At 64.2% G+C, this 56,716-nt stretch carries 54 protein-coding genes and 1 other RNA gene (2 of these 55 only partly in view); 42 read left to right on the plus strand and 13 right to left on the minus strand.

Translation table 11 applies throughout. The annotated features are described in order from the left end of the window. The 3 genes in view from PSV26_RS01645 to PSV26_RS01655 are tightly spaced (each overlapping or abutting the next) and all read left to right on the plus strand, a layout consistent with a single transcriptional unit that may run on beyond the window. Positions 1-380, plus strand: partial view of an acyclic terpene utilization AtuA family protein gene (locus PSV26_RS01645; protein ID WP_300566867.1) — the 3' end only. 1,015 nt of this gene lie to the left of the window's left edge; only the last 380 of its 1,395 coding nucleotides appear in the window; its start codon lies off the left edge, out of view; the stop codon is at positions 378-380. After that, positions 377-766 carry a hypothetical protein gene (locus PSV26_RS01650; protein WP_300517916.1) on the plus strand — a complete coding sequence of 130 codons (390 nt, stop codon included), beginning with the start codon at positions 377-379 and terminating at the stop codon, positions 764-766. Before PSV26_RS01645 ends, PSV26_RS01650 begins: the two co-directional genes overlap by 4 nt. After that, positions 763-1,563 carry a crotonase/enoyl-CoA hydratase family protein gene (locus PSV26_RS01655; protein ID WP_300566870.1) on the plus strand — a complete coding sequence of 267 codons (801 nt, stop codon included), beginning with the start codon at positions 763-765 and terminating at the stop codon, positions 1,561-1,563. Before PSV26_RS01650 ends, PSV26_RS01655 begins: the two co-directional genes overlap by 4 nt. Before the next feature lie 63 nt (positions 1,564-1,626). Here PSV26_RS01655 and PSV26_RS01660 read toward each other — a convergent pair whose 3' ends face one another. Then, on the minus strand, positions 1,627-2,064 hold the full coding sequence (locus PSV26_RS01660; RefSeq protein WP_300517921.1) for an acyl-CoA thioesterase: 438 nt from the start codon (positions 2,062-2,064) through the stop codon (positions 1,627-1,629). A gap of 48 nt (positions 2,065-2,112) precedes the next feature. Here PSV26_RS01660 and PSV26_RS01665 point away from each other — a divergent pair, with 48 nt between their 5' ends. From PSV26_RS01665 to htpX, 11 genes are all read left to right on the plus strand, one after another. Continuing rightward, positions 2,113-3,960 (plus strand): ABC transporter ATP-binding protein/permease, encoded by a 1,848-nt coding sequence (locus tag PSV26_RS01665; RefSeq protein ID WP_300566874.1) that lies wholly within the window; start codon positions 2,113-2,115, stop codon positions 3,958-3,960. A 194-nt stretch (positions 3,961-4,154) separates the two neighbouring features. After that, a complete protein-coding gene (locus PSV26_RS01670) occupies positions 4,155-5,108 on the plus strand; it encodes a LysR family transcriptional regulator (RefSeq protein ID WP_300517927.1) in 954 nt (317 codons plus the stop codon). Between the two features lie 411 nt (positions 5,109-5,519). Further along, positions 5,520-6,419, plus strand: a complete 900-nt coding sequence (locus PSV26_RS01675; RefSeq protein WP_300566877.1) for an amino acid ABC transporter substrate-binding protein — start codon at positions 5,520-5,522, stop codon at positions 6,417-6,419. 135 nt (positions 6,420-6,554) lie between these two features. Beyond that, positions 6,555-7,277, plus strand: coding sequence for an amino acid ABC transporter permease (locus PSV26_RS01680; RefSeq protein WP_300566880.1), 723 nt, complete (start codon positions 6,555-6,557; stop codon positions 7,275-7,277). Position 7,278: 1 nt separating this feature from the next. After that, positions 7,279-7,965: an amino acid ABC transporter permease gene (locus tag PSV26_RS01685; protein WP_300566883.1), complete on the plus strand. Its 687-nt coding sequence runs from the start codon at positions 7,279-7,281 to the stop codon at positions 7,963-7,965. A 32-nt stretch (positions 7,966-7,997) separates the two neighbouring features. Then, positions 7,998-8,735, plus strand: a complete 738-nt coding sequence (locus PSV26_RS01690) for an amino acid ABC transporter ATP-binding protein (RefSeq protein WP_300566886.1) — start codon at positions 7,998-8,000, stop codon at positions 8,733-8,735. A gap of 287 nt (positions 8,736-9,022) precedes the next feature. Beyond that, the gene (locus tag PSV26_RS01695) at positions 9,023-9,439 is read left to right on the plus strand and encodes a GreA/GreB family elongation factor (protein WP_300566889.1); all 417 of its coding nucleotides are present in this window, start codon (positions 9,023-9,025) and stop codon (positions 9,437-9,439) included. 68 nt (positions 9,440-9,507) lie between these two features. Continuing rightward, the gene (pyrC, locus tag PSV26_RS01700) at positions 9,508-10,575 is read left to right on the plus strand and encodes a dihydroorotase (RefSeq protein ID WP_300566892.1); all 1,068 of its coding nucleotides are present in this window, start codon (positions 9,508-9,510) and stop codon (positions 10,573-10,575) included. Continuing rightward, complete coding sequence (locus PSV26_RS01705; protein WP_300566895.1) at positions 10,575-11,351, plus strand: NYN domain-containing protein; 777 nt, start codon at positions 10,575-10,577, stop codon at positions 11,349-11,351. The genes pyrC and PSV26_RS01705 overlap by 1 nt, the downstream gene beginning before the upstream one ends. Continuing rightward, a complete protein-coding gene (locus PSV26_RS01710) occupies positions 11,348-12,097 on the plus strand; it encodes a DUF3025 domain-containing protein (protein ID WP_300566898.1) in 750 nt (249 codons plus the stop codon). The genes PSV26_RS01705 and PSV26_RS01710 overlap by 4 nt, the downstream gene beginning before the upstream one ends. 112 nt (positions 12,098-12,209) lie before the next feature. Beyond that, entirely contained in the window at positions 12,210-13,094 is an 885-nt protein-coding gene (htpX, locus tag PSV26_RS01715; RefSeq protein ID WP_300566901.1) for a protease HtpX, read from the plus strand. Between the two features lie 99 nt (positions 13,095-13,193). On the opposite strand, the gene PSV26_RS01720 is transcribed toward htpX, so the two are convergent. Continuing rightward, positions 13,194-14,828, minus strand: a complete 1,635-nt coding sequence (locus PSV26_RS01720; RefSeq protein WP_300566904.1) for an NAD(P)/FAD-dependent oxidoreductase — start codon at positions 14,826-14,828, stop codon at positions 13,194-13,196. 123 nt (positions 14,829-14,951) lie between these two features. On the opposite strand from PSV26_RS01720, the gene rnpB reads away from it, so the two are divergent. Further along, an RNA gene (gene rnpB / locus PSV26_RS01725) (RNase P RNA component class A) lies at positions 14,952-15,289 on the plus strand. 362 nt (positions 15,290-15,651) lie between these two features. On the opposite strand, the gene PSV26_RS01730 is transcribed toward rnpB, so the two are convergent. Continuing rightward, positions 15,652-17,304, minus strand: a complete 1,653-nt coding sequence (locus PSV26_RS01730) for an MBL fold metallo-hydrolase (RefSeq protein ID WP_300566907.1) — start codon at positions 17,302-17,304, stop codon at positions 15,652-15,654. A gap of 146 nt (positions 17,305-17,450) precedes the next feature. Between PSV26_RS01730 and PSV26_RS01735 the strand changes: the two genes are divergently transcribed. Together PSV26_RS01735 and PSV26_RS01740 are read left to right on the plus strand one after the other, a co-directional pair. Next, complete coding sequence (locus tag PSV26_RS01735) at positions 17,451-18,428, plus strand: tripartite tricarboxylate transporter substrate binding protein (RefSeq protein WP_300566910.1); 978 nt, start codon at positions 17,451-17,453, stop codon at positions 18,426-18,428. A 193-nt stretch (positions 18,429-18,621) separates the two neighbouring features. Further along, on the plus strand, positions 18,622-19,077 hold the full coding sequence (locus PSV26_RS01740; protein WP_300566913.1) for a GNAT family N-acetyltransferase: 456 nt from the start codon (positions 18,622-18,624) through the stop codon (positions 19,075-19,077). Positions 19,078-19,217: 140 nt separating this feature from the next. Here PSV26_RS01740 and PSV26_RS01745 read toward each other — a convergent pair whose 3' ends face one another. Together PSV26_RS01745 and PSV26_RS01750 are read right to left on the minus strand one after the other, a co-directional pair. After that, complete coding sequence (locus PSV26_RS01745) at positions 19,218-20,501, minus strand: lytic murein transglycosylase (RefSeq protein ID WP_300566915.1); 1,284 nt, start codon at positions 20,499-20,501, stop codon at positions 19,218-19,220. An 81-nt stretch (positions 20,502-20,582) separates the two neighbouring features. Beyond that, positions 20,583-21,134, minus strand: coding sequence for a carboxymuconolactone decarboxylase family protein (locus PSV26_RS01750; protein ID WP_300566917.1), 552 nt, complete (start codon positions 21,132-21,134; stop codon positions 20,583-20,585). 81 nt (positions 21,135-21,215) lie between these two features. On the opposite strand from PSV26_RS01750, the gene dapF reads away from it, so the two are divergent. The 3 genes from dapF to PSV26_RS01765 are packed head-to-tail and all read left to right on the plus strand — an operon-like array spanning position 21,216 to position 23,849. After that, positions 21,216-22,103 carry a diaminopimelate epimerase gene (gene dapF / locus PSV26_RS01755; protein ID WP_300566921.1) on the plus strand — a complete coding sequence of 296 codons (888 nt, stop codon included), beginning with the start codon at positions 21,216-21,218 and terminating at the stop codon, positions 22,101-22,103. Positions 22,104-22,138: 35 nt separating this feature from the next. Beyond that, positions 22,139-22,837, plus strand: a complete 699-nt coding sequence (locus PSV26_RS01760) for a DUF484 family protein (protein WP_300517966.1) — start codon at positions 22,139-22,141, stop codon at positions 22,835-22,837. 4 nt (positions 22,838-22,841) lie between these two features. Further along, on the plus strand, positions 22,842-23,849 hold the full coding sequence (locus PSV26_RS01765; RefSeq protein ID WP_300566924.1) for a tyrosine recombinase XerC: 1,008 nt from the start codon (positions 22,842-22,844) through the stop codon (positions 23,847-23,849). 244 nt (positions 23,850-24,093) lie between these two features. On the opposite strand, the gene PSV26_RS01770 is transcribed toward PSV26_RS01765, so the two are convergent. Further along, a complete protein-coding gene (locus PSV26_RS01770) occupies positions 24,094-25,773 on the minus strand; it encodes a 7TM diverse intracellular signaling domain-containing protein (RefSeq protein WP_300566928.1) in 1,680 nt (559 codons plus the stop codon). A 158-nt stretch (positions 25,774-25,931) separates the two neighbouring features. Between PSV26_RS01770 and PSV26_RS01775 the strand changes: the two genes are divergently transcribed. From PSV26_RS01775 to PSV26_RS01880, 22 genes are all read left to right on the plus strand, one after another. Then, positions 25,932-27,113 (plus strand): class I SAM-dependent methyltransferase, encoded by a 1,182-nt coding sequence (locus PSV26_RS01775; RefSeq protein ID WP_300566931.1) that lies wholly within the window; start codon positions 25,932-25,934, stop codon positions 27,111-27,113. A gap of 239 nt (positions 27,114-27,352) precedes the next feature. After that, positions 27,353-28,408: a GTP-binding protein gene (locus PSV26_RS01780; protein WP_300517975.1), complete on the plus strand. Its 1,056-nt coding sequence runs from the start codon at positions 27,353-27,355 to the stop codon at positions 28,406-28,408. A 648-nt stretch (positions 28,409-29,056) separates the two neighbouring features. Then, on the plus strand, positions 29,057-29,860 hold the full coding sequence (dksA, locus tag PSV26_RS01785) for an RNA polymerase-binding protein DksA (RefSeq protein ID WP_366945951.1): 804 nt from the start codon (positions 29,057-29,059) through the stop codon (positions 29,858-29,860). A 37-nt stretch (positions 29,861-29,897) separates the two neighbouring features. Next, entirely contained in the window at positions 29,898-31,721 is a 1,824-nt protein-coding gene (locus tag PSV26_RS01790; protein WP_300566934.1) for an STAS domain-containing protein, read from the plus strand. Between the two features lie 398 nt (positions 31,722-32,119). Next, the gene (gene mraZ, locus PSV26_RS01795) at positions 32,120-32,548 is read left to right on the plus strand and encodes a division/cell wall cluster transcriptional repressor MraZ (RefSeq protein WP_096664631.1); all 429 of its coding nucleotides are present in this window, start codon (positions 32,120-32,122) and stop codon (positions 32,546-32,548) included. A gap of 9 nt (positions 32,549-32,557) precedes the next feature. Then, the gene (gene rsmH, locus PSV26_RS01800; protein WP_300566937.1) at positions 32,558-33,511 is read left to right on the plus strand and encodes a 16S rRNA (cytosine(1402)-N(4))-methyltransferase RsmH; all 954 of its coding nucleotides are present in this window, start codon (positions 32,558-32,560) and stop codon (positions 33,509-33,511) included. Beyond that, positions 33,508-33,801: a cell division protein FtsL gene (gene ftsL / locus PSV26_RS01805; RefSeq protein ID WP_300517980.1), complete on the plus strand. Its 294-nt coding sequence runs from the start codon at positions 33,508-33,510 to the stop codon at positions 33,799-33,801. The genes rsmH and ftsL overlap by 4 nt, the downstream gene beginning before the upstream one ends. Then, entirely contained in the window at positions 33,794-35,527 is a 1,734-nt protein-coding gene (locus PSV26_RS01810; protein WP_300517984.1) for a penicillin-binding protein 2, read from the plus strand. The genes ftsL and PSV26_RS01810 overlap by 8 nt, the downstream gene beginning before the upstream one ends. Further along, entirely contained in the window at positions 35,527-37,023 is a 1,497-nt protein-coding gene (locus PSV26_RS01815; RefSeq protein ID WP_300566939.1) for a UDP-N-acetylmuramoyl-L-alanyl-D-glutamate--2,6-diaminopimelate ligase, read from the plus strand. The genes PSV26_RS01810 and PSV26_RS01815 overlap by 1 nt, the downstream gene beginning before the upstream one ends. Then, positions 37,020-38,399 carry a UDP-N-acetylmuramoyl-tripeptide--D-alanyl-D-alanine ligase gene (murF, locus tag PSV26_RS01820; protein WP_300566942.1) on the plus strand — a complete coding sequence of 460 codons (1,380 nt, stop codon included), beginning with the start codon at positions 37,020-37,022 and terminating at the stop codon, positions 38,397-38,399. Before PSV26_RS01815 ends, murF begins: the two co-directional genes overlap by 4 nt. 78 nt (positions 38,400-38,477) lie before the next feature. Next, positions 38,478-39,656, plus strand: coding sequence for a phospho-N-acetylmuramoyl-pentapeptide-transferase (mraY, locus tag PSV26_RS01825; protein ID WP_300517993.1), 1,179 nt, complete (start codon positions 38,478-38,480; stop codon positions 39,654-39,656). Between the two features lie 404 nt (positions 39,657-40,060). Then, entirely contained in the window at positions 40,061-41,566 is a 1,506-nt protein-coding gene (murD, locus tag PSV26_RS01830; protein ID WP_300567009.1) for a UDP-N-acetylmuramoyl-L-alanine--D-glutamate ligase, read from the plus strand. Then, on the plus strand, positions 41,563-42,816 hold the full coding sequence (gene ftsW, locus PSV26_RS01835) for a putative lipid II flippase FtsW (RefSeq protein WP_300566943.1): 1,254 nt from the start codon (positions 41,563-41,565) through the stop codon (positions 42,814-42,816). The genes murD and ftsW overlap by 4 nt, the downstream gene beginning before the upstream one ends. Next, positions 42,813-43,013, plus strand: a complete 201-nt coding sequence (locus PSV26_RS01840) for a hypothetical protein (RefSeq protein WP_300566946.1) — start codon at positions 42,813-42,815, stop codon at positions 43,011-43,013. Before ftsW ends, PSV26_RS01840 begins: the two co-directional genes overlap by 4 nt. Next, complete coding sequence (gene murG, locus PSV26_RS01845) at positions 43,010-44,095, plus strand: undecaprenyldiphospho-muramoylpentapeptide beta-N-acetylglucosaminyltransferase (RefSeq protein WP_300566949.1); 1,086 nt, start codon at positions 43,010-43,012, stop codon at positions 44,093-44,095. Before PSV26_RS01840 ends, murG begins: the two co-directional genes overlap by 4 nt. Then, complete coding sequence (gene murC, locus PSV26_RS01850; protein ID WP_300566952.1) at positions 44,092-45,525, plus strand: UDP-N-acetylmuramate--L-alanine ligase; 1,434 nt, start codon at positions 44,092-44,094, stop codon at positions 45,523-45,525. Before murG ends, murC begins: the two co-directional genes overlap by 4 nt. Next, on the plus strand, positions 45,522-46,499 hold the full coding sequence (locus PSV26_RS01855) for a D-alanine--D-alanine ligase (protein WP_300566954.1): 978 nt from the start codon (positions 45,522-45,524) through the stop codon (positions 46,497-46,499). The genes murC and PSV26_RS01855 overlap by 4 nt, the downstream gene beginning before the upstream one ends. Further along, positions 46,496-47,287: a cell division protein FtsQ/DivIB gene (locus PSV26_RS01860; RefSeq protein ID WP_300566957.1), complete on the plus strand. Its 792-nt coding sequence runs from the start codon at positions 46,496-46,498 to the stop codon at positions 47,285-47,287. The genes PSV26_RS01855 and PSV26_RS01860 overlap by 4 nt, the downstream gene beginning before the upstream one ends. Positions 47,288-47,291: 4 nt before the next feature. Next, the gene (ftsA, locus tag PSV26_RS01865) at positions 47,292-48,521 is read left to right on the plus strand and encodes a cell division protein FtsA (protein ID WP_300518006.1); all 1,230 of its coding nucleotides are present in this window, start codon (positions 47,292-47,294) and stop codon (positions 48,519-48,521) included. Positions 48,522-48,666: 145 nt separating this feature from the next. Further along, positions 48,667-49,899: a cell division protein FtsZ gene (ftsZ, locus tag PSV26_RS01870; RefSeq protein WP_300518008.1), complete on the plus strand. Its 1,233-nt coding sequence runs from the start codon at positions 48,667-48,669 to the stop codon at positions 49,897-49,899. A 466-nt stretch (positions 49,900-50,365) separates the two neighbouring features. Continuing rightward, complete coding sequence (gene lpxC / locus PSV26_RS01875) at positions 50,366-51,289, plus strand: UDP-3-O-acyl-N-acetylglucosamine deacetylase (protein ID WP_300566960.1); 924 nt, start codon at positions 50,366-50,368, stop codon at positions 51,287-51,289. Between the two features lie 21 nt (positions 51,290-51,310). Beyond that, on the plus strand, positions 51,311-51,487 hold the full coding sequence (locus PSV26_RS01880) for a hypothetical protein (protein ID WP_300566962.1): 177 nt from the start codon (positions 51,311-51,313) through the stop codon (positions 51,485-51,487). A gap of 15 nt (positions 51,488-51,502) precedes the next feature. Here the strand turns inward: PSV26_RS01880 and ruvC are convergent, their stop codons facing one another. From ruvC to PSV26_RS01915, 7 genes are all read right to left on the minus strand, one after another. Continuing rightward, positions 51,503-52,051 (minus strand): crossover junction endodeoxyribonuclease RuvC, encoded by a 549-nt coding sequence (ruvC, locus tag PSV26_RS01885; RefSeq protein ID WP_300518014.1) that lies wholly within the window; start codon positions 52,049-52,051, stop codon positions 51,503-51,505. Between the two features lie 166 nt (positions 52,052-52,217). Continuing rightward, the gene (locus tag PSV26_RS01890) at positions 52,218-53,198 is read right to left on the minus strand and encodes a phosphatidate cytidylyltransferase (protein WP_300566965.1); all 981 of its coding nucleotides are present in this window, start codon (positions 53,196-53,198) and stop codon (positions 52,218-52,220) included. After that, the gene (locus tag PSV26_RS01895) at positions 53,198-53,794 is read right to left on the minus strand and encodes a 1-acyl-sn-glycerol-3-phosphate acyltransferase (protein ID WP_300566968.1); all 597 of its coding nucleotides are present in this window, start codon (positions 53,792-53,794) and stop codon (positions 53,198-53,200) included. The genes PSV26_RS01890 and PSV26_RS01895 overlap by 1 nt, the downstream gene beginning before the upstream one ends. Positions 53,795-53,811: 17 nt before the next feature. Next, on the minus strand, positions 53,812-54,570 hold the full coding sequence (locus PSV26_RS01900; RefSeq protein WP_300566970.1) for a transglycosylase domain-containing protein: 759 nt from the start codon (positions 54,568-54,570) through the stop codon (positions 53,812-53,814). Next, positions 54,567-55,439, minus strand: coding sequence for a shikimate dehydrogenase (gene aroE, locus PSV26_RS01905; RefSeq protein WP_300566973.1), 873 nt, complete (start codon positions 55,437-55,439; stop codon positions 54,567-54,569). The genes PSV26_RS01900 and aroE overlap by 4 nt, the downstream gene beginning before the upstream one ends. Further along, positions 55,436-56,284, minus strand: a complete 849-nt coding sequence (locus tag PSV26_RS01910; protein WP_300566976.1) for a TonB C-terminal domain-containing protein — start codon at positions 56,282-56,284, stop codon at positions 55,436-55,438. The genes aroE and PSV26_RS01910 overlap by 4 nt, the downstream gene beginning before the upstream one ends. An 18-nt stretch (positions 56,285-56,302) precedes the next feature. After that, positions 56,303-56,716, minus strand: the 3' end of a protein-coding gene (locus tag PSV26_RS01915) for an RNB domain-containing ribonuclease (RefSeq protein WP_300566979.1). The gene runs 1,662 nt beyond the window's last position; 414 of the gene's 2,076 nt are visible here — the last part of the coding sequence; its start codon lies beyond the right edge, outside the window — the gene reads right to left on this strand; it ends in the stop codon at positions 56,303-56,305.

Genomic DNA, 56,716 nt, shown 5'->3' on the forward strand with positions numbered 1-56,716 from the left:
GGCCGGACGCTTATGACAAGGCGCTGGCGGCGGTGGAGATGGTGAAGGCCCAGCTCGCCGACAAGGGCGTGCCGCACGAGGCCCTGTTTGTCGAGTTCCCGGGCTTGAATTCGGCGCACGGCGCGCTGGCGTCCCTGCCCGGTGCTCAGGCGCTGGCCGAGCTCAACGAAGTCTGGGTGCGCATGGTGCTGCGCACACGCGACAAAAAAGCTGCCGACGGTTTTGGCCGGCTGTTCCCCTGGATGGGTTTGAGCGGGCCGGCCTACACCTGCGGCTTTCACGGCCTGCACAACACCAGCGAGCTGCTGGGCATCTGGCCGACCCTGATCGACCGCAGCCTGGTCGAGCCGAACACCCGTGTGGAGCTGCGGCAGACATGACAACGCCCACTCAAAAAATGCAGCTCGTCCGGCTGGCTCATGCACGCAGCGGCGACAAGGCCGACTGGGTGGACTTCGGCCTGTTTGCCTGGAATGAATCGGGTTACGCCGTGCTGGCGCGCGAGGTCACGGCGCAGCGGGTGCAGGCCCACTTTGCCCCCTGGCTGCCGGGCAAAGTCGAGTGCTGGTATTTACCGAATATCCTGGCAATCAAGCTGGTGCTGCACGACGCGTTGCAGGGCGGCGGTGCGCGCAACCTGCGCCTGGACAACCTGGGAAAGTCCATGGCGGCGGCGCTGCTGCGCATGGACATCAACGTGACCGCCGACGAACTCGCCGCCTGCCTGGCGGCGCCGCGTGTCGGCTGGTGGGGAGACCAAAAATGACGATACATGTCGAAAAAGACGGCGAGATCACGGTCATCACGATGGACCGGCCTGACGTGCGAAACGCGGTGGACAGCGACCATGCGCGTGCGCTGTACGACGCTTTTCTGGCTTTTGATGCCGACGACAGCGCGAAAGTCGCGGTGTTTCATGGCGCGCATGGGCATTTTTGCGCCGGCTGGGATTTGCAGTTCGGCGCAAAGATGATGCGCGAAGCCCGGGGTGGCGAATCGGGTGTGTTTGCCGATCTGGACTTTCAGCCGGAAGACGTGCACCCCTTGGGCCCGATGGGCCCGTCGCGACTGCTGCTGTCCAAGCCGGTGATTGCCGCCGTCAGCGGCGCGGCTGTGGCCGGCGGCATGGAGCTCGCCTTGTGGTGCGACATGCGGGTGATGGAGGACGACGCCTATTTCGGCGTCTATTGCCGCCGCTTCGGCGTGCCGCTGATCGACGGCGGCACGGTGCGCCTGCCTCGTCTGGTCGGCATGGGCCATGCCATGGACCTGATTCTGACCGGGCGCAAGGTCGAGGCCGCTGAAGCGCTGCAAATGGGCCTGTGCAACCGGGTCGTGCCCAGAGGAACGGTTCGCGAGGCGGCCTTGGTGCTGGCGCGGCAACTCGCGGCCTTTCCGCAGAAAACCATGCTGGCTGATCGCCAGAGTGCCTATACGCAGTGGGACCTGCCCCTGCCCCAGGCGCTCAAGCAGGAGTGGGCGCGCGGCAGCCTGTGTATCGGCGAAGGTCTGCAGGGCGCGGCCCGGTTTGCCGATGGCCAGGGCCGGCACGGCAGGTTTTGAGTATCAGATTTGCCTCCAGCCCTTGTCCCCAGGGCGTGAATAGCTATAAAAAGTGTAGCAATTCTAGGGCCGCGGCAGCGACGACGGCGGCACCGGACGCGGCTGGCCCTGGTCGTCGATCGCCACATAGGTCACGCTGGCCTCGGTCACCTTGATGTAGCTGCCCTGCGAGCCAAAACGCTCGGCATACACCTCGACCTTGACCGTCATCGAGGTGCGGCCTATGCGCGTGAGCTCCGAATAAAAGGACAGGATGTCGCCAACACGCACCGGCTGCTTGAAGATGAACTCGTTGACCGCGACGGTGGCCATACGGCCGCCGGCGTACCGCGCCGGGATCACCGAGCCGGCCAGGTCGACCTGGGCCATGACCCAGCCGCCAAAGATGTCGCCGTTGGCGTTGCAGTCCGCCGGCATCGGGATCACCTTGAGCACCAGTTCCTTGTCCAGGGGCAACTTGACGCTCAAGGGGGCATTGGGAAGGCTGGATTCGATGGACATAGGCACAATCGGTAGTGGAAAAGTCAAACAACAGGACAATTGTCTCCGATGCGCTCCTATGCCCCCGCCACCGAAACGCCGCCCGCCCCGGGCGCAGCTCCCAAACCTGAACTGAACCGCTCTGACTGGGCGACCCTGCGGCGCCTGTTTCCCTACCTCTGGGACTACAAGTGGCGCGTGATGGCTGCGCTGGCCTTCATGGTGGGCGCCAAACTCGCCAACGTCGGCGTGCCGCTGTTGCTGAAAAACCTGGTCGACGCCATGAGTTTCAAGCCCGGCGCGGTGGAGGCCGTGCTGATCGTGCCGGTCGCGCTGCTGGTGGGTTACGGGCTGCTCAGGCTGTCGACCTCGCTGTTCACCGAGCTGCGCGAGCTGGTGTTTGCCAAGGCCACCGAGGGCGCAGCGCGCCGGATTTCGCTGGAAGTGTTTCGCCACCTGCATGCGCTGAGCCTGCGTTTTCACCTCGAGCGCCAGACCGGCGGCATGACGCGCGACATCGAGCGCGGCACGCGTGGCGTGCATTCGCTGATTTCCTATTCGCTCTACAGCATCATCCCGACACTGATCGAAGTCACGCTGGTGCTGACGCTGCTGGCGGTCAAGTTCGACGTCTGGTTTGCCGGCATCACCATCATTGCGCTGGTGTTCTACATCACCTTCACCGTGACCGTGACCGAATGGCGTACCAAGTTCCGCAAGGAAATGAACGAGCTGGACTCCTCGGCGCACAGCCGCGCGATCGACTCGCTGCTCAATTACGAAACCGTCAAGTACTTCAACAACGAGGAGTTCGAGGCGCAGCGTTACGACGAAAACCTCAAGCGTTACCGCCGCGCCGCCGTCAAGAGCCAGACCACGCTGAGCCTGCTCAACACCGGCCAGCAGCTGATCATCGCCACCGGCCTGGTGGCCATGCTGTGGCGCGCCACCCAGGGCGTGGTTGATGGCCGCATGACGCTGGGCGACCTGGTCATGGTCAATGCCTTCATGATCCAGCTCTACATTCCGCTGGGCTTTCTGGGCGTGCTGTACCGCGAGATCAAGCAAAGCCTGACCGACCTGTCCAAGATGTTTACCCTGATGGAGCGCGAGCGCGAGATCGCCGACCAGCCCGGCGCGCCGGCGCTCGCCCTGCAGGCCTCGCCGGAAGTGCGTTTTGAAAATGTCAGTTTTGCCTACGAGGCGTCCCGGCCCATCCTGCACAACATCAGCTTCGTGATACCGCCGGGCAAGACGGTGGCCGTGGTCGGATCGTCAGGTGCCGGCAAGTCCACCCTGGCGCGCCTGCTGTTCCGTTTCTACGACGTGGGCATTCCAGGCGGGCCGTCGGTGGGTGGGGGCCGCATCACCATCGCCGGCCAGGACATCAAGCAGCTGACCCAGGCCAGTGTGCGCCAGGCCATCGGCATCGTGCCGCAGGACACCGTGCTGTTCAACGACACGGTCGAATACAACATCGCCTACGGCAAACCCGGCGCCAGCCGCGCCGAGGTGGAAGAGGCCGCGCGCGCGGCGCGTATCCATGACTTCATCAGCTCCACGCCCGCTGGCTACGCCACCATGGTCGGCGAGCGCGGCCTGAAACTCTCGGGCGGCGAGAAGCAGCGTGTGGCGATTGCCCGCACCCTGCTGAAAAACCCGCCCATCATGATTTTTGACGAAGCCACCTCGGCGCTGGACTCGGCCAACGAACGCGCCATCCAGGCCGAGCTGCGCAGCATTGCCGAGAACAAAACCACGCTGGTGGTGGCGCACCGCCTGTCCACCGTGGTCGACGCGCACGAGATCCTGGTGATGGAAGCCGGCCAGATCATCGAGCGCGGCACCCATGCCGCCCTGCTGGCTCTGGGCGGCCGCTACGCCTCCATGTGGGCGCTGCAGCAGAGTTCCGAGTGAACCTTGAAATGTTTTCGGTCTGCAGCCCAATGAAGGCGGGCGCGAGAAGCTATGATTTAGATAGCTAGAGCAGCAGCCTGGCCAACACCATGGCGTGACGGGCCGCCCCCCGGTCGGCTGGCCGGCTTCAAAATGGCTTCCCCGTGGGATTCCCCGTAGACCCTGGCCTGTCCCCAACTCGCATAATCGAAATCATGGAAACCAAATGGCTGGAAGATTTCGTCAGTCTCGCTGAAACGCGCAGCTTCAGCCGCTCGGCCACGCTGCGCCACGTGACGCAACCGGCGTTTTCGCGCCGCATCCAGGCGCTGGAAGCCTGGGCCGGCACCGACCTGGTGGACCGCAGCTCCTACCCCACGCGCCTGACGCCCGCCGGCGAGACGCTGTACAGCCAGTCGCTGGAGATGCTGCAGGGCCTGCAGTCGACACGTGCCATGCTGCGCGGCCACAACTCGGCCGCGCATGACGTCATTGAATTCGCCGTGCCCCATTCGCTGGCCTTCACCTTCTTTCCGGCCTGGGTCAGCAGCCTGCGCGAAAAGTTCGGTCCCATCAAAAGCCGGCTGATTGCGCTCAATGTGCACGACGCCGTGCTGCGTCTGGTGGAAGGCAGCTGCGATTTGCTGATTGCCTACTACCATGACTCGCAACCCTTCCAGCTGGACGCCGACCGTTACGAGATGATCAGCCTGGGGCAGGAGGTGCTGGCGCCTTTCGTGAAAGCCGAGGCCGACGGCTCACCGCTGTTTCGCTTGCCGGGCCGCGCCGGCCAGCCCCTGCCTTACCTGGGTTATGCCCCGGGGGCTTACCTGGGGCGCATGGTGGACCTGATCCTCAAGCAGTCGAGCACCGCCATCCACCTCGACCGGGTCTACGAGACCGACATGGCCGAGGGCCTGAAAGCCATGGCGCTGGAAGGCCACGGCATCGCGTTTTTGCCCTTCAGCGCCGTCAAGAAGGAGTTGCGGGCCAAAAAGCTGGTCAGTGCCGGCGAGGGACTGGAAATGACCATGGACGTGCGCGTCTACCGTGAGCGGCCGACCGGCAAGGCCGCTGCCAAAAACCCCGCGCAGGCGCTGTGGCAATTCCTGGAAAGCCAGGCCCAGCCGAAGACGGCAGGCAAACCACGCCTTGGGGGCAACCCTTAGTGGTTATAAATATTCTGCATAATGCTTCCCCCAAACAGCATTGGCGTTTCACAGGCGGTAAATTTACAGTCCGTCACGTTCTGCCAAGGCGGTTGGCGTGATCTCCCGCAAGACCTGCGAAGGCCGGTCCGCGGGGTGGCACAAAGACTGCTAGCCAGCTCTTCCATGTTCTATTGAACGAACCTGTGCACTATCCTGGGGACTGCCCTTTTGTTTGATCCGCTGACGGCGTTCAATCTTCTGGAGGCTTTCCCGGTGTGGCCGGCAACGTGTGCGTTGAGAGCTTTTTGTAACCCTCCCGTCCTCCCGATGCTGTTTTCGGGGCTGGGGTAAACCTTGGGGTTAGCCCCGGTACCCACTCCTTAGAATGGCATTTACCCATCTTTTCATTTAACCCGAAGGAAACTCTCCATGAAACTCAAACTAGCCGCTTTAACCATCGCATTGCTTGCATCCAGCGGCGCATTTGCCCAGGCCAGCGACACCGTCGCCAAAGTCAAGGCCTCCGGCGTGGTGACCATGGGTGTTCGCGACTCTTCGGGCGCCCTGTCCTACACCCTGGGTGACGGCAAGTACGCCGGTTACCACGTTGAAATCTGCCAGCGCGTGCTCGCCAACCTCGAAAAGGCCGTCGGCCGCAAGCTGGAGATCAAATACCTGCCAGTCACATCGCAGAACCGCATTCCGCTGGTGCAAAACGGCACGGTAGACATCGAGTGCGGCTCAACCACCAACAATGCCACGCGCCAGAAAGACGTGTCTTTCCTGCCCACTACCTTTGTTGAGGAAGTCCGCATCGCCGTGAAGGCCAACTCCGGCATTACCTCGATCGCCCAGCTCAATGGAAAAAACGTGGCCACCACCACCGGCACCACCTCTGTGCAGACCCTGCGCAAGAACGAGCGCGCCAGCGGAGTCGACTTCAAGGAAGTGTTCGGCAAGGACCATTCCGACAGCTTCCTGCTGCTCGAATCCGGCCGTGCCGATGCCTTCGTGATGGACGGTTCCATCCTGGCCGGCAACATCGCCACTGCCAAGAACCCGGCTGATTTCAAGATCGTCGGCGAGGTCCTGAGCGTCGAGCCGATTGCCATCATGGTTCGCAAGGACGATGCCGCCCTGAAGAAAATCGGCGAAGACACCATCAAGGACCTGATCAAGACCGGCGAAATCAACAAGCTCTGGGACAAATGGTTCATGCAGCCTATTCCCCCGAAAAACAGCCGCGTCGGCCTGGCTGTCAGCGAGAGCACCAAGGCGGCCTGGGCCAACCCCAACGACAAGCCGATGGAAGACTACGCCAAGAAGTAATCCTGGCTTGAGCTGAACCTCAAACCCCGTCTGTGATCTTGCTGGCGGGGTTTGTTGTTTGGTGGCAGCCCTGGCGAACGCGATGCAGCGCCGGCTGCAGGTGGGTTGATTGAAAAATTCCTGGCGGGAGAGAACATGAACTGGGATTGGCAGGTTTTTCTGAATGACGACGGCAGCGGCCGGACGTATTTGCAATGGATGTTCGACGCCTGGGGCTGGACCCTGGCGGTGGCGGGCAGTTCCTGGGTGGTGGCCATGCTGGCCGGCGCCCTGATGGGCACACTGCGTACCTTGCCGAACAGCCCGTGGCTGGTGCGGCTGGCCAATGTCTGGGTCGAACTGTTTCGCAACGTGCCTTTGCTGGTGCAGATCTTCATCTGGTACTTCGTTGTTCCCAAGATGTTCCCATTCATGCAGCAGGTACCCAGCTTTCTGCTGGTCGTGTTTGCATTGGGCTTTTTCACCTCGGCACGGATTGCCGAGCAGGTGCGCGCCGGGGTCCAGGCACTGCCGCGTGGCCAGCGTTATGCCGGCATGGCCATGGGCTTCACGACAGCCCAGACCTACCGTTATGTGATCCTGCCCATGGCGTTTCGCATCATCATTCCGCCGCTGACGAGCGAGTCGATGAACCTGCTCAAGAACTCCTCCGTCGCCTTTGCGGTGTCGATCGCGGAACTGACCATGTTTGCGATGCAGGCCCAGGAGGAAACCTCGCGCGGCGTGGAGGTCTACCTGGCCGTCACCGTGCTGTACGCCGTGTCGGCGTTTGCCGTCAATCGCGTCATGGCTTTTGTCGAGAAAAAAGTCCAGATTCCGGGCTACATCGTGGCCGGCAGCACCGGTGGGGGGCACTGACATGCTGGGTCTCGACATGAGCTTCCTGAACTGGGACATCATTTCCAAGTTCGTCATCAAGGGTTTCATTTTCAGCGTGGAGCTGACAGTGATTGCCACCATAGGCGGCATCCTGCTGGGCACTTTGCTGGCACTGATGCGGCTGTCCGGCATCAAGCTGCTGACGTATCCCGCGACGTTTTATGTCAACGGCATGCGTTCGGTGCCGCTGGTCATGGTGATCCTGTGGTTTTACCTGCTGATGCCCGCTGCCTTTTTCGACATGATTCCCGGCGGCGCCAACAACCGCTCGGAAATTTCGGCCATCATCACCTTCATTGCGTTTGAGGCCGCCTATTTCAGCGAGATCATGCGCGCCGGCATCCAGTCGATTTCGCGCGGCCAGGTCAATGCAGGGCGCGCACTGGGCATGACCTACGCGCAGAACATGCGCCTGATCGTGCTGCCGCAGGCCTTCCGCAACATGGTGCCGATTCTGCTGACGCAGACCATCATCCTGTTCCAGGACACCTCGCTGGTGTACGCCATTGGCGCCTACGACCTGCTCAAGGGTCTGACGACGGCGGGCAAGATCTACGGTCGCCCTGAAGAGGCCTACCTGCTGGCCGCCGTGGTTTATTTTGTGATCTGTTTTGGCCTGTCGTACGTCGTCAAGAAGCTGCAAAACAAGATCGCCATCATTCGCTAACAACCCATCGCACCCGCTCCCGGAGAAACAAGATGATCGAACTCAAAGAAGTTTCCAAATGGTATGGCGCCGTGCAGGTGCTCAACAACTGCAGCACCAGCATCAAAAAAGGCGAGGTGGTGGTGGTCTGCGGCCCGTCCGGCTCGGGCAAATCGACGCTGATCAAGACCATCAACGCACTCGAGCCCTTCCAGAAGGGCGAGATCTACGTCGACGGCCAGGCCGTGCACGACCCCAAGACCGACCTGCCCAAGCTGCGTTCGCGCGTCGGCATGGTGTTCCAGAATTTCGAGCTGTTTCCGCACCTGAGCGTGACCGAAAACCTGACGCTCGCCCAGGTCAAGGTGCTGGGCCGCAATCAGGCCGACGCCAAAACGCATGGCCTCAAATACCTGGACCGTGTGGGCCTGATGGCGCACAAGGACAAGTTTCCCGGCCAGCTTTCGGGCGGCCAGCAGCAGCGTGTGGCGATTGCCCGCGCGTTGAGCATGGACCCGATTGCCATGCTGTTCGACGAACCCACTTCGGCGCTCGATCCCGAAATGGTCGGCGAGGTGCTCGACTGCATGATGGGCCTGGCCACCGACGGCATGACCATGATGGTGGTCACGCACGAGATGGGTTTTGCCCGCAAGGTCGGTAGCCGCGTGATTTTCATGGACGTGGGCGGCAAGATCCTGGAGGACTGCTCGAAAGACGAATTTTTCAGCCACCCCGAGAACCGCCAGGAGCGGACGCGGGACTTCCTCAACAAAATCCTGCAGCATTAAAAGGTCATGCCTTGACCCGGGGCTGGCCCCCGGTGTACGGTATGGACATGCCTGCCTCTTTGAACCGCCCCCCGCGCTTCGCGCCCCTGTTGCCCGGCCCTGTGGCCGCGGCGGCCGGTGCGCGGGCGGGTCTGGACGTGCAGTGGCCGCATCAGCCGGTCGCACATTCCTGAGCCCGGCGATCCAACTCCCTCCCATTTTTAGCGCATTTCTGGATCACCGGGCCCCCCGCCTTTAGCGCGGCGTGCCCGGCGGCCTTGTGCCGGGCGTTTGATTCAGGAGTTTCCATGTTTTTTTCCAGCCAGCCGGCACGACTGCTGACCGAGCTCGACCACATCCGTATCAGCAAGCTGCTCCAGCGACCGGGCGCGTCCCCGCAAACGCAGGCGGAGGTGGAGGATTTGATCCACAGCGCCGAACTGATTTCCTCGTACCGGGTGCCCGCCAACGTCGTCACCATGTATTCACAGGTCCTGATGGCGGATGGACAGACCGGTGAACAGCGCAAGCTGACCCTGTGTTACCCGCACGACGCGGATCCGGCGGCCGGATTTGTCTCGGTGCTGTCGCCGGTGGGCGCAGGCCTGCTGGGCCTGAAAAAAGGACGCACGGCCCGCTGGCCCACGCCGGACGGCGGCACGGCCACGGGGAAAATCCTGGACATCCTGTTCCAGCCGGAAGAAAGCGGCGACTACCTGCTGTAGCCGTGTCAGGGCCGTGCCGGGGCGGCGGGTGTGGCAGGGCCATGGCCGCCGGTGAGACAATTCAGGTCATGACCTCAGCCGCCCCCACGACCCCCACTTCCCTGACCCTGACCCGACCGGACGACTGGCACCTGCATGTGCGTGACGGCGATGCCCTGCGCACCGTGGTGCCGCACACCGCGGCGCAGTTCGGCCGCGCCATCATCATGCCCAACCTGCGCCCGCCGGTGACCACTGCGGCGCAGGCCATGGCTTACCGCGAGCGTATCCAGGCGGCCGTGCCCGCTGGCGTGGCCTTCGAGCCGCTGATGACGCTGTACCTGACCGATAACCTGCCGCCCGACGAAACCAAGCGCGCGAAGGACGCCGGTGTGGTTGCGCTCAAGCTTTATCCCGCAGGCGCCACCACCAACAGCGACGCCGGCGTGACCGACCTGCGCAAGACTTACAGGACGCTGGAAGCCATGCAGCGCGAAGGCCTGCTGCTGCTGGTGCATGGTGAGGTGACCTCGCCCGAGATCGACCTGTTCGACCGCGAGGCGGTGTTCATCGACACCCAGCTGATTCCCTTGCGTCGCGATTTTCCGGAACTGAAAATCGTGTTCGAGCACATCACGACGAAAGAGGCCGCGCAGTATGTGCGCGACGCCGGCCGCTTCACCGGTGCCACCCTCACTGCGCACCACCTGCTCTACAACCGCAACGCCATTTTCACCGGTGGCATTCGTCCGCATTATTACTGCCTGCCGGTGCTCAAACGCGAAACCCATCGTGTGGCGCTGGTGGAAGCCGCTACCGGCGGCAACCCCCGTTTCTTCCTCGGCACCGACAGCGCGCCGCACCCGGCCCATTTGAAGGAGCACGCCACCGGCTGCGCCGGCTGCTACACCGCCCACGCGGCCATGGAGCTGTATGCCGAAGCCTTTGATGCCGTGGGCGCCATGGACAGGCTCGAAGCCTTCGCCAGCTTCAACGGTGCCGACTTCTACGGCCTGCCGCGCAACCAGGGCAGCATCACGCTGAAGAAGGAAAGCTGGACGCCGCCCGAGAGTTTTGCCTTTGGCGAGGCCGAACTCAAGCCGCTGCGTTCGGGCGAAGCGCTGGCCTGGAAACTGGTGGGCAGCGGGAGTCCCTGATGGAAAGCAAACCGCGCGTTGCGCTGCTGATTGATGCCGACAATTCGCCGGCCTCCAAGATCGACCTGATCCTCAATGAGTTGTCCACCTTCGGCGAAACCAATATCCGCCGAGCCTACGGCAACTGGAAAAAGAGCGAGCTCAAGGGCTGGGAAGAAGCCCTGCACGAACATGCGATCCGTCCCATGCAGCAGTTCGACTACACCAAGGGCAAAAACGCCAGCGACATGGCCATGGTGATCGACGCCCTGGAACTGCTGTACACCGACCGGCCCGACGCTTTCGGCATCGTCTCGTCCGACGCCGACTTCACCCCGCTGGTCATGCACCTGCGCGCCAAGGGCGCCGCCGTCTATGGTTTTGGTGCGCAGAAAACACCCGAACCTTTTGTCAACGCCTGCTCGCGTTTTCTCTACCTCGACAAGCTGCGCCCCATCGCTGCGGCCGATACGCCCGCGGGCGGCCGGGAAGACGCCGAGGCGGTGGCCACCGCGCCCCTGCGCGCCACACCGGCGCAGCTCAAGCAGGACGCCAAACTTGTCATGCTGCTGCGCAATGCCGTGCAGGCCGCTGCCGACGACGAAGGCTGGGCGCGTGTCGGTGCGGTCGGCACGCAGATCGCCAACCAGGCCTCGTTCGACCACCGCAACTACGGCTATGCCACGCTGACCAAGCTGCTGGTGGCCTCGCAGCTGTTCGACATCGTCGATGAAGGCAAGTCCACGGTGATGGTGCGCGACAAGAGGTTGTCCCGTCCGGCCGCCAGGAACGGATGAACGCAGACGCGCCAACTGGGGCCTGGCCGGTGGACTGGGCGCGCCCCTGGCTGTGCCCCTGGCGCGAACCCGGTGAGCGCGTGGCCCAAGCCATCGCAGCCGGTGCCGCGTGTCATGAGGCGCTGAACCGCGAGTCCGCCGCTCCGCGGCGTTTTGTGCCGCAGTCGGCCTTGCCCGACGGTCAGGCCTATGAGCACTTTATTTTTGAAAGCGGTACCGTCCCGACGCGCGACAACCTGCACGACTTCTTCAACGGCCTGTGCTGGATGCGTTTTCCGCTGACCAAGAAAAAACTCAACCAGCTGCAGGCCGCAGAAATCGCCGCGGCCGGGGTGGCGCCGCTGCGCGGGCCGGTGCGCGACGCGTTGACGGTGTTCGACGAAAACGCCGCCTTTCTGTCGGCGCCGCCGCCGCTGTGGGAGGCGCTGGCCGGGCGCGACTGGCAGCGCCTGTTTGTCGAGTTGCGCCCGCTCTGGCAGCAGGCGCAGCTGGTGCTGTTTGGCCATGCCCTGCTGGAAAAGCTGGTTTACCCACGAAAACCGATCACAGCCCATGTCTACCGGGCGCAACCAGCTATGAATTCCATAGCGGATCTGGACGCCTGGGTGGCCGCCGACCTGAGCGCCGACAAACTCGCGGCCAAACCTTTTCTGCCCTTGCCGGTGCTCGGTGTGCCGCTCTGGTGGCCGGAGAACGAGAACTTTTCCTTTTATGATGACTCTTTCGTATTCCGCCCGCGCCGGTGAACAACACCCAGTAAAAAATCCTGCGCTTGATTTGGGCTGAACTCTCCCCATTTGCCCGCAACAGTCCCTTTTTTTTGCGGCACTTGTTTTTACCGACCTCTACGGAGCATCCATGAAGCGTATTTTTCTATTTGTCATGACCAACCTCGCCGTTGTGGTGGTGCTGGGCATTGTCGCCAGCCTGCTGGGCGTCAATCGCTACCTCACGCCGCAAGGGCTGAACCTGGGCATGCTGCTCGGTTTTGCCGCGGTGATCGGTTTTGGCGGCGCGATCATCTCGCTGCTGATCAGCAAGCCCGTGGCCAAGTGGAGCTCGGGTGTGCGCGTCATCAACGAGCCGCAAAATGCCGACGAAGCCTGGATTGTCGAGACCGTGCGCAAGCTGGCCACCACGGCTGGCATCGGCATGCCGGAAGTCGGCATCTTCGAAGGTGCGCCCAACGCCTTCGCCACCGGCGCTTTCAAGAACTCGGCGCTGGTTGCCGTCTCCACCGGCCTGCTGCAGGGCATGACGCGTGAAGAGATCGAAGCCGTGCTCGGCCATGAAATCGCCCACGTGGCCAACGGCGACATGGTGACCATGACGCTGATTCAGGGCGTGATGAACACCTTCGTGGTGTTCCTGAGCCGCGTGATCGGTTATGCGGTGGACAGTTTTCTGCGCCGCGGCAGCGACAGCAACTCCGGCCCCGGCATCGGTTATTACGTCAGCACCATCGTGCTCGACATCGTGCTCGGTTTTGCCGCCGCCATCGTGGTGGCCTGGTTCTCGCGTCACCGCGAGTTCCGCGCCGATGCCGGTGCCGCGCAGCTGATGGGGCGCAAGCAGCCCATGATCAACGCGCTGGCCCGCCTGGGCGGCATGGTGCCCGGCGAGTTGCCCAAGAGCGTGGCGGCCTTCGGGATTGCCGGCGGTATTGGCAAACTGTTCAGCACCCACCCGCCGATTGAAGAGCGTATTGCCGCGCTGCAGAACGCGCAACCCGGTCAGGTTTGAGCTGGTTTGCTCCCTCTCCCCTTGGGAGAGGGCAGGGGTGAGGGCGGCGCGGACCTTCGGGCAACCCTCACCCTAACCCTCTCCCGGCGGGAGAGGGGACTAAGCGGGAGGCGAGCAGTTGACGATGCTCAGCGCCACCGCCTCGGCCACCTCGATGCCGTCCACGCCCGCCGACAGGATGCCGCCGGCGTAGCTCGCGCCTTCGCCGGCCGGGTACAGGCCCCGCACGTTCAGGCTCTGGAAATCGTCGCCGCGCGTCATGCGCAGCGGTGACGAGGTGCGGGTTTCGACGCCGGTCAGCACCGCATCAAACATGTCGAAGCCCTTGATCTTCTTGCCGAAGGCCGGCAGCGCCTCGCGCATGGCCGTGATGGCGTAGCCGGGCAGGGCGCTGGCCAGGTCGGCCATCAGCACGCCAGGCTTGTAGGAAGGTTCCACGCTGCCAAGCTGCGTCGAGGCCTTGCCGGCGACAAAGTCGCCGACCAGCTGGCCGGGCGCTGCGTACGTGCCGCCGCCCAGCGTGAAGGCGTGCGATTCGAGCTGGCGCTGGAAAGCAATGCCGGCCAGCGGCCCGCCCGGGTAGTCGGCCGGGGTGATGCCGACCACGATGCCGGCGTTGGCGTTGCGCTCGTTGCGCGAGTACTGGCTCATGCCGTTGGTCACGACACGGCCCACTTCGGAGGTCGCCGCCACCACGGTGCCGCCCGGGCACATGCAGAAGCTGTAGACCGAGCGCCCGTTGGCCGCATGGTGCACCAGCTTGTAATCGGCCGCGCCCAGCAGCGGGTGGCCGGCGTGCTGGCCGAGCCGCGCGCGGTCGATCAGGCCCTGCGGGTGTTCGATGCGAAAGCCGATGGAAAACGGCTTGGCCTCCATATAGACGCCGCGCTCGTGCAGCATGGCAAAGGTGTCGCGTGCGCTGTGGCCCAGGGCCAGCACCACATGGTCGGCGCGCAACTCGTAGCTGCCGCCGTCCTGCAGGCTCTGCACGGTCAGGCCGCGTATCTGCCCCTGTTCGATCAGCACATCGCTGACACGCTGCTGGAAGCGGATCTCGCCGCCCAGCGCCGTGATCTGCTCGCGCATGTGTTCCACCACCTTGACCAGCTTGAAGGTGCCGATGTGCGGCTTGCTGACCAGCAGGATTTCCTCCGGCGCGCCGGCCTTGACGAACTCCGTCATGACCTTGCGGCCCAGGAAACGCGGGTCCTTGATCTGGCTCCAGAGCTTGCCGTCTGAAAACGTCCCGGCGCCGCCTTCACCGAACTGCACATTCGACTCCGGGTCCAGCACGCCCTTGCGCCACAAGCCCCAGGTGTCTTTGGTACGCTCGCGCACCTTCTTGCCCCGCTCCAGCACGATGGGCTTGAAACCCATCTGCGCCAGCAGCAGGGCCGCAAAGATGCCGCAGGGGCCGAAGCCGACAACGACGGGACGCACGGCCGGTGCGCTGTCCACCCGGGCCACCAGGTGGTAGCTCTGGTCAGGCGCGGGGCGGATGTGGGGGTTGGCTTCAAATTGCTGAAGCAGCCGGTTTTCCAGCGCGGGGCTGGCAAGCTCGACGTCGGCGATGTAGACCAGCAGCAGCTTCTGCTTGCGTGCGTCGTAGCTGCGTTTGTAGATGCGGTGGCGCAGCAGCTCGGCAGGCTGGATGCCCAGCGTCCTGGCAATCAGTGCGGGCAGCGCGTCTTCGGGGTGGTCAAGCGGAAGCTTGAGCTCGGTCAGGCGGATCATGGGGGTTCCCTCGTGGATCTGTATTTCGGATCTATCGGGCATTTTAAGCCCCTGGCCCAGAAGGGGTGGGCGCAAGCAGCTATCAAATCAGTAGCAATCGATTTGCCGGGATAATGGGGGGGTGAAGCACGCCAGACTGCCGCTGGTGCAAGGGTGGAAACACCGCACTGGAGGAAGGTCCGGACTGCATAGGGCAGCGTAGCAGCTAACGGCTGTCCACCGTGAGGTGAGGATCAGAGCTACAGAGACGAGTCGGACCGGGGCAACCCGGGACGGGTGAAACGAGCAATCTCTACGCGCAGCAATACCAAGTAGGCACACGTTGACGGGGCCCCCGGAGTGTGCGGGTAGGTAGCACCGAGCCGTCTGGCGACAGACGGCCCAGATTAATGGCAGTCACGGGGCGGCGACCGCAAGGAAACCGTCCCGCACAAAATCCGGCCTATCGGCGGGCTTCACACTTTTTTTGCTTGACCCTTCCGCTGTCATCCCGGACTTGATCCGGGATCCATGTTGGTTGGCTCGTGCTGTGTGGTGTGCCTGCTGGCCGGGTCTCGCCCCGGCGGGCGAGTTACTTTTCTTTGTCTCGCCAAAGAAACCTAACGAAAAGAAAGGCGACCCGATGGTCTGGGTCCCTTCGCTTCGCTGCGGGCAACCTGCGGTGCTCACCGAAAATGGGGTCGAGCTCGAACTCGGCTATCGCCTCAGACAATCGCTCGCCCTGATCCATTTTCGGCTGCGCTCCTCGGCCCAGCCCGACGGGTGGGGCACCAATCAATGCGGGGGCGAAATCCGGAAGCCGTGTTCAGCCCGCATCAGGTTTCTACAAATTAAACAAACCCTGCGCCTGAATCCGCTCCACATGCGCCAGCAGCGAACGTTTGGCCACCGGCCAGATGCGCGGGTTTACATCGTCATAAGCTGAAGCCACCCACTCGTCCATGCTGCCTTGCGGCTGTGCCTGCATCACGCCGATGATCTTGGCCTCGCGTTTGAGTCGGTGGGCCTTGAGCTGGGCGATGACGGTTGTGGCCTCCCCCAGCACATGGCCGTGCGCCGGCGCGATGAACGCTATGCCGTGTTCGTCGCAAGCCGCGGCTAGCACATCCAGCGAATCGAGGTAGGCGTTCATGTTGCCGTCGGGCGGGTCCACCACCGTGGTGCTGCCGTTGAGGATGTGGTCGCCGCTGAACAGAATGCCGTCTTCCACCAGCACCAGGCACAGATGGTTGGCCGCGTGGCCGGGGGTGTGGATGACCTTCAGGGTATGGCTTATTTCGCCCTCGGGCCCTTGCCCCATAAGCGCGAGCAGCTCCTGATTTAATAGCGCGCGGTCCGGTGTGAACTGGCTGGCGGCGCGGGCTGTCGGCGCCGAGGGCAGGCCCAGGATGGGGGGTGCATTGCTGCACATGGCCTGCAGCGGTTTGGCGCCGGGCGAATGGTCGGCGTGGGAGTGGCTGCACACAATCATGCGGATGTTGCCGCCCGCGGCGCGCCACAGCCGCTGCAGGTGGTCGGTGTCGGCCGGGCCGGGATCGATCGCGATGTAGCCGGTGGCCGGGTCGCCGACCAGGTAGCTGTTGGTGCCGGGGCCGGTCATCACGCCGGGGTTGGGCGCGGTCAGTCGCATCAGGTTCTTGAGCAGGGACACCGGTTGTGCGGTCTGCCAGTCCAGTGTGTGCACCATCTGCCCGTCAGGGCTGGTCAGGGCCAGTTCGCCATAAGGCGCCTCGTGCTCCATGTAGCGCGCTTCGGCGCCGGCCAGAAAACCGGCGCGCGGGCAGGAGGTCCACAGCGGCTGCTCGGACGCGGCGCAGGCCTGCAGCACCGCGTCCACCGTGTCGAAATGCTGCAGGCGCTGCAGCGTGCGTATGGTCGGGAAGATGATGAAAAAACTGCCGGCCTCGTGGCGCGCCAGGGCATCGGCCGGCCGCACCCAGACCGGCTCGAACTGTTCGCTTTCGTCGGCCACTGGCTCCTGGCCTTCGGGCATGCGCGCGACGAGAAAGGGCACGTCAAAACGGCGCGGCAGGTCGCGGTCAGTGACCCAGTGGGCCAGCACAAAGACCTGGTCACCGGCCAGTGTCAGGCCGCGTTCGCGGCACTGCGCGGCAAATGGCGCAGTGCGGCTCAGGGCCGCAATGTCGGCGGTTGTGGCGTGGCTGCCGTCAGCGTGGCGGGCCAGCAGCACGCCGAGTTCTTCAAAACTTTCGCGGATGGCGGCAATCGCCTGCGTCAAATGCAGGTCGGTTTGTGTCGCGCGGCGGGTGGACTGGTCATGCGCTAGCGCATCGGCCGCGTCGATGCCCCCGCCGGGGAACACGTAGGCGCCGGGCGCAAAACTGGCCGTCATCGAACGCCGTGTCATCAGGATTTCGATGCCCCTGGCACTGTCGCGCAGCAGCAGCACGGTGGCGGCAGGGCGGGTGGGCGCGGGTTCGCGCTGCGGGTAAAGGAGTTGGGTGGGTCGGACCATGGGCTGATTTTGCAGCGAAACGGTGGGTGGCTGCTGGCGTCGCCCATGGCGGGCCGGCATTGGTAGCATGCTAAGTATTAACCGCAATGGCGCCTGGACGGCCGCTTGCTGATACTGGTCTTCACTTTATTTGCAGGATGTGAACCATGAAGCAGTGGATTTCCCGAACCGCCCTGGCCATGACGGCCGCCGCGCTGTGCGCCAGCCCCCTGAGTGCCATGGCGCAAGCCTGGCCCGCCAAACAACCGATCAAATTTGTAGCCGTGTTTCCGCCCGGCGGCTCGGTGGACCAGGTGGCTCGCATTCTGGCGGTGCCGCTGTCGCAGCAGCTCGGCCAGAACATCATTGTCGAAAACAAGGGCGGTGCCTCGGGCTCCATCGGCACCGCGGCGGTCGCTGCCGCGCCGGCCGACGGTTACACCTTTGCCTTTGTGTTCGACACCCACGGCGTCAACCCCAGCCTGATTCCCGGCCTGCCGTTTGACACCCGCAAGGACCTGGCGCCGGTCACGCTGATCGGAACCTCGGCCATGGTGCTCGCGACTTTCTCAGGTTCCGAGTACAAGACCTTTGCCGATGTGGTGGCCGCAGCCAAGGCCAAAAAGAACGTCAACTACGGCAGCATAGGCTCCGGCAGCCTCGGCCACCTGGCGATGGCGCTGCTGGCCAAAAACGGCAACATCGACTGGCAGCACATTCCCTACAAGGGCGGCGGCCCCTTGATGACCGACGCTGTCGCTGGTCATGTGCCGCTGTCGATTGGCTCGGTGTTCGTGACCAAGCCCCACATCGACAACGGCCGCCTGCGCCCGCTGGCGGTGACCACCAGCAAACGCTCGCCCGAGTTGCCCAATGTGCCAACGGTGGCTGAAAGCGGTTTTGCCGGCTTTGATGCACCCGCCTGGTGGGCTATTCTGGCGCCGGCCAAAACCCCGCCCGAAGTCCTCAAGCGCATGAACGAGGAAGTCAACAAGGCGCTGAAAAACCCCGAGATCGCCAAAAAACTCAGCGCCCAGGGCATCGAGATCGTCGGCGGTTCCTCCGAGTCGGCCCGCGTCTTCATCGACAAGCAGATCGACACCTGGGCCAAGGTGGTGAAGGACAATGGGATCAAGGCGGATTGAACATCACCGCTGGATGACGAAAGGGCCTGCGACTTTGTCGGCTTCAATATACCTGCGCATGGATACCGCGCCTTGACGTAATCTGATGAATTCAAAGGTGTTTTTCAATCGGCAGGCGCCACGTTATCTGACTGGCCGCCATGTTATTCCGCAGTTTTGCGGGATATATCAAAATTAGGCCTCTTGGAGGGGAATGCAACACCTCACAGTCCGACCCGCCGTTGCATCTGAGCAGAAGGCGCTCGAAGCGGTTCAGTGGCGAGCCTCGCTGAACAATCCTGGAGACCGAGAGCACTTATTGGCGAATCCTGATGCCATTGAACTCCCTCTTGCCCAACTCGAGGCCGGTGGTGTCTTCGTGGCAGAAGTGACCGGTTCAATCAAGGGATTCGCTGCCATTCTTTCTCGCGAAGATGGAGACGCAGAGCTAGATGCACTCTTCGTCGAGCCAAGAGCTTGGCGGCAAGGGGTTGGCCGCGCCTTGGTCGACCACTGCTTCTCTGCAGCAACAGCTTCGGGAGCTACCTCGCTACACGTCGTGGGCAACCCCCACGCAGAAGCTTTCTACATTTCGTGCGGGTTCAGAACGGTCGGTACCCAGCAAACGCGGTTCGGTGTCGGCTTGCTCATGAAGCGAGGTTTGCCGTGAACTTGGTCGCTGCCTTTTGCCGCGAGAGGCCTAACCCTTCGTATATGGACTCCCCCACAAACGCAAGAAACTGACTAATAGATTGGCTGTTGGGGAAGCGCCTGCAGTCGTTGTCCCCGCATCCATAGGCTCTCCCGCAGTCACTGCAATCCTTGCAGCAACTCCAAAGTTGGATAACCATCCGCCGGCAAGCCCACACTACGCTGGTAAAGCCGAATGCCGCCTTGCGTAGCCGGGCCCACCACGCCGTCGGGCGTGCCGCTGTCGAAGCCGCGTGCATTCAGCGCCGTCTGTAGCGCCAGCAACTGGCTGCGCGACAGCGGGGGCACATCACGCGGCCAGGCGGACTGCACCGCGGGGCCGCCGGCCAGGGCCTGCGCCAGCAGGCTGACGGCGAGCGCATAACTGGTCGAGTTGTTGTAACGCAGCAGGGTACGGAAGTTGGGGCCGACCAGGAAGGCCGGCCCGCGCGCGCCGGCTGGTAGCAGGATGGCGCTGTCGGCCAGGGCGGGTAGCGGCGCACCGTCCACAGTCCGCACGCCCTGGTCTGCCCAGACCGACGCCGGTTGCCGCGTTGCCGCATCAGCGAGCCCGTGGTCGAAGCCCGGTGGCAAACGCACCTCCAGTCCCCAGAGCTGGCCGGCCTGCCAGCCGGAACGGGCCAAAAAGTTGGCGGTCGAGGCCATCACGTCGGGCAGGCTGCCCCAGATGTCGCGCCGGCCGTCGCCGTCGGCATCCACCGCATAGGCCAGAAAGTTGGTGGGCAGAAATTGCGTCTGGCCCATGGCGCCGGCCCACGAGCCGATCATCTGCGCGCGTTCAATGTCCCGGTTCTGCAGAATTTTCAGTGCTGCGAGCAACTGGCTCCGCGCCCAGGCCTCGCGCCGGCCCTCGAAACCGAGCGATGCCAGGGCGGCGATGGTCGGGATGTCGCCGGTGTTGCTGCCGTAGTTGCTCTCCAGGCCCCAGATCGCCGCCAGGATTTCTGCCGGCACACCGTAACGCGCTGCAGCGGCATCGACCGCAGGGCGTGCTTGCAGCAGCCGGTCCTGGCCGCGGATGACGCGCTGCGGCGACACCGCGCTGTCGAGGTAGTCCCAGACCGCGCGCGTGAACTCGGGCTGGGCGCTGTCCAGCTCGGTCACGCGCGGGATGAAACGAATACCCTCGAAGGCGCTCTGCAGCGTGGCGTCGGTGATGCCGGCCGCGCGTGCGCTGGTGCTGAAGTCGGCGATCCAGCGTGCAAAGCGCTGGTCGCGCTCGGCGTCGTCGGGCGCGGCAGGTGCGGCGCTGCTGCCTGCCGGCGGCGTCTGTGCGCCGGCCGACAGCGTGGCGCCGCCTGCGGCCAGCGTAAAAATTGTCAGCAGCGTGGGCGCCACGCGCAAGAGGGCGGGCACCGGAAAACGGGGACTTGTTTTTTTCATGCTGTTGATTTTCTTCCCCTGATCGATGCAGGGAACTCCGGTGCAGTCAATACCCATGCCCCGCGGTGCGGGGGACTTGTTCTAGGTATGGTCTTCCGGGGACACGCCCAGTGCCACCAGAAAACGCGCCACCATGTTGTAGGTGGCGATCGCGCTGGTCAGTTCGACCAGTCCGGTGGTGTCGAAGTGCTGGCGCAGGGCCTCGAACACGTCGTCGCTGACCTTCACGTCCAGCGTCATCTGCGCGGCGTAACGGATCACCAATTGCTCGACCGCGCCCAGCGCTGGGTGGGCTGCCGAGGCGCGTGCATCGGCTTTCACCAGGGCATTGAGCGCATCGAGTTCGGCCTGGGTGCCGCCGGCCGTCAAAAAGTCAGGCGCGTGGTGTTTGTATTCATAGGCCGCGCCGGTCAGCAGCGCGACGGTGCAGATGCCCAGCTCGCGCAGCTTGCGGCTGGTGGGCAGGCCGGTGCGCACCGCGCCCAGGTACACGTTCCAGCCGCGCGCCAGCGGCTCGCTCCAGAGCAAAGCCTTGTCGAGGTTGATCAGGGTGCCGCCGCGGCGTTTCAGGACGGCGTCGACGAGGTCCTGCGGTTGGGGCTTGAGGGCGGGCGTCCAGTCGGGAATGCGCATGGTGGGTCTTTCCGGAAGTTGTGCAGGGAGGATGGGAAGGATGGGAAGGAGGGCGGCGCAGCCTCAGCGGATAATGCCCGGATGCTAATCCGATTTACCAAAATGCAGGGTGCGGGCAACGATTTTGTCATGCTCGACGAGACGCAGCGGCGCCTGAACCTGACGCCGGGCCAGTACCGCTTTCTGGCGGACCGCCACTTCGGCGTGGGCGCCGACCAGATTCTGTCGGTGCGGCCTGCGCCGGGCGGAGGGATCGATTTCGAGTACGTGATCCACAACGCCGATGGCGGCGAGGTCGAGCAGTGCGGCAATGGCGCACGCTGCTTTTTGCGCTTTGTGCGCGAGCAGGGCCTGACGGATAAGGATGTGGTCAGGGTCCGGACCCTGGCCGGCGTCATCGAGCCGCGCATGCAGCCGGACGGCCGCGTCACCGTGGACATGGGTGCGCCCATCTTCGAGCTGGCGCAGGTGCCGTTTGATGCCGGCGGTTTGACGCCCGAAGCCGTACATTCATGGCAAAAATGGCCTCTGGCCCTTGAGGGGCGGGCGCCGGCAGCTCCTGTTTTTGTAGCGGTTTTGTCCATGGGCAACCCGCATGCGGTGCAGCTGGTGGCCGACGTGGAGGCCGCGCCGGTGTTGCAGGACGGCCCGTTGATCGAGAACCACGTGCGTTTCCCGCGCCGCGTCAACGCCGGCTTCATGCAGGTGGTGTCGCGCAGCCGGATCCGCCTGCGGGTTTATGAACGCGGCGCCGGCGAAACCCTGGCCTGCGGCAGCGGGGCTTGCGCGGCGGTGGTCGCTGGCATACGCTTGGGCCTGCTGGATGCGCGCGTGGACGTGTTGACCCACGGCGGCACCCTGACCATCGAGTGGCAGGGCGGGCTGGATGCCGCGAGTTCCCCGGTGCTGATGACCGGACCGGCGACCACGGTGTTTGAAGCCGCTATCGACGTTCCCGACCACCTGTAGACTGACCCCCACTGACTGACGGAAACCACAAGAACATGAATCCAAGCGAACACTCCATCCAGAACCCGATCACCGAAGACGACATTGCCAATTTCCTGGCCAACACGCCGGACTTTTTCGAGCGCCATGCCGAACTGCTGGCGACGGTGCAGCTGTCCAGCGGCCACGGCAGCCGGGCGGTGAGCCTGCAGGAGCGCCAGGCCGGCATGTTGCGCGACAAGATCAAGGTGCTGGAGTCCCGGGTGGTCGACATGATCCGCCACGGCCAGGAGAACGTGGGTATTGCCGACAAGCTGCAGCAGTGCACGCTGAATCTGCTGCTGACCGCGCATGCCCGCGACCTGCCCGACACCATCGTGCGCGAGATCCAGACGCAGTTCGCGGTGCCGCAGGCGGCCATCAAGGTCTGGCACGTCAACGGTATTTTCTCGATGGAAGATTTTTCGACCGGCGTCAGCGAAGACACGCAAGCCTTTGCGTCCTCGCTGACCGCGCCCTACTGCGGCGTCAATTCCGGTTTTGAAGCCGTCAGCTGGCTGCCCGATCCGGCCCAGGCGATGTCGGTGGCGTTGATCCCGCTACGCCCGGGCAAAGCGCCGCAGGCCTTCGGCATGCTGGTGCTGGCCTCGCCTGACCCGGAGCGGTTCAGCAGCAGCATGGGCACCGATTTCCTCGAACGCATCGGCGAGCTGGCCGGCGCAGCCCTGTCGCGCCTGCGGCCCATGGCTGACTAGACCCATGGCCGGGCAGGACGCATCCGCAGTTTTTGCTGAAGCGGCCTTGCCGGCGCCGGTCCCCGACAACGACCCGCTGGTCGAGCGTTACCTCGAACATGTGCGGGTTGAAAAACGCCTGGCGCAGCGTACCGTCGAGCTGTACGCGCTGGATCTGCAAAAACTGCAGGCGAACTGCCGGCAGGCCGGCGTGGCGCTGACCGAAGCGCAAAACATCCACATGCGGCGCTGGGTGGCCCAGATGCACAGCGGCGGGCGCAGCGGGCGCGGCATCGCGCTCATTCTCTCGGGCTGGCGCGGCTTTTACACCTGGCTGGGCCGCGAAGGCCTGGTCAGCAGCAACCCGGTGCAGGACCTGCGCGCGCCCAAGGCTGCCAAACCGCTGCCCAAGGCCCTGAGTGTCGACGAGGCGGTGCAGCTGGCCGCGTTTGAGGGCGCGGACGGGGAAGGCCCGGCGCTGCAGGCGCGCGACCAGTGCATCACCGAGCTGCTCTATGGCTGCGGCCTGCGTATCGGTGAGCTGACCGGCCTGGACGTGGTGGCCAGCCACCAGGCCAGAGGCTGGATTGACCTGCAGGCAGCCGAGGCGCATGTGCTCGGCAAGGGCTCGAAACGGCGCAGCGTGCCGGTCGGCAGCAAGGCGCTGGAAGCCCTGCAGGCCTGGCTTGCCGCGCGCAGCGTCTGGGCCAAAGACGATGCAGCGCTGTTCATCGGCCAGCGCGGCAGCCGGCTCACGCCGCAACACATCCGCGTGCGGCTCAAACAACGCTCGCTGCAGGCCGGGCTGGCCACGCCGGTGCATCCGCACATGCTGCGGCATTCGTTTGCCAGCCATGTGCTGCAGTCCAGCGGCGACCTGCGCGCGGTGCAGGAACTGCTGGGCCACGCCAACATCACCACCACGCAGGTGTACACCCGGCTCGATTTCCAGCACCTGGCCAAGGTGTACGACGCTGCGCATCCGCGCGCCACGGTGGCGGGCCTCAAACCCCCGGGCAAGCAAAAAGGCTGATCAGGTTCTCCGCGGGCGCGGACTTTTCAAGCAGGGGCCGCGGGTCCGGCTTTGCCGGCCCGCAGGTGCAGCGGCTCCCTCGGGGGGGCATCCTTCGACAAGCTCAGGACGAACGGATAAAAAGAAGCGACCGCGCAGGCATCTCTATTCAAGCAGGGGCCGCGGGTCCGGCTTCGCCGGCCCGCAGGCGCAGCGGCCCCCACGGGGGGCAGGGAGCTACACGAAGTGAGCGACCGTGGGGGCGCTATTTGTAATCAGGCAGCAGGAACACCGCGCGTTTGCTCTGCGGCGGCACACCGGCCAGTTTCTGCGCCAGGCGAGCCAGCGCGATCTCGGCGGTCGGGCCCTGGCGCGGCACCAGCGCATAAGCCACCCGAATCTGGGCCGCGCAGTCCTCCGGCAGGCCCTTGTAGGGCATCAGGCAACGGGCCACGATGCGCGGGCCCAGCGTGGCAGCTTCTTCTGCGGAAAACGGGCCTTCCACCAGCATGCCAAAACGCTGCTCCGCCAGGCGTGCCGCGCTGTCGATGTCGCGCGCGGTTGAGAGGAGCCGCTCGGCCACGCGCAGCGGTAATTCCTCGGCGGCCCGGCGCCCGAAGTCGCGCCGGATCTGCTCGCTGTTGACCAGGTCGATCAGCAGCACGGCGCCCTGGTGCCTGAGCCGCTCCGAGCGCGCGATCATGCGCTCCAGGCGTTCGACAAACACCTGCTCGTTGATCAGGCCGGTCGCGGGGTCGACCCGGTCCAGCCCCTGGATCCTGCGCCTGTTCTCGCGGCGCTGCTGGCTGCGCAGGACCAGCACCACCAGCATGGCCGGCATCTGCAGCGCCATGCTCGCCAGCACTCCTTGCTCGGTGGCAAAACTCAGGGGCAGCCACTGCATGTAGCGGGCAATGGCCAGCGCCAGGCTCACGGCAAGCGGGGTGGCGCTCAGCAGCAGCCATCCGCCGAAGCGGTCGCCGCGCCGCCAGGCCCAGAGATCAATCGTCACCATCAACACCGGCACCAGCACCAGATACGGCACTATCAGCGTGATGCGCAGCGCACTGTCGGTGACCCCCAGCGCGACCGAGAGGCCTGCGCCGGCCAGCGCCGCCGCCCACACCAGGAGATTGAGCAAACGCGAGCGCTGCGCCAGCGACACCACGGTGGCATTGAGCAGCAGCAGCGACACCAGCATCCAGGTGGCCAGCACCGCCAGCGAGAGGTCAGTCCAGACCGGCGAGTCGGGCCACAGGTGCAGCCCGCCCACGCCGGTGATGGCCACCTGCGTCAGCCCGATCAGCGCGGAGCACGCCGAATAGTAGAGGTAGGCCCGGTCGCGCAGCCAGAAAGCGCCGGCCAGGCCGACCATGCAGCCCAGCAGCGCCAGACCGAAGTAGACGCCCAGAAACAGCGACACCTGCTGCTCGCTGCGCAACAGGTGCCCCGAGCTGACAAAGCGAATGGGCGCGCTGAAACCCTGGGCGTTTTCAATGCGCAGGATGTAATGCGTCGGGTCCTCGGCATTGAAGTTCACGACCAGCAGGGGGTGGCGATGCGGCGTGGGCCACTGGTTGACCGGTGTCAGGTCACCGGCGCGCTGCTCTATCCATTGTCCGGCGCTGTCCAGCGTGTACAGCGACGCGCGGTCCAGCGCGGGGTAGGGAATTTCAAGCAGCCAGCGCTCCATGTCGGGCGCGGGCGGCACGATGAAACGGATCCACAGCGACTGGCCGGGCAGCAGGGGATAAATGCCGCGCGCCGGGGTCTGCTGCCAGTCCAGATCACGCTGACTGACTACCTGCTCAACCCCCAGCCGGGATTGCGGGTCGATCCAGTAATCGCCCCAGTCGGCCAGCGCAACCGGCTGTCTGTCCGCATCGAGGTCCAACACCGTGCGGGACAACACCGGCAGGCTCGGCAAGAGCAGCAAGAGCAGCATCAGGGCCAGGCAGAACGTCCCCCACCAGCCCCCAGACGAACGAATTCGTGACCTGCTGCCTGCAACATGCGTCGAAATGCCCTTAAAAAACATCAAGTGATTGTCTCAAATTTCTCCGGGGTTTCTTTCAGGGCAGCGGCAGCCGCGACAATAGAGACATGAAATCAATACGGCTGAGAGAAGGCAAGGAACGTTCGCTGCTGCGGCGCCACCCCTGGGTGTTTGACGGTGCGATTGCCCGTGGTGGCGCGGACGCTGGTGAAACCGTGCGGGTTGAAGGGCACGATGGGCAGTTTCTCGGCTGGGCGGCTTTCAGCCCGAGTTCGAAGATTCGCGCCCGCGTCTGGAGTTTTGTCGAGACCGAGCGCATCGATGCTTCGTTTTTTGTAGCGCGTATCGCACAAGCCATCAGGGCAAGAAGCCGGTTTGATATACAAAGTGACGGGATGCGCCTGGTCCACGGCGAGTCCGACGGCTTGCCGGGCCTGGTGGTGGACCGGTATGCCGACACGCTGGTGGCGCAGTTCTCAAGCTGCGGTGTCGAGCGCTGGAAAAGCGTGATTGTCGAAGCCCTGCTGGCGCAAACCGGCTTGAGCCGCCTGTACGAGCGATCCGACGCCAGTGTGCGTTCGCTCGAGGGCTTGCTCGAAGCCACCGGTTGGTTGCAAGGCTCCGGCGACACCGGCATCACGATCACAGAACACGGCTGGCAACTGGGCCTGGACATCGCCACCGGCCACAAGACCGGCTTCTACCTGGACCAGCGCGACAGCCGCCGCAAGTTTGCCGAGCATGCGCGCCGCCTGCAGTTCCAGAACGTCCTCAACTGTTATTGCTACACCGGGGGCTTCACCGTCGCGGCGCTGGCCGGCGGCGCGGCGCATGTCACGTCGATCGATTCGTCCGGCCCCGCGATTGAAAAAGCCGTGGCCAATGTGGCGCTGAACGGCTTTGACGCCGGCCGCACCACCATGCTCGACGCCGATGTCAATGCCTCGATGCGGCAGTTCCACAAGGAAGGCCGGACTTTTGACGCCATCGTGCTGGACCCGCCCAAGTTTGCGCCCACCGTGACCCATGCCGAACGCGCCGCACGCGCCTACAAGGACATCAACCGCATTGCGCTGTCCATCCTGGCGCCCGGTGGTGTGCTGTTCACCTATTCCTGCTCGGGCGGCATCAGCGCCGACCTGTTTCACAAGATCGTGGCGTCCGCGGGCACCGACGCCGGGGTGGACGCCTTCATCACCGAACGCCTGGGCGGGGCTCCCGACCACCCGATGACCGTGAGTTTCCCCGAGGGCGAGTACCTCAAGGGGCTGGTGCTGCTCAAAAAATAAGGCCACGAATAAAAGGTGGCTATAGCCCTTGACGGACGGGCGCAGACAGCTATCAATAACATAGCAAAAAATGCTCACCGGCGCCTCAAGGCTTGACACGGCCTGTACAGTGGTCCGGCAGGCCCCGTGCGGAGTCAATGTGCGCCTCAGGGCCTTGCGTTGACGACTAAACTCCCCACCTTCACGGGTCCACGTCCCTTCTTTTTCCTGTATTTTTCCTGTTTTTTTAGGCAGACACCATGAGTTTGATTCCCGTGACCATCCTGACCGGCTTTCTGGGCTCCGGCAAAACCACGCTGCTCAAGCGCATCCTGACCGAAGCCCACGGCCAGAAAATCGCCGTGATCGAAAACGAGTTCGGCGAGGAAAACATCGACAACGACATCCTGGTCAACGACACCCAGGAAAACATCATCCAGATGAACAACGGCTGCATCTGCTGCTCGATCCGCGAGGATCTTCGCGAAACACTGCAGCTGCTGGCCGCCAAGAAGCGCAAGGGCCTGCTGGACTTCGACCGTGTGGTGATCGAAACCACCGGCCTGGCCGACCCGGGGCCGGTGGCGCAGACCTTCTTCATGGACGAGGAAATCGCCGAACAGTACCTGCTGGACTCCATCCTGACCTTGGTCGACGCCAAACACGCGGCCACCCAGCTCAATGACCGCCAGGAGGCGCGCCGCCAGGTCGGTTTTGCCGACCAGATATTCATCAGCAAGTCCGATCTGGTGGCCGCTGATGAAGTGCAGGCGCTGATGCACCGCCTTAAACACATGAACCCGCGCGCGCCGCAGAAAGCGGTGCATTTCGGCGAGGTGGCGATCGCCGACGTGTTCGACCTGCGCGGCTTCAACCTCAATGCCAAACTCGACATCGACCCGGACTTCCTCAAGGCCGACGAACACGACCACGCCGGGCACGACCATGCCGAAGGCGAACATTGCGACCACCCCTCGCACGCCCACGACCACGGGCATGGCCATCACCACCATCACGACGACGATGTCAAGAGTTTTGTGTTCCGCTCGGAGCGCGCTTTTGACCCGGCCAAGCTCGAGGATTTTCTCGGTGCCGTGGTCAACATCTACGGCCCGCGCATGTTGCGCTACAAGGGTGTGCTGAACATGCAGGGCACCGAGCGCAAGGTGATTTTCCAGGGCGTGCACCAGTTGATGGGCAGCGACCTCGGCCCGGCCTGGGCGGAAGGCGAGCAGAAGAACAGCAAGATGGTCTTTATCGGCATCGATTTGCCGAAAGATATTTTCCTCCAGGGCCTGGAGCAGTGTCTGGTTTGAGGTAGGCTGTCCACACATTGCCTTGAAAGGCGGGAGGGCCTCATGATTGTCTCCATTCTCCAACGGTTAGGCTTTCGGGTCTCCCAGCGTCCCGGTGAGCCGCTACAATCGCGCGCCGACTCCCCTGACCGGTCATCGCCGGCAAAGAGGCAGACAGGGGAAGTCAGGGTAAGTACTGGCCTTGAAATGGCAGGTGCGTCGGCGAACAAACCAGACAATCAGGTAAAAGACAAGGTTGGGCTGACAAAAGTCAGCCTGGCCCGGAGTCAGCATGGGGACCATCCCGAAGCTGCCTCCACGAGGAGACCCAGTGTGAAAGCTCAAACAAAAAAGTCCAAGGTTGCGGTCAAGTCCGCGGGGAAAGCCACGTCAGCCGGCAGCGCCAAGCCCAAACCTGTCACCAAGGTGGTGGCCAGGCCTGCGGCGTCGAAAACCGCAGTGAAAAAACCAGCCCCAGCTGCACCCAAAGCCAAGGCCAAGGTGGTGAGCAAGCCCGTGGTCAAAGCCAAGGTGGTGGCCAAGCCCAAAGCGGTACCCGCCAAAAAAGTCACGCCGGCTGCGAAAAAGCCAGCGCCGGTTGCCAAAAGTCGTCCCGCCGCCAAGGTCGTCAAGTCTGCCACGCCTGTGCGGGCGACCAAACCCAAGCCCATTGTTAAACCCGCGGTCAAAGCCGCCAAACCTGTCACCAAGCCGGCCGCGCCGTCCGTGAAGGCCAAGGCCCCCGCCAAACCTGAAGAAAAAGTCATTATCAAAACGATCACCAAAACGGCGGCAGTCCCCGCCGCGAAAACCCCGCCCAGCCCCGCCAGCATTGCTGCGGCGCCAGCTCCGCTGCAGACACCGGCCCTGAAGCCTGGGCGCCGTGCATCCCTGCGGAACTCCTCTTTTGCACCGCCGCCCGCGCCCATGATTCCGACCCACTCCCCCGACGCTGCGAAAGCCAGCTACTCCACCATTGCCGAGCGGGTGATCGCCCCGCCCCCGCATGTGGCGGCGAAAAAGGACCCCAAGCTTGCCAACAACTGGAAGACGAAAAAGGGCGAAGAGCTGACGGACGAAGAAGTCAAGGCCATGCCGGACTCGGAGTACATGAACGAGAAGCAGCTGGCGTTTTTCCGGCACAAGCTCTCCCTGCTCAAGCAGGACATCCACAACAGTGCCGGTGAAACCACCGAGCATCTGCGGGAAGACACCGTGGTTGTGCCGGACCCTGCCGATCGCGCGACCATCGAGGAAGAACACGCGCTCGAGCTGCGCACGCGTGACCGGGAGCGCAAGCTGCTCAAGAAAATCGAGCAGTCGATCGCCCGCATTGACTCGGGTGACTATGGTTACTGCGACGAAACCGGCGAGGCCATCGGCGTGGGGCGCCTGATAGCCCGTCCAACGGCCAACCTGTCGCTGGAAGCACAGCAGCGACGGGAGCTCAAGCAGAAAATGTTCGGGGACTGACCTTTCCAGTTGCCCACTTCCTCCTGAACCGCTGTTGATGGCCAAAGAAGACACCACACCAGGCTTGCTTTCAAAAGTCGTGAAGTTCGTCCGTAACCCGGCGACGAACTGGTCCGAGCTTGATGGCAAGGAATCGGACCGGGAGGAGGCCCTGAGCAAGCAGATGCTCAAGGAAATGATTGAGCGGAAACGGCGCAACGATTTCGTGCGCAAGCGCGAATTCGACATGCTCCGGAAAATGCGCAAGCGGGAGGCCATGACCGGTCAGGACCCCGGCGCCCGGCCTTCGTTCTTCCAGAGCAGCATGCCGTCCAAGCCCGACGACCGCGCCGTCACCCTGAAGAAGATCGACGAGATCGAAGCCCAGATGTCGATGCAATGGTGGAAAACCAAGCATGGAAGTGCCGCCGCCGGGGCCAGCGAACCTTCTTCACTTTCTGCGGGGACGATGGCCGGTTCGCCGAATCTCAGCACCCATGCCCCGCTCCTGGACAATGCTTTGCCGGCCAGCTACGAGGCTACGGCGCCCAGCGCCCTGACCACGGCCCTGGCCAAAACCAGGTCTGCGGCCATGGCGCCTCAGCCTGCACCTGCGCCCATGATGGACCTGTCTCCAGGCATTGCCGTCACGCCGCCCGCAGCCACGCCCAAGCCGGTTGTACCCAGACCGGTTATTTCTGCAGTCTCCCGCGACGGCGAGTCGTCTGGTTTTTCGTCATCAAAATATTCCGTGGTGGAGGCCTCGGAAGTGGCGCACGACCCGGAACTGGAGGAGGCCTCCATCCGCTTTGCCAACGGCGACGATGCAGGTGCCGAAGCCGGGCTGCTCGAGACGCTGGGTCCCCAGGGAAGCCGGGCCACACATGCAGACACCTGGCTCGCGCTGTTTGACCTGTACCGGGCCACCGGCCAGCATGACAAGTTTGAAAACCTGGCCGTTGAGTTCGTTGGACGTTTCGACCGTTCGGCGCCGCAGTGGTTTTCCATGCCCGAGATGGTGCAGCAGTTGTCCAATCCCGCTGGTTCGGCCAGCCCGGTTACTGCCAATGGACCGGCTGCGGACTGGGTCTGCCCGTCAAAACTCGGCATCCAGACCGTGGCGGCGCTCAGCGCGGCCCTGGCCCGTGCTCCCATGCCCTGGCGGCTTGACTGGAAAAATCTCAAAACGATTGATGAAAACGCGGTTGATTCCCTCTGCAAGGTGTTCAGCGGCTGGGCTGCACAACCGGTACAGCTGCGGTTTATGGGGGAGGGTGAATTGCAGCGGGTGCTGCAGGATGCCACCCCTTCCGGGGTGCGCGATACAGCCCAGGGATGGTGGCAGTTGCGCATGGAGACGCTGCGGGTAACCCAACAGCCCGACGAGTTTGAACTGACGGCCCTCGATTTTTGCGTCACCTACGAGGTGTCCCCCCCCGCTTGGGAGAGTGCGCGCTGCGACTACAAGGCGCTGGAGCCGCGCGGAAGCGCTGTGGCAGGCCAGGCCATCATTGGCGATGTCTACCGCGATTCGGTGCCGTCCAGCCTCAGCAGTGCGCTGGAGGGGGACACCGAGATGGGGGGCAACTCCCAGATGAGCCACCTGTATGCGGTTGAACTGTCGGGCCAGATCGAGGGGGATGCGATTGCCGTCCTCGACAAGCTCGAGGCCAAGCTCATGGGCGCAGACATCATGGTGATTTCATGCGCCAAGCTGATTCGTGTTGATTTTTCTGCAGCCGGGACCCTGCTCAACTGGGTGTCCGCCCGGGAAGCCGAAAATCGCGCCGTGCAGTTCACGGATGTCAACCGTCTGGTGGCCGCGTTCTTCAACGTGATCGGCATCACCGAACACGCCCGGGTCCTGACGCGCGTCGACTAGGGCCTTGCCCCGACCGCGGGGCGCCAAAAAAAGAGTCATTGCTGCCCTGTGCAACACGCACGCTGTCTGCGCCGGTCACAGGCGGGCAGCGGCATGCGTGGCAACCACCATGAGGGGCAGCCCGCCCTCAAGGGTCTGCTTTTCCATCCCCTTTTCCGCACGGCACGGGTGCCGACCTGAGTCCGGCTTCCGTCCGGCTTAAAGCAACACTTTCACTGGATGTTCTAAGTACTTAATTTAGAACGATTTTTAATCGGTGGCTGCTTGCAAAAGTGTTTCTAAGTGCTTGATTTCATTGAAAAAATTTGTAGCAAACCACTTGCATGGCAAAACTTTCCTGCTAAAGTGGGAAAAAGTGCAATTTAGTGGTGAAAAGTGTTCTCTAAAGGTTTTTAACGGTGTTCCAAGGCGCGTCTTCTCTAGCTCTCGATACCAAGGGTCGGCTCTCTGTGCCAACCCGGCATCGTGACGTGCTCAGCGCCACTGCATCGAGCCAGTTGACCATCACCAAACACCCGCACGGCTGTCTCATGATATTCCCGCGCAACGAGTGGGAGAAATTCCGCGAACGCATTGCGTCGCTGCCGATGCAGGCACAGTGGTGGAAACGGATTTTTCTCGGCAATGCGATGGACGTTGACATGGACGCCGCCGGTCGCGTTCTGGTCTCTCCCGAATTGCGTAGCGCGGCAGGCATCAGCCGGGACACGGTGCTGCTTGGCATGGGCAGCTACTTCGAGCTGTGGGATGCGGCGACCTATGCGGCCCAGGAGGCCGAGCAGATGAAGGGCGAAATGCCCGATGTCTTCAGAGATTTTTCATTCTGAAAGACGACGGTGCAAGACACATGGACACACCGCACCGTCTTGTTGAACGAAGCAGTCGCAGCGCTTCAGGTCAATCCGGACGGGCACTACATCGACGCGACCTTCGGGCGCGGCGGCCACTCGCGACTCATTCTTTCGCAGCTGTCCGCCCAGGGGCGGCTCACCGCCTTCGACAAGGACCCGGAAGCCATTGCCGAGGCCAACACCATCGCCGACCCGCGCCTTGTCATCCGTCATCAGGCGTTCAGCCATCTGGGCGAGATGCCGGCGGGCAGTGCGGCGGGCATCCTGCTGGACCTGGGCATCAGTTCGCCCCAGATCGACAACCCGGCGCGGGGCTTTTCCTTCCGCGGCGACGGGCCGCTGGACATGCGCATGGACAGCACACGCGGGCAGAGTGTGGCCGAGTGGCTGGCAGATGCAGAGACAGACACCATTGCGGAGGTCATTCGTGAATATGGCGAAGAACGGTTTGCTGTCCAGATCGCAAAGGCGATTGATCGTCGCCGACAGGAGCGGGGCGTTATTGCAACCACCGCTGAACTGGCCGAGGTCGTGGCTGGCGCGGTCAAAACCCGCGAGCCGGGCAAGGACCCTGCAACGCGCACATTTCAGGCTTTTCGGATTTTCATCAACGCCGAGCTTGAAGAGCTGCAACAGGCGCTAGAGGCTTCCCTCAAAGTATTGCAACCGGGAGGACGTTTGGTGGTGATCAGTTTCCATTCGCTGGAAGACCGCATCGTCAAGCAATTCATCGCCGAGCATTCGCGCGAGGTGTTCGACCGCCGCGCGCCGTTTGCCGCGCCCAAGGCCATGCGGCTCAAGGCGCTGGAGCGTGTCAAGCCCGGTGCCGACGAAGTGGCGGCCAACCCGCGCTCGCGCAGCGCCGTCATGCGTGTGGCCGAACGGACCGAGGTGCCGGTGCAGGTGAGCCCCCAGCGTTACCCGGGCACTTCAGCATGACACGCCTGAACCTAGTCCTGCTGATGGCCGTGCTGGTCAGCGCGCTGTACCTGGTGCATACGCAGTACGAATCGCGCCGGCTGTTTGTCGAGCTGGAAAAAACCGCGGCACTCAGCCGTCAGCTCGAGTCCGACAAGGAGCGCCTGCAGGTGGAAAAGCGCGCGCAGGCCACGCCGTTGCGGGTGGAGCAGCTTTCAAGGGACCGGCTGCAGATGCGTTCGGCAACCCCTGCCATCACGCAATACGTCACTTACAGGAATCCGTCTGCTGCAGGTAACGCTCATGAGTAGAAGCGTGCGTTACACCTCCAGTCCGCTGCTGGCCAGCAAGACGCCGGTCTGGCGCAGCAAGCTGATCGTCGCAGGTATCGCCCTGGCTTTTGCCGGGCTGGCCGGCCGGGCGGCGTATGTGCAGGTGGTTGGCAACGAGTTCTTTCAACGGCAGGGTGAAGTCCGTTTTGCCCGCACGCTGGAGCTGCCTGCGAACCGCGGCCGTATTCTGGATCGCAATGGGCTCATTCTGGCGTCCAGCGTTCCGGCGGCCAGCATCTGGGCGATTCCCGAGGATGTCGAGGCGAGCAAGGCCCAGTTGATCGAACTGGCCAGGCTGCTGGAAATGCCGGTGGCCGAGCTGCAGAAGAAACTGGCCAACGAGGACAAGTCCTTTGTATGGGTCAAGCGTCAGGTCGACGAGTCTGTGGCGCAGCAGATCCACAGCCTGGGAATCAAGGGCATTTACCACCGCAAGGACTACAAGCGCAAGTATCCCGAAGGTGAGACCTCCGCGCATGTGGTCGGCTTCACGAATGTGGAGGACCGCGGACAGGAAGGCATCGAGCTCACGTTCAACAAGGAACTGGCGGGCAAGCCGGGGTCGCGGCGCGTGATCAAGGACAGGCTCGGGCGCGTGGTCGAGAGCATCGGGGAGCAGGTGCCGCCGGTGGAGGGCAGGGACATCCAGCTCAGCGTGGATAGCAAGGTGCAATTTTTCGCCTACCAGAAGCTGCGCGATGCTGTGATCGCCCGCAAGGCCAAGGCCGGCAGTGTGGTTGTGCTCGATACGATCACGGGCGAAGTGCTGGCCCTGGCCAACTATCCGAGTTATGTGCCTGATAAGCGGCAGAATCTCACGGGCGAGCAGTTGCGCAATCGTGCGGTGACAGATACTTTTGAACCGGGCTCGACCATGAAGCCCATCACCGTGGCCATGGCCCTCGAGGCGGGCCGCATCAAACCAGGCACCCTCATCGAAACCGGGCCGGGGCGGATCAGCATTGGCGGCTTCACCATCAGCGATACCCACAATTACGGCACGCTCACCGTGGAAGGGGTCATCCAGAAGTCCAGCAATGTCGGCGCCCTCAAGATAGCCCAGAAGATGACCCCGCATGAGATGTGGGACACCTACGTCGCGCTTGGCTACGGGCAGAAGCCGCAAATCGAATTTCCGGGAGCGGTCACGGGCCGCTTGCGCCCGTGGAAGTCATGGCGGCCCGTCGAGCAAGCCACCATGTCTTATGGCTATGGCCTGTCCGCCTCGCTGTTTCAGATGGCGCATTCCTACACCTCTTTTGCGCATGATGGCCGGATCATCCCGGTGACCATGCTCAAGAGCAGTGAGCCTGCAACCGGCGTGCGGGTGTTTTCGCCGGAGAACGCACACGCGATCAGGAAAATGCTGCAGATGGCAGCGGCGCCGGGCGGCACCGGCCAGCTGGCGCAGACCGTCGGTTACTCGGTGGGAGGCAAGTCCGGCACCGCGCACAAGCAGGTCGGCAAGGGGTATGCGAGCAACAAATACCGCGCCTGGTTCACTGGCATGGCACCGATTGAAGCTCCCCGCATCATTGTGGCCGTGATGATTGATGAACCCAGCGACGGAACCTACTATGGCGGGCTGGCAGCCGCGCCGGTCTTCAGCGAAGTCGTGCAGCAGACCTTGCGCATGATGGGCGTGCAGCCCGATATGGCCGTCAAGCCGCAGATCGTCACCAACCCGGTGGAGGAGTCGTTCTGATGGAGCGGCTGCACACCCCTGAGCAGGCTGCGCGCTGGTTGCGCCAGCGCGTGAGCGGCAGTCTCTGGACGGACAGCCGCAAGGTTGGTGCCGGTGACGGCTTTATCGCCTGGCCGGGTGCTGCCACCGATGCGCGCCAGTACGTGGCCGACGTCCTGGCCGCCGGCGCCGAGGCCTGCCTGGTGGAGCAGGCCGGAGCGGAGGTCTTTGCCTTCAGCGACAGCCGTGTCGCAGCCTACAGCGGCCTGAAAACGGCGACAGCACCGATAGCTGCGGCTTATTTCGAGCAGCCAAGCAGAAAGCTGGAAGTGCTGGCCGTGACCGGCACCAACGGCAAGACCTCGACCGCCTGGTGGCTGGCGCAGGCCCTGGGCAAGCTGGGCCGGCGCTGCGGTGTGGTCGGCACGCTGGGCATGGGCCAGCCGGACGCCATGGTCTTCAACGGCCTGACCACGCCCGATCCGGTGTTGCTGCAGCAGCAGCTCCGGCGCTGGGTCGACGAGGGCTTTTCAGCATGTGCGCTGGAGGCCTCGTCGATCGGCATTGCCGAGCACCGGCTGGACGCTACCGACATACGCGTGGCGATTTTCACCAACTTCACACAGGACCACCTCGACTACCACCAGACCATGCAAGCGTACTGGGATGCCAAGGCGCGGCTGTTTGGCTGGCCCGGCCTGAAAGCGGCGGTGATCAACATCGATGACACGCATGGGGCGGCGCTGGCCGTGTCGCTGCGCGAGGCGGATCTCGACGTCTGGACCGTGTCCTGCCTGGCGCCCGCTCGCCTGCAGGCCCAGGCCATCCATCACGGCCTGGAGTTTCTGGGCTTTGATGTGGTCGAGGGCGATGAACGGCACCGCCTTTCGACCGCGCTGGTCGGGCAGTACAACGTTTCCAACCTGCTGGGTGTGGCGGCAGCCTTGCGCGCGCTGGGCCTGCCTTTGAAGGATGTGGTCAAAGCCTGCGCCCACCTGTCGCCGGTGCCCGGGCGCATGGACGCCATTGCGGTGCCGGGCCGGCCGCTGGTGGTGGTGGACTATGCCCACACCCCCGACGCCCTGGAGAAGGTGCTGGGCGCGCTGCGGCCGCTGGCCGCCGGTCGTTCGGGACAACTCTGGTGCGTTTTTGGCTGCGGCGGTGAGCGCGATGCGAGCAAGCGGCCGCTGATGGCGGCAGCGGCGGAAAAAGGGGCGGACCGTACGGTGGTGACCAGTGACAACCCGCGCAGCGAAAACCCCGACGCCATCATCGGCCAGATCCTGCAGGGTTTTTCCCGCCGCGATGCGGTGCACGTTCAGGCAGACCGTGCCCAGGCGATTGCGCATGCGGTGAGCCAGGCGCAGGCCGGCGATGTGGTGCTGATTGCGGGCAAGGGCCACGAGAGTTACCAGGAAACCGCCGGTGTCAAACGGCCGTTTTCAGACAAGGCCCAGGCCGAGGCGGCACTGGACCAGGGTGCGAGTCGTCATGCCGCGCCGGGAGGCCTTGCATGATGACCTTGCAACAAGCCCTGCAGTGGTTGCCGTCAGGCCGGCTGGCGGGCGACGGCGGGCTGGTGTTCCAGCGTGTGCACACGGATACGCGCAGCCTGCAAACTGGCGACTTGTTTGTAGCGCTCAAGGGCGAACGCTTTGACGCCCATGATTTCCTCGCCCAGGCTAAAAATGCCGGCGCGGTGGCGGCCCTGGCTGAGCACGGCTTGAGTGCTGAACTCCCCGGCCTGCTGGTGGCCGATTCAAAACAGGCGCTGGGCCAGCTTGCCGCCAGCTGGCGGTCGCAGTTCAGCTTGCCGCTGATTGCGGTGACCGGCAGCAATGGCAAGACCACGGTCACGCAAATGCTGGCGTCCATCCTGCGCGCCTGGAAGCAGGATGGTGCTTTTGCGACCGAAGGCAACTTCAACAATGACATTGGCGTGCCTTTGACATTGCTGCGTCTGCGTGCCACCCACCAGGCCGGCGTGGTCGAGCTGGGCATGAACCACCCTGGCGAAATTGCCAGTCTCGCAGCCATGGCGCGGCCCACCGTGGCCCTGGTCAACAATGCGCAGCGCGAACACCTGGAATTCATGGCCACGGTAGAAGCCGTCGCCCGCGAGAACGGCGCGGTCATCGCGGCACTGCCGGCCTCTGGCGTTGCGGTGTTTCCGGCCGACGAGATATACACACCGCTGTGGCGGGAACTTGCCGGGTCCCGCACGGTGCTGACCTTTGCCGAGTCGGGCGGGGCCGACGTCACCGGCAACGCGCACTGGCTGGGTGGCGCCTGGCAGGTGCAGGCCGGCACGCCGCAGGGCGCTTTCGGTTTTTCCCTGCAGGTCGCCGGCCGGCACAACGTCAAAAATGCCCTGGCTGCCACGGCCTGCGCCCTGGCGGCCGGCGCGCCGCTGGCGGCCATTGCTGCCGGCTTGTCGGCCTTTGTCCCGGTCAAGGGCCGCTCGCGCGCCCTTCAGCTCCAGGCGGCGGGCCAGGCCCTCACGCTGATCGACGACAGCTACAACGCCAACCCGGATTCCGTGCGCGCCGCCATCGACGTGCTGGCCGAACTGCCGGGGCCGCGCCTGCTGGTGCTGGGCGACATGGGCGAGGTCGGCGATCAGGGGCCTGCTTTCCATGTCGAGGTCGGTAACCATGCGCGTGAGCGCGGCATCGAGCAGGTGTTCACGCTGGGCGCGCAGTCCGCCGACGCTGCCAGGGCCTTCGGCAACGGCCGGCATTTTGGTGACGACATCGATGCCCTGAAGGCCGCCGTGATGGCTGCTTTGCCAGGCATGGCCAGCGTACTGGTCAAGGGTTCGCGCTTCATGAAGATGGAGCGTGTGGTCGAGGCGGTCATGGCCATCGCACAACAACAAGAGGAGAAGGCATGAGCCCCCACGTTCACCTACGTTCACTGCCCCCCGAAGGGGCGTGCGCCTCCTTTGAGGCGGCTCGGCAGGAGGTCCCCCATGCTGCTTAGCCTGGCCCAGTGGCTGCAAACCCTGACCCCCGAGTTCGGCTACTTCCGGGTGTTCCAGTACCTGACGTTTCGCGCGGTCATGGCCGCCTTGACAGCCTTGCTGATCGGGTTGATCGCCGGACCCTTTGTGATTCGCCGCCTGACGCATCTCAAGATTGGCCAGCCCATCCGTGAATATGCGATGCAGACCCACCTGAGCAAGAGCGGCACCCCGACCATGGGCGGCGTGCTGATCCTGCTGGCCATCGGCATGTCCACGCTGCTCTGGTTTGACCTGAGCAACCGTTTTGTCTGGATTGTGCTGATCGTCACGCTCGGGTTTGGCGCCATCGGCTGGGCCGACGACTGGCGCAAGGTGGTGCACAAGGACCCCGAAGGCATGCGCTCGCGGGAGAAATACTTCTGGCAGTCGGTGATCGGGCTGCTTGCCGCCCTGTACCTGGTGTTCAGCATTTCGGAAAGTTCCAACCTGCGGGTGCTGGAGCTGTTCATGAGCTGGGTGCAATCCGGTTTTGACGTGAACCTGCCGCCCAAGGCCGGGTTGCAGCTGCCCTTCTTCAAGGAAATCAGTTACCCGCTCGGCGTGTTTGGATTTGTGCTGCTCACCTACCTCGTGATTGTCGGCTCCAGCAATGCGGTGAACCTGACCGACGGGCTGGACGGGCTGGCGATCATGCCGGTCGTGATGGTCGGCTCGGCGCTCGGTGTGTTTGCCTATGTGACGGGCAGTGCCGTCTACTCAAAGTACCTGTTTTTTCCGCACATCCCGGGTTCGGGGGAATTGCTGATTTTCTGCTCGGCCATGGCTGGCGCCGGCCTGGCCTTTTTGTGGTTCAACACCCATCCCGCGCAGGTTTTCATGGGCGACGTGGGCGCGCTGGCGCTGGGCGCCGCGCTGGGGACGATTGCGGTCATCGTGCGCCAGGAAATCGTGCTGGCCATCATGGGCGGCATCTTTGTTGTCGAAGCCCTGTCGGTGATGCTGCAGGTGATGTATTTCAAGTACAGCCGCATGCGGTTTGGCGAAGGTCGGCGCCTGTTTCGTATGGCTCCGTTGCACCATCATTTCGAGAAGAGCGGCTGGAAGGAAACGCAGGTGGTCGTGCGCTTCTGGATCATCACCATGTTGCTGTGCCTGGTCGGCCTGTCGACCCTGAAATTGAGATGAATACCAACGAATCTCCCCACCCCGGCGATGCGCCCGGACAGCCTCCAGCGGAGGTGACGCCGGTGCATGGACTGGCGGCCGAGCCTGTGCCGGCGCAGGATGCGGCGCCGGCATTGCCAGCGGAAACGCCCGGGGAGGAGCCGGTGCTGCAGGCCGCGCTGGAAGACGCGGGTCCGGGCCGTACCGGGGTGTCGGGCAAAGCGGCTGCACGGTCCCTGCCGGAGACCCTGACGGCCGCGCGCGATGCGGCCGAGTTTGTCGCGCAATTGTTCGCCGATGTGAGTACGCCCGATCAGGCCGCGCCAATCGCTCCCGAGGTCCACGTGCCGCCGCCGGCCGACGAAACCGAGCAGGAAGACGCGGAAGGCGACGCTGCCGCCGCCGGGTCATCCGGCCAGGCGCCGGTGTCGGCGTTGCGCGACCTGCATGTCCTCATTCTCGGCCTGGGTGCTTCGGGGCTGGCCATGGCGCGCTGGTGCGTGCGCCAGGGTGCACGTGTCACGGTGGCCGATACCCGCGAGAGCCCGCCCCAGCTGACCAACTTGCTGGCCGATCTGCCCCAGGTCGCTTTCCGCGCCGGCGCTTTCGAGTCCGGTCTGGTCGAGGGCACCGACATCCGCGCCGTCTTCAAGAGCCCGGGCCTGTCGCCTGTCGTGTTTGCTCCGGTCTGGCAGGCGGCGCAGGCCATCGGCCTGTGGACAGGCGGGGAGCTGGACCTGTTCGCCCGCGCCCTGCACGAGCTGCAGGGTGAACGCGCTTACGCCCCCAAGGTGCTGGCGATCACCGGCACGAACGGCAAGACCACCACGACCGCGCTGACCGGCCAGCTGGTGGCCCATGGCGGCAAGACCGTGGCGGTGGCGGGAAACATCGGTCCCAACCTGCTGGACATGCTGGCCGGGCACCTCGATGCGGGCAGCCTGCCCGAGGTCTGGGTGCTGGAGCTGTCGAGCTTCCAGCTCGACGGTGTGCAGGGCTTCGAGCCCACCGCTGCCGCGGTGTTGAACCTGACGCAGGACCATCTGGACTGGCACGGCACCATGCAGGCCTACGGCGCGGCCAAGGCGCGCATCTTTGGCAGCCGGGGCCTGCTGGTGCTCAACCGTGATGATGCGGCGGTCATGGCCATGCTGCCAGAACCGGTCCGCCTCAAGCTGCAGAAGCCGAAGTGGCGCGAGTATGTGAGCTTTGGGCTGGAGGCCCCGCAGCGGCCGGGTGACTATGGCATCGAAACCGTCAATGGCATGGCCTGGCTGGTGCGTGCCGCAGAGGCGGATGAAACGATCAAGCGCCGCAAGGACGAAGAAGTGGTGTTGTACATCCAGCGCCTGATGCCGGTCGAGGCCATGCGCCTGCGCGGCCGCCACAACGCCACCAACGCGCTGGCCGCGCTGGCGCTGGCCGGCACGGCGGGCTGCACCATGGCTTCCATGCTGCACGGCTTGCGTGAATACACCGGCGAGCCGCACCGCGTGACGCCGGTTGCGGTGGTGCGCGACGTCGAGTATTTTGACGACAGCAAGGGCACCAACGTGGGCGCCACCGTGGCGGCGCTGACTGGCCTGGGCGCCGAACGCAAGCTGGTCCTGATCGCCGGGGGGGAAGGCAAGGGGCAGGATTTTTCTCCGCTGGCCGCACCCGTGCGCCAGCATGCCAGGGCGGTCGTGCTGATCGGTCGCGATGCGCCGTTGATCCGTGCCGCGCTGGAGGGCACGGGTGTTCCGCTGCTCGATGCCGATTCCATGCAGACCGCCGTGGAACTGGCGGCCCGGCAGGCGCACACCGGCGATGCGGTGTTGATGTCGCCGGCCTGCGCGAGTTTTGACATGTTCGACAACTATGGGCACCGTGCTCAGGTGTTTTGCGACGCCGTGCAGGCGCTCGCCCAGGATGCGGGGGTACTGTCATGACGGTGGCCGCCCGTCTTTCCGGATGGTTCTCCAGCCTCGGCGGGGCAGCGCCCGAGGGGTTGCCAGTCCGGCTGGGCGGCCAGCGCCGCTCGCGTTCCGAATCGGCGCCGGTACGCATGTCGGGAGTGGACCAGGCGTTGATCTGGGTCACGGTGGCCCTGCTGGTCTGGGGCCTGGTCATGGTGTACTCCGCGTCCATCGCCATGCCGGATAACCCGAAATTCTCGCGTTATGCACACACCCACTTCCTGCTGCGCCATGCGCTGTCGCTGGGGGTGGCCTTTGCCATTGCCCTGCTGACCTTCCAGGTGCCGGTCTCGACCTGGGAAAAAATCGCTCCCTGGCTGTTCGTGGCCTCGCTGGTGATGTTGATGCTGGTGCTGATTCCCTTCATCGGCAAGGGCGTCAATGGCGCGCGCCGCTGGATCTCGCTGGGCTTCATGAACTTCCAGCCCTCGGAGCTCGCGAAGTTTGCGGTGCTGCTGTATGCCGCCGACTACATGGTGCGCAAGATGGAGGTCAAGGAGCGCTTTTTCCGCGCCGTCATGCCGATGGCCGTTGCGATTGGCATTGTGGGGTTGTTGTTGCTCGCCGAACCGGACATGGGCGCCTTCATGGTCATCTCCGTGATCGCCATGGGCATACTTTTCCTCGGCGGTGTCAATGCCCGCATGTTTTTTGTCATCGCCACCGTGGTGGTGATCGCCTTTGCCCTGATGGTGATGCTCAGCGACTGGCGGCGTGAGCGCATTTTTGCCTACCTGGACCCGTGGAGTGACAAGTACGCGCTGGGCAAGGGCTACCAGCTCTCGCATTCGCTGATTGCCTTTGGGCGCGGCGAGATTTTCGGCGTGGGCCTGGGCGGCAGCATCGAAAAACTGCACTGGCTGCCGGAAGCCCACACCGACTTCCTGCTGGCCGTGATCGGCGAGGAGTTCGGCTTCCTTGGCGTGTTGTGTGTCATCGGCGCCTTCATGTGGATGACTCGCCGCATCATGCACATCGGCCGCCAGTCGATTGCGCTGGACCGCCTGTTTGCCGGCCTGGTCGCGCAGGGTGTGGGCATCTGGATCGGCTTCCAGGCCTTCATCAACATGGGCGTGAACCTCGGCGCCTTGCCGACCAAGGGCCTCACCCTGCCGCTCATGAGTTACGGCGGCTCGGCGATTCTGATGAACCTGATCTCTCTCGCGGTGGTGCTGCGGATTGATTATGAAAACAGGCTTTTGATGCGCGGAGGCCGCGCATGAAAAGCCTGTTTCACCAAAACTGGCTCGGCGCGCAGCGCCCCAAGGCGCAAAGCGGCTTGGTTGATGCGCGGAGGGCGACCATGAGCTACCTGGCGAGGGGCCCCATCTTGATGGGGATCGACAGTAAAGCGAATGGGATGCGTTGCCGACGCCTGACGGGGCGCATTGTGCTGAAGTGCCGGAGGCAACAAGCATGAGCGATATCAGCAAATGCGCGCTCGTCATGGCTGGTGGCACCGGTGGCCACATCTTTCCGGGCCTGGCCGTGGCCGAGGCGCTGCGTGAGCGTGGCTGGCGTGTGCACTGGCTGGGTGGCAGGGGCACAGCCGACCATCCCAGCATGGAGAGCCAGCTGGTGCCGCCGCGCGGTTTTCCCTTTGAGAGCATTGAGTTTTCGGGTGTGCGCGGCAAGGGCGTGGCCACGCTGGCCCTGTTGCCGCTGCGCCTGCTCAAGGCCTTCTGGCAAAGCATGGCCGTCGTGCGCCGCGTCAGGCCCGACGTGGTCGTGGGGCTGGGCGGCTACATCGCCTTTCCGGCCGGCCTGATGAGTGTGCTGCTGGGCAAACCGTTGGTGCTGCATGAGCAGAACTCGGTTGCCGGGCTCGTCAACAAGGTACTGGCGGGTGTGGCCGACCGGGTCTTCACGGCTTTCCCCGGCGTGCTGAAAAACGCGGCCTGGGTCGGCAACCCCCTGCGCCCGGCCTTCACCCAGCAGCCCGACCCGGCGGCCCGGTTTGCCGGTCGCCGCGGGCCTTTGAGGTTGCTGGTGGTCGGTGGCAGTCTGGGCGCGCAGGCGCTGAACCGCATCGTGCCGCAGGCCCTGGCCCTGATACCCGAGGCGCAGCGTCCCCAGGTCATTCACCAGAGCGGCGCCAGGCAAATCGAGGCGCTGCGCGAAAACTACCGCGCCGCCGGCGTGCAGGCCGAACTCACCCCCTTCATCAATGACACGGCCCGGGCGTTCGCCGAGGCCGACCTGGTGGTCTGCCGCGCCGGTGCCAGCACCGTCACTGAAATTGCGGCCATCGGCGCCGCGGCGCTGTTCGTGCCGTTTCCGGCTGCGGTGGACGACCACCAGACCAGCAACGCCGCCTTTCTCGTGGACAACGGCGGCGGCTGGCTGGTGCAGCAGCGCGACCTGACACCCGAATTTCTGGCAGACATGCTACAAAAAACAGAGCGGCTAGCGCTTTTGCAGCGCGCGCTGCAGGCCAAAAAGATGCAAAAAACCGATGCCACCGCCAATGTGGTGGCCGCCTGCGAGGAGCTGGCGACATGAAACACGCGATCAAACACATTCACTTCATCGGCCTGGGCGGCTCCGGCATGTCCGGCATTGCCGAGGTTCTGCACAACCTCGGTTACGTGATCTCCGGCTCCGACCTGTCCGACAGTGCCACCTTGCGACGCCTGGCCGGGCTGGGCATCCAGACCTTTGTCGGGCATGCCGCGGACAACCTGGCCAGCGTTGACGCGGTGGTCACCTCCACGGCGGTCAAGCCGGACAACCCGGAGGTGCTGGCGGCGCGCGAAAAACGCATTCCGGTGGTGCCGCGTGCGCTGATGCTGGCCGAGCTGATGCGCCTGAAGCAGGGCATTGCGATTGCCGGCACCCACGGCAAGACCACCACCACCAGCCTGGTCGCCAGCGTGCTGGCCGAAGGCGGGCTGGATCCAACCTTTGTGATCGGCGGGCGGCTCAACAGCGCCGGCGCCAATGCCCGGCTGGGTTCGGGCGACTACATCGTGGTCGAGGCCGACGAGTCGGACGCCTCCTTCCTCAACCTGTTGCCAGTGATGGCGGTGGTGACCAACATCGATGCCGACCACATGGAAACCTATGGCCACGACTTCGGCAACCTGAAGAAGGCCTTCATTGATTTTCTGCACCGCATGCCGTTTTACGGCACGGCGATCCTGTGCACCGACGATGCGGCCGTGCGCGAGATCGTGCCGCAGATGTCCTGCCCCATTACCAGTTACGGCTTTGGTGAAGACGCGCAGGTGCGCGCGGTGAACGTGAAAGCCGTCGGCGGGCAGATGCACTTCACGGTGCAGCGGCGCAACGGCGTGATTCTTGCCGACATGCCGGTGGTGCTCAACCTTCCTGGCGAGCACAACGTGCTCAATGCCCTGTCGGCCATCGCCATCGCGGTGGAACTCAACATCCCCGACGCCGCGGTGCAGAAGGCACTGGCCGAATTCAAGGGCGTGGGCCGGCGCTTCCAGCATTACGGCGACGTGCCGGCACCGGCCGGCGGCAGTTTTACCGTGATCGATGACTACGGCCACCACCCGGTCGAGATGGCCGCCACGCTGGCGGCAGCGCGCGGCGCCTACCCGGGCCGGCGCCTGGTGCTGGCCTTCCAGCCGCACCGCTTCACCCGCACGCGTGACTGCTTCGAAGATTTTGTGAAAGTCATCGGCCAGGCCGACAGCGTGCTGCTGTCCGAGGTCTACGCCGCCGGCGAGGCGCCGATTGTGGCGGCCGACGGCCGTTCGCTGGCGCGCGCGCTGCGGGTGGCCGGCAAGGTCGAGCCGGTGTTTGTTGACGACATCGAGGCCATGCCGCAGGCGATTGCCGACAACGCCCTCGATGGCGACGTGGTGCTGTGCATGGGGGCCGGCACGATTGGTGCGGTGCCCGGCAAGGTCGTCGATTTGCTACAAAAAACAGAGCGTTCTGCGCAGGAAGGACAAGGGCTGTGAGCCTGAAAGACTCCCCATTTGGCAAGGTGGCGGTGCTGCTGGGTGGGCACTCGGCCGAGCGCGAGGTGTCGCTGATGTCGGGCCGCGGGGTGCTGGAGGCGCTGCGTTCGCGCGGCGTCGACGCCCACGCCTTCGACCCGGCAGAGCGTGAGCTCGGCGAGCTCAAGCGCGAGAACTTTGACCGCTGCTTCATTGCGTTGCACGGTCGCTTTGGTGAAGACGGCACGGTGCAGGGCGCGCTCGAGCTGATGGGCATTCCCTACACCGGCTCTGGCGTGATGGCGTCGAGCATCGCCATCGACAAGGTCATGACCAAGCGCATCTGGCTGGCCGAGGGCCTGGCAACCCCGAAATACCTGTTGCTGCGTCGGGGCGCCTTTGAGCGCCAGCAGGTGATTGCCGTCCCCGACGACCTGGGGCTGCCGCTGATCGTCAAGCCGGCGCGCGAGGGTTCCTCCATCGGCGTGGTCAAGGTGGCCGGCTATTCCGGCATGGTCGACGCGGTGGAGCAGGCGGCGCAAATGGATGCCGACGTGTTGTGCGAACAGTTCATCAGTGGTGACGAGGTGACCTGCCCGGTGCTGGGAACGGGGGATGGCGCGCGGGCCCTGCCGGTGATCCGCATCGTGGCGCCCGAGGGCAACTACGACTACCAGAACAAGTACTTCACCGACACCACGCAGTACCTGGTGCCCTGCGGGCTGCCGGTGGGCGAGGAAGCGGCGATCCAGGCGCTGGTGCTCAAGGCCTACCGCCTGCTGGGCTGCCGCGGCTGGGGCCGCCTTGATGTGATGATCGACGGCAAGACCCGCCAGCCCTACCTGCTGGAGATCAACACCTCGCCCGGCATGACCGGCCACTCGCTGGTGCCGATGTCGGCACGCGCGGCCGGCATCAGTTATGAAGACCTGTGCCTGGACGTGCTGCGTACGGCCAGCCTGGACAACCCGAGAACACAGGGAGGCGCTGCGTGAGCCAAACCCTGCCTGTCCCGCTGGACGTCAAGCTCATGAACACCACATCGCTGGTGCTGGGGCTGGCGTTTGCGGGCATGCTGGTGACCTTCGGGGTGTCGTGGCTGCTGCAGCAGAACCTGTTTCGCCTCACCGCCATCCGGGTTGGCGGTGACCTCGGTCACAACAACGCGGTCACGCTGCGCGCCAATGTCGTGCCCAAGCTGACGGGCAATTTTTTCACCGCCGATCTGGTCCGCACGCAAGCGGCATTCGAGAGTGTCCCCTGGGTGCGCAAGGCGGTGGTGCAACGCGAGTTTCCCAACCGGCTGCGGGTCGTGCTGCAGGAACACCAGGCCATCGCCTTCTGGGGTCTGGAGGGTGACGCCCGCCTGGTCAACAGCTACGGCGAGGTGTTCGAGGCCAACCAGGGCGACGTCGAGGCCGAGGATCTGCCGCTGCTCAACGGACCGCAGGGCCAGGCCGCACTGGTGCTGGCGGGTTACCGCCGGCTGGCCCCGGTATTCGAAAAAATGGACACCCGACTGGAGTTGCTGGAGCTGACGGCCCGCGGCAGCTGGCGGGCCAGGCTCGAGGACGGCGTGGTCATCGAGCTGGGGCTGGGCTCCCCCGACGAGATCCACAGCCGTGCCGAGCGATTCGCCGCCACGCTGACACAGGTGTCCAGCAGGTTCGGCCGCAACCTCGAGTCGGCCGACCTGCGTTACAGCAACGGGTATGCACTCAAGCTCCGAGGCGTCACCACCACGGTGTTGGGCGGCAAAGAGGACAGGAAAGCAAAAAGGTAAAGATATGGCGAAAGAATACAAAGATCTCGTGGTGGGGCTGGACATCGGGACCAGCAAGGTCATGGCGGTGGTGGCCGAGGTCCTGCCCGGCGGCGAGCTCAAGCTCGCCGGCCTGGGCATCGCCTACAGCAACGGGCTCAAGCGCGGCGTGGTGGTCAACATCGACGCCACGGTGCAGAGCATCCAGCAGGCGCTCAAGGAAGCCGAACTGATGGCCGACTGCAAGATCGCGCGGGTGTACACCGGCATCACCGGCAGCCATATCCGCGGCATCAACTCCAGCGGCATGGTGGCGGTCAAGGACAAGGAAGTCACGCAGGCCGACGTGGCCCGCGTGATCGAGACCGCCAAGGCCATCAACATCTCCACCGACCAGCGCCTGCTGCTGGTCGAACCGCAGGAGTTTGTCATCGACGGCCAGGACGTGCGCGAACCGATCGGCATGAGCGGCATCCGGCTGGAGGCCAAGGTGCACATCGTGACCGGCGCGCAAAGCGCGGCTGAAAACATCATCAAGTGTGTGCGGCGCTGCGGCCTTGAAGTGGACCAGCTGATGCTCAACCCGCTGGCCTCCAGCCTCTCGGTGCTCAGCCGCGACGAGCAGGAGCTCGGTGTGGCCCTGGTCGACATCGGCGCCGGCACCACCGACGTGGCGATTTTCACCGGCGGTGCGATCCGCCACACGGCCGTGATTCCGATTGCCGGCGACCTGATCACCAGTGACATCGCGATGGCGCTGCGCACCCCGACCAAGGACGCCGAGGACATCAAGGTCGAAAGCGGTTTTGCCAAGCAGCTGCTGGCCGACCCGGACCAGCAGGTGGAAGTGCCCGGCCTGGGCGACCGCGGTCCGCGCATGCTGTCCAAACAGGCGCTGGCCGGCGTGATCGAGCCGCGCATCGAGGAAATTTTCTCGCTGGTGCAGCAGGTCATCCGCGAGTCGGGTTACGAGGAGGTGCTGTCGTCCGGCATCGTGATCACCGGCGGCAGCGCGGTCATGCCGGGCATGGTCGAACTCGGTGAAGACATTTTTCTCAAGCCGGTGCGGCGCGGCATCCCGCGCTATTCCAGCGCGCTGTCGGACATGGTGGCCCAGCCGCGTGCCGCTACCGTCATGGGGCTGCTTGAGGAAGCCCGGCTGGCACGCATGCGCGGGCACCGGGTCGCGCAGAAGGCGGGCAGTGTTCACAACGCTTTTGGCCGGGTCAAGGACTGGCTGGTGGGGAACTTCTGATGAAAAAATTTCCGGCTTTTATCTGGCGGAGTCTGCGCTGCAGCCACTCGGGGGGCGCCGATCCCCCTGCGTGAGGGTGCTTGCTCCTGAAAAGAAACGAATAAAAAATTTTTTGGCAACTGCAACATATGGATAGGAGGCTCACATGAGCATCGAAATGATTGAAATCGAAGAGTTCAACCAGGGCACGCAGATCAAGGTGATCGGTGTGGGTGGCGGCGGCGGTAACGCGGTCGAACACATGATTGAACGCAACGTCCAGGGCGTGGAGTTCATCTGCGCCAACACCGACGCGCAGGCGCTCGGCCGCGGCAGCGCCCACAAGCAGATCCAGCTCGGCGGCAGCGGCCTGGGTGCAGGCAGCAAGCCCGAGAAGGGCCGTGACGCGGCCGAGATGGCGGTGGACGACATCCGCGCCGCCATCGCCGGTGCGCACATGCTGTTCATCACTGCCGGCATGGGCGGCGGCACCGGCACCGGCGCCGCGCCGGTGATTGCACGCATTGCGAAAGAAATGGGCATCCTCACCGTCGGTGTGGTGACCAAGCCTTTCGAGTTCGAGGGCGGACGCCGCATGACCAATGCCGACCTCGGCCTGGCCGAGCTGGAGGCCAATGTCGATTCGCTGATCGTGGTTCTCAACGAGAAACTCCTCGAAGTACTGGGTGACGACGTGACGCAGGACGAGGCCTTTGCCCATGCCAACGATGTGCTGAAAAACGCGGTGGGCGGCATTGCCGAGATCATCAATGTGCCCGGCCATGTGAACGTTGACTTCGAAGACGTGCGCACCGTGATGGGTGAGCCCGGCAAGGCCATGATGGGCACGGCCCGCGCCAACGGCCCGGACCGCGCACGCATCGCCGCCGAACAGGCCGTCGCCTGCCCGTTGCTCGAAGGCATTGACCTGTCGGGGGCCAAGGGTGTGCTGGTGTTGATCAGCGCCGCCAAGGGTTCGCTCAAGCTCAACGAGTCCAAGCTCGCGATGAACACCATCCGCGCCTACGCCTCACCCGATGCGCATGTGATCTACGGTACGGCCTACGACGACGACCTCGGCGAGGACATCCGCGTCACGGTGGTCGCCACCGGCCTGAGCCGCCAGGGCATGCGCCGCACGGCGCCTCCGCTGCAGGTGCTGCGTACCGGCACGGACAACATGCCGGTGCTCAACATGGCGCTCGGCGGCGCCACCGTCAGCGGTTCCCACCCGGGCGGCAGCAGCATGGGTTCGGCGCAGACCGATTACGGCAACATGGCGGTCCCCAGCGTGTGGCGCACGAACCGCACGCAGGCGGCGGCCAAGGTCGATGCGCTGGCGTCGGGCGGCATGGACGACTTCGAGATTCCGGCGTTCCTGCGCAAGCAGGCGGACTGATCTCGGGTTCAAAGTCCGAGGCGTTACGCTGCGCCTGTGGTTCGCCCTGGGCAGTGGGCGTGACTCCCCACTCCCACCCCTAACCCCTCCCTCGCCCCGCTGGGCGATGGAGGGGGACTTCATTTGGTTGCGTGTGCTGCAAGCACGTGCAAACATGACGGCCAAGTTCTCCGACTTGACGTGCTGCGCGTCATGTATTCCCGCACCCGAATCCGCTCCCGCTTTCATCCCCCACCGCATGTCGCCCGCAGCGAAGCGGAGGGACCCAGACCATCGGGTCGCCTTTCTTTTCCTTGGGTTTCTTTGGCGAAGCAAAGAAAAGTAAGTCGCCCGCCGGGGCGAGTCCCGGCTTGCAGGCACACCGCAGCAGCTTGGGCTACAGAAGGCTTGTACAGGGACGGCCCGGACGATTACCCGTATAACCGTGCTTTACCAACGGTTCACCCTCCCCACTTAAAATAAGGCCATGCTCGCGCAAAGAACCCTCAAATCCCTGACCAAGGCGGTCGGTGTGGGCCTGCACAGCGGCCAGCGGGTCGAGCTGACCTTGCGGCCGGCGGCGCCGGACACCGGCATAGTGTTCCGGCGCGTGGATCTTCCGCAGCCGGTGGACATTCCCATTTCCGCGCAGGCGGTGACCGATACCCGTCTGGCTTCAACGATTTCCCGCGGTAGCGCCAAGGTGCACACGGTCGAACACCTGATGTCGGCCTGTGCCGGTCTGGGGATCGACAACCTGTATGTGGACATCACGGCGGAAGAGGTGCCGATTCTCGACGGTTCGGCTTCCTCGTTTGTTTTTTTGCTGCAGTCGGCCGGCATTGAACTGCAGGCAGCCCCGAAACGTTTCATCCGTGTGCTCAAGCCGGTCGAGGTGCGTGAAGGACAGGGCGCCAGCGAGAAATGGGCGCGCCTGTCGCCCTACAACGGCTACAAACTCGGGTTTGAAATCGACTTCGACCACCCGGCGGTGGACTCCACCGGCCAGCGTGTGGAGTTCGACATGGGCAGCGGCTCCTACAGCCGCGACATCGCCCGCGCCCGCACCTTCGGTTTTACCAAGGATGTCGAGATGATGCGCGCCAACGGGCTGGCGCTGGGCGGCGGCCTGGACAATGCCATCGTGATGGATGACTACAAGGTGCTCAACACCGACGGTCTGCGTTACAACGACGAGTTCGTCAAACACAAGATCCTCGATGCGATGGGCGATTTGTACCTGCTCGGCAAGCCGCTGCTGGCTGCCTACACGGCCTTCCGTTCCGGCCATGCGCTGAACAACAAGCTGCTGCGCGAGCTGCTTTCGCATGAAGATGCCTGGGAAGTCGTCACGTTCGACGATGAAAAAAACGCACCCCGGGGTTTTGCGCAGCTGGCGCGGGCCTGGTAGTGCCTTCGCGCAGGACCTGACATGGCTGTTTTCCGTGTCGCCATCTTCCTGCTGCTGTTTGCGGCCGGCGCATCCTTCGCGCTGTATGCGATCACCTCCCAGGTCCGCTACAAACACGCCGGGCTCGCCATTCTCAAATGGACCCTGCTGGCTGCCTTCGTGTTTTTTGCCGTGCTGATTGCGGACCGGCTGCTCTGAGCCAGGGCGGGCGCCTCAGTGGTGCCGGCCGTCCTTGAAGGAAGCGGTGGAGGTGCGGCCCAGCGTGGTGGCCCGCGCCAGAATCGCCGCGGAACCGCCCACATGGGCATGGGTGATCGCCAGGCCCAGCGCGTCGGCGGCGTCCTTGCCCGGCAGTGACGGCAGTTTGAGCAATCGCATCACCATCTCCTGCACCTCGGGCTTGCCGGCCTTGCCATAACCGGCGACCGCCTTTTTCATCTGCAGCGGGGTGTATTCGGCCACCTCGATGTTGCAGCTGACCAGCGCCGTGACACAGGCGCCGCGCGCCTGGCCCAGCATCAGCGTGGCCTGCGGGTTGACGTTGACAAACACGATCTCGCACGCCGAGCTGTCGGGACTGTAGCGGGCGGTGATTTCGCAGATGCCGTCGAACAGCACCTTGAGCCGCGCCGGCAGGTTGCCCCGGTCCAGGTGCGTGGTCTTGATGGTGCCGCTGGCCACATAACTCAGCGCATGGCCCTCCACATCGATCACGCCGAAGCCGGTGATCTGCAATCCGGGGTCGATTCCAAGAATACGCATTAGGCCCCCACGCTTGTCACTTCGTGTACTGCGCTGCCCCCCGAGGGGGCGCTGCGCCTGCGGCCCGGCAAAGCCGGATCCGCGGCCCTGGCTGATAAAGACAGAACTCCTAAGCTGGTCGCTGCGTGTAGTGCGAGGCGCACTTTCCTGATCGTGTTAAACAGGCTCATAAGCCAAAATACCATCGAACCGAATGAAAAAACACAGGCGCTGCAAAACACAGGGCGTCAACGCGGTCCAGCAAGCCGCTGGCGCCGGTGACCGACCGGCCTTCGCTGCCCCAGTTGGTGATGCCGCGGTCGCGCTTGAGCGCTTTCATCACCAGATGGCCGAGCGAGCCGGCCACGCAGGCGGTCAGCGCCATGGCGACGGCCTGGCCCGGCTTGAAGGGTGTCAGCCCCGACATCAAGCCGCCGACAAACCCCCCGACCGCCAGCCCGATCAGCCAGCTGCTCCAGTGAAAACTCTGGCTGACCTGCGGGGCCGTGGGCGGCCGCGGCCACTTGCGCGCGGCGAGGTGTTGCACCAGCATGCCGGTCTGCACCACAAACACCAGAAAAAAGACGAGAAAGGCGTTTTTGCCGCCATAGCCCGGAAAATCGAGCAGCAACAGGGCCGGCACATGGCTGATGCCATACACACAGACCATGATGCCCCACTGCAGCTTGGCATTGCGCTCCAGGAAGCGCTGGGGGTCGTTGGCCAGGGCGCTGACCACCGGGATCGCCAGGAACACATACACCGGGATGAACACCGTCACCAGGTCAAAGCGCTCGGTCATGACCAGCCAGAACTGCGCCGGCAACACCCCAAAAAAGGCCAGCACCAGACTGCGGTGGTCGCCGCGGCGGGTCGGCGACAGGGTGATGAATTCGCGCAGCGCGAAAAATGCCACCAGTGCAAACAGCAAGGTGGCCACCGTCTCGCCCAGGGCCCAGCCGATCCAGAACACGGTACACATGATCCACGAGGTGTTGAGCAGGCTGCTGAACTCCTTGATGTCCTGCGTGCGGATCTCGTCCTCGCCGTTATCGCGCAGTGACATGACGAGCGCCGCGATGCTGGCAGCAATCAGCAGGCCGAACACCATGACAAACAGCAGGCCCACTTGATGAGAAGGGCTCAGGTTGCGCAGAAAACTGCTCATCAGCTTTCCCTCAGTGCCAGCACGGCGTCCCGCGCACGCGCCAGGAAGGCGTTGCGGTCCTCACCTTCCTGCAGCGCCATGGGCACGCCGAAGGTGACCGAGCACAGGATGGGCACCGGCACCACTTCCCCCTTGGGCATGACGCGCTGCACATTGTTGATCCAGGCCGGCACCAGCACCACCTGCGGAAATTTCTGCGCCAGGTTGTACAGGCCCGACTTGAAGGGCTGAGGCTCCTCCTGGTTGCCGCGCGTGCCCTCCGGAAACAGGATGATGGAGTCGCCGCTTTCCAGGGCGTCCATCAGCGGCTCCAGCGGGTCCTGCTCGCTGGTCTTGGCGCGGTCCACGTAGATCGCATTGAATACGGCCGTGGTGAGCCACTGCTTGAACGGCGTTTTGGTCCAGTAGTCCTTGGCGGCGATGGGCCGCGTGATGCTGCGCAGCTCGCTGGGCAGCGCGGCCCATATCAGCACCAGGTCGGCGTGGCTCTGGTGGTTGGCGAAATAGATGCGCTGTTCGGCCTTGGGTGGGCAACCCTGCCAGCGTGCCTGCGCGCCAGTCAGCGCACGGATCAGGCCGAGCAGGAACAGACTCATGATTTTTGCGGGTATCTTCACGGCACCTCCACCCCACCCATGCGCGCCGCGATGGTGGACGCGCGCGAGGCCAGGTAGCCCGAACCCGGACGGGTTTCGAAGTACTTGGGTCGCGGCAGCATGACGGCCAGCCGCGCGGCCTCATAGGCGGTGAGTTTGGCGGCGGGCTTGCGGAAATAGTGCTGGGCCGCGGCTTCGGCGCCGAACACGCCTTCGCCCCATTCGACATTGTTGAGGTAGATTTCCAGGATGCGCTGCTTGCTCAGCAGGGCTTCGAGCAGCAGGGTCAGCACCAGTTCCTGCCCCTTGCGCATCAGGGTGCGTTCGCCCGAGAGAAACAGGTTTTTGGCCAGTTGCTGGGTGATGGTGGAGCCGCCCACGATCTTGGCTGGTTTGGCGACCTTGGCTGCTCCCGCGGGCGCGGCGCGGCTGGACAGCTTTCCGTTGGCCTTTTCGGCGCGCTGCTCGGCCTGGGCGTTTTTCTCCCAGGCCTTTTCGAGGGCTTCCAGGTCCACGCCTTCGTGCTCGACAAAGGTCGCATCTTCGGAAGCGATGACTGCACGTTTGAGGTTGGCAGACAGCTCGTCATAGGGCACCCACTGCTGGCGCCATTTGAGCTCGCCCTTTTCCGTGGCCAGGCGCCAGGCCTCCGAACGCTGGAAGGCCGTGGACTGCGGATCGACCACGGCCATCAGGGCGATGCGGCCGACAAAATAAAGCTGCAGTGCCGCGGCGGCCAGCAGCACCAGCAGGATCCAGCGCAGCAGGGCCTTCATGCCGGCGCCTTCGGCTGTTGTTGTTGTTGTTGTTGCATTTCCAGCAGCACCTGGGCAGACGGCGGGCGCACGCCGCGCCAGAACAGGAAGGACTCGGCCGCTTGCTCCACCAGCATGCCCAGACCATCACGCGGCACGGCGCCGTGGGCCCGCGCCCAGTCGGCAAAGCCCTGAGCGGCCGGCCCATACATCATGTCGTAGGCCAGTGCGCCGGGTTTGAGCACGCAGGGGTCCAGCGTGAGGGCCGCACCGCCGAGGCTGCTTGCCGTGGCATTGACAATTACATCAAAATCGGTCTGCAGCCCTTGCAGGTCCTGCGCCACCAGCTCTGTTTTTTGTAGCAGATTCTGCAGCGAAGGATGGCTGGCGTGGCGCGCCACCAGCAGGGCCGCCCGGGCCTGCGTGCGGTTGGCGACGACGATGCGGCGCGGGCGGGCCGTCAGCAGCGGCCCCAGCACGCCGGCCGCGGCACCACCGGCACCGAGCAGCAGCAGGTCCCGCCCGGCCAGCGGGACGCCCGCATTGTTCTGGATGTCGTTGACCAGGCCGATGCCGTCGGTGTTGTCGGCTTCGATGCGGCCGGCGTCGAACTTCAGCGTGTTGGCGGCCTGCGCCAGCTCGGCGCGGTCTGTGGCGGTGCCGGCCAGCCGGAACGCCTCGAACTTGAAGGGCACGGTGACGTTGCAGCCGCGTGCGCCACTGTCCATCCATTGCTGCAGCGTCGCCGCGAACTGGTCCAGCGGCGCCAGCAGCTTGCAGTAGTCCATGGCCTGGCCGGTCAGCTCGGCAAAACGCGCATGGATGGCGGGCGACCTGCTGTGTTCCACCGGGTTGCCGACGACGCCATAGTGATCCATGTGGCCGCTCATCGATCGGTGAGTTTGGTTTCAAGCGTCTCGTCGCGCGTGAACCTGAAACGCGAGACCACCACGATCTGGTCGGCCTTGCGGCGCATGGCCTCGCTGAAACGGTCAAACGGGCCGGTGCTGCGCGCAATGCTCTGCGCGCGCCGGTCCAGCGTCAGGTTGCCCGAGGTCTCGGCCACCTCGGTGGATAGGATGCGGCCGTCGTGGTTCACCGTGAGCACCATGGTGAGTTCGCCGTACAGCTTTTTGCCGGCCTGCTCGGGAAAGTTCACCGTGCCCTTTTCCTCGATCTTGCGGCGCAGCGTGTCGTAATACACGGCATACACCTCCTCCCGGGTGGCGGGACTGATGTAGCGTTTTTTGGGCCGCGCATTTTCTTCGTTGATGCGGCGCTCGATTTCAGCCAGTATCTTGATCAGCTGCTTGCGCTTTTCCTCGCGCTCGGCCTGGGCCGGGTCGGCAGACGGCACCTTCGGGTCAGGCGGTGGCATGGCCGCAAGCTGCTTCTTGATCTGCGCCAGCAACATGGTCTGCTGCTCCTGCATGGTCTCGACCTTGCGCTGCGCATCTTCGCTGGCGTCGCCCAGTTCGGTCAGCGCCGATGGCGGCAGCGGGCTGGTGGCCCGGCCTTTTTCCGCCTCGCCGCCGCCGGCCAGCGAGGCCTGGGCAATCGCCTTGGCCTGGTCGGGCCGCTCGTTGCTTTTGGCGTTGACCAGGATCACTTCCAGCGGTGTGTCCTGAAAAATGCGGTTGAAACGTTCCGGATCGACAAACCGCACGGTCAGCAGGACCGCATGAATGGCGAGCGACACGCCCAGGGCAATTTGCAGGGTGCTGGGAGATTTCACAGGAGAGGATTATCGGGGCTAAGCTGCCGCCGCAGCAGCAGCAGCGTCGTCGGCGGGCTCGTTCAGATCGACGGCGATCGAGATCGGACCGGCGGCGATTTCCGATTCGTTGTCTTCCTCTGCCACCTGCTCGGCACCGGCATCGTCCAGCACGGCGTCCAGGCGCTCAAGCACCGTGCTGTGGATGTCCAGTGTGATCTCGTCGATGTCGCCGAGCCGGATGCGTACCTTCGCGCCGCGCGGCAGCCCCTGGGCACCGGCGGCCGGCAACACCAGCGGCAGCTCGTCGGCGCGCACCAGGTTGTCCTTGAAGGCCGTCGCGGTGAGCTCGGTGACCTTGTTCTGCTGCAGGTATTTGAGTGTCCAGTAACGCTCGATGCCGGCCTGGAACCCGTTGTAGGCGCTGTAGGCACCATCAAAGCCGGAGATGAT

This window comes from Polaromonas sp., assembly GCF_029945685.1.
Classification (GTDB): domain Bacteria; phylum Pseudomonadota; class Gammaproteobacteria; order Burkholderiales; family Burkholderiaceae_C; genus Polaromonas.

Coding starts and splice junctions, on each gene's coding strand:
- ftsL (WP_300517980.1), top strand. CDS start 33,508: ATGACACGCCTGAACCTAGTCCTGCTGATGGCCGTGCTGGTCAGCGCG.
- PSV26_RS01670 (WP_300517927.1), top strand. CDS start 4,155: ATGGAAACCAAATGGCTGGAAGATTTCGTCAGTCTCGCTGAAACGCGC.
- PSV26_RS01650 (WP_300517916.1), top strand. CDS start 377: ATGACAACGCCCACTCAAAAAATGCAGCTCGTCCGGCTGGCTCATGCA.
- PSV26_RS01890 (WP_300566965.1), bottom strand. CDS start 53,198: ATGAGCAGTTTTCTGCGCAACCTGAGCCCTTCTCATCAAGTGGGCCTG.
- PSV26_RS01710 (WP_300566898.1), top strand. CDS start 11,348: ATGAACGCAGACGCGCCAACTGGGGCCTGGCCGGTGGACTGGGCGCGC.
- ruvC (WP_300518014.1), bottom strand. CDS start 52,051: ATGCGTATTCTTGGAATCGACCCCGGATTGCAGATCACCGGCTTCGGC.
- PSV26_RS01730 (WP_300566907.1), bottom strand. CDS start 17,304: ATGGTCCGACCCACCCAACTCCTTTACCCGCAGCGCGAACCCGCGCCC.
- PSV26_RS01655 (WP_300566870.1), top strand. CDS start 763: ATGACGATACATGTCGAAAAAGACGGCGAGATCACGGTCATCACGATG.
- mraY (WP_300517993.1), top strand. CDS start 38,478: ATGCTGCTTAGCCTGGCCCAGTGGCTGCAAACCCTGACCCCCGAGTTC.
- PSV26_RS01740 (WP_300566913.1), top strand. CDS start 18,622: ATGCAACACCTCACAGTCCGACCCGCCGTTGCATCTGAGCAGAAGGCG.
- PSV26_RS01900 (WP_300566970.1), bottom strand. CDS start 54,570: ATGAAGGCCCTGCTGCGCTGGATCCTGCTGGTGCTGCTGGCCGCCGCG.
- PSV26_RS01810 (WP_300517984.1), top strand. CDS start 33,794: ATGAGTAGAAGCGTGCGTTACACCTCCAGTCCGCTGCTGGCCAGCAAG.
- PSV26_RS01775 (WP_300566931.1), top strand. CDS start 25,932: ATGAAATCAATACGGCTGAGAGAAGGCAAGGAACGTTCGCTGCTGCGG.
- ftsA (WP_300518006.1), top strand. CDS start 47,292: ATGGCGAAAGAATACAAAGATCTCGTGGTGGGGCTGGACATCGGGACC.
- pyrC (WP_300566892.1), top strand. CDS start 9,508: ATGACCTCAGCCGCCCCCACGACCCCCACTTCCCTGACCCTGACCCGA.
- PSV26_RS01695 (WP_300566889.1), top strand. CDS start 9,023: ATGTTTTTTTCCAGCCAGCCGGCACGACTGCTGACCGAGCTCGACCAC.
- aroE (WP_300566973.1), bottom strand. CDS start 55,439: ATGAGCGGCCACATGGATCACTATGGCGTCGTCGGCAACCCGGTGGAA.
- murG (WP_300566949.1), top strand. CDS start 43,010: ATGAGCGATATCAGCAAATGCGCGCTCGTCATGGCTGGTGGCACCGGT.
- PSV26_RS01735 (WP_300566910.1), top strand. CDS start 17,451: ATGAAGCAGTGGATTTCCCGAACCGCCCTGGCCATGACGGCCGCCGCG.
- ftsW (WP_300566943.1), top strand. CDS start 41,563: ATGACGGTGGCCGCCCGTCTTTCCGGATGGTTCTCCAGCCTCGGCGGG.
- murF (WP_300566942.1), top strand. CDS start 37,020: ATGATGACCTTGCAACAAGCCCTGCAGTGGTTGCCGTCAGGCCGGCTG.
- PSV26_RS01720 (WP_300566904.1), bottom strand. CDS start 14,828: ATGATCCGCCTGACCGAGCTCAAGCTTCCGCTTGACCACCCCGAAGAC.
- lpxC (WP_300566960.1), top strand. CDS start 50,366: ATGCTCGCGCAAAGAACCCTCAAATCCCTGACCAAGGCGGTCGGTGTG.
- murC (WP_300566952.1), top strand. CDS start 44,092: ATGAAACACGCGATCAAACACATTCACTTCATCGGCCTGGGCGGCTCC.
- PSV26_RS01690 (WP_300566886.1), top strand. CDS start 7,998: ATGATCGAACTCAAAGAAGTTTCCAAATGGTATGGCGCCGTGCAGGTG.
- PSV26_RS01780 (WP_300517975.1), top strand. CDS start 27,353: ATGAGTTTGATTCCCGTGACCATCCTGACCGGCTTTCTGGGCTCCGGC.
- PSV26_RS01840 (WP_300566946.1), top strand. CDS start 42,813: ATGAAAAGCCTGTTTCACCAAAACTGGCTCGGCGCGCAGCGCCCCAAG.
- PSV26_RS01745 (WP_300566915.1), bottom strand. CDS start 20,501: ATGAAAAAAACAAGTCCCCGTTTTCCGGTGCCCGCCCTCTTGCGCGTG.
- htpX (WP_300566901.1), top strand. CDS start 12,210: ATGAAGCGTATTTTTCTATTTGTCATGACCAACCTCGCCGTTGTGGTG.
- dapF (WP_300566921.1), top strand. CDS start 21,216: ATGCTAATCCGATTTACCAAAATGCAGGGTGCGGGCAACGATTTTGTC.
- PSV26_RS01770 (WP_300566928.1), bottom strand. CDS start 25,773: ATGCTGCTCTTGCTGCTCTTGCCGAGCCTGCCGGTGTTGTCCCGCACG.
- PSV26_RS01880 (WP_300566962.1), top strand. CDS start 51,311: ATGGCTGTTTTCCGTGTCGCCATCTTCCTGCTGCTGTTTGCGGCCGGC.
- PSV26_RS01680 (WP_300566880.1), top strand. CDS start 6,555: ATGAACTGGGATTGGCAGGTTTTTCTGAATGACGACGGCAGCGGCCGG.
- PSV26_RS01765 (WP_300566924.1), top strand. CDS start 22,842: ATGGCCGGGCAGGACGCATCCGCAGTTTTTGCTGAAGCGGCCTTGCCG.
- PSV26_RS01760 (WP_300517966.1), top strand. CDS start 22,139: ATGAATCCAAGCGAACACTCCATCCAGAACCCGATCACCGAAGACGAC.
- ftsZ (WP_300518008.1), top strand. CDS start 48,667: ATGAGCATCGAAATGATTGAAATCGAAGAGTTCAACCAGGGCACGCAG.
- PSV26_RS01750 (WP_300566917.1), bottom strand. CDS start 21,134: ATGCGCATTCCCGACTGGACGCCCGCCCTCAAGCCCCAACCGCAGGAC.
- PSV26_RS01675 (WP_300566877.1), top strand. CDS start 5,520: ATGAAACTCAAACTAGCCGCTTTAACCATCGCATTGCTTGCATCCAGC.
- PSV26_RS01705 (WP_300566895.1), top strand. CDS start 10,575: ATGGAAAGCAAACCGCGCGTTGCGCTGCTGATTGATGCCGACAATTCG.
- PSV26_RS01790 (WP_300566934.1), top strand. CDS start 29,898: ATGGCCAAAGAAGACACCACACCAGGCTTGCTTTCAAAAGTCGTGAAG.
- PSV26_RS01685 (WP_300566883.1), top strand. CDS start 7,279: ATGCTGGGTCTCGACATGAGCTTCCTGAACTGGGACATCATTTCCAAG.
- PSV26_RS01815 (WP_300566939.1), top strand. CDS start 35,527: ATGGAGCGGCTGCACACCCCTGAGCAGGCTGCGCGCTGGTTGCGCCAG.
- PSV26_RS01660 (WP_300517921.1), bottom strand. CDS start 2,064: ATGTCCATCGAATCCAGCCTTCCCAATGCCCCCTTGAGCGTCAAGTTG.
- PSV26_RS01895 (WP_300566968.1), bottom strand. CDS start 53,794: ATGAGTCTGTTCCTGCTCGGCCTGATCCGTGCGCTGACTGGCGCGCAG.
- PSV26_RS01665 (WP_300566874.1), top strand. CDS start 2,113: ATGCGCTCCTATGCCCCCGCCACCGAAACGCCGCCCGCCCCGGGCGCA.